This window comes from Pseudorhodoferax aquiterrae, assembly GCF_014652235.1.
Lineage (GTDB): Bacteria > Pseudomonadota > Gammaproteobacteria > Burkholderiales > Burkholderiaceae_C > Pseudorhodoferax > Pseudorhodoferax aquiterrae.
This window is the reverse complement of record NZ_BMYK01000013.1, coordinates 1-56,613: the sequence shown is the minus strand read 5'-3', so window position 1 is coordinate 56,613 and position 56,613 is coordinate 1. Positions and strand designations below refer to the sequence as shown.

The window sequence follows — 56,613 nt, the reverse complement described above, 5'->3', positions numbered from 1 at the left end:
TGCTGCGCGAAACGATCTTCCAGCAGGAAAGCCCGCTGGTGGATACCGACGCGAACAACAAGGCGGCTGACGCCGACGCCGCCTTGCAGGAGTTGGGCAGCGACCAAGTTGCCTTCGGCTACCTGACGGCGACCGTCACCGTCATGGACACGGACGCTGCCGTGGCGGACGAGAAGCTGCGCATGGTGGAGCGTGTCATCCAGGGCCGGGGCTTCGTGACCATCCCGGAAACGCTCAACGCCGTGGATGCGTGGCTGTCGTCCATTCCGGGGAACGCCTACGCCAACGTGCGTCAGCCCATTGTCTCGACACTGAACCTGGCGCACATGATGCCGGTTTCGGCGGTATGGGCCGGGCCGGATAAGAACGAGCATCTGGACGGCCCGCCGCTGATCGTCACACGCACCGATGGCGCCACGCCGTTCCGGCTGGTGACGCACATCGGCGACGTGGGCCACACGCTGGTCGCGGGGCCGACCGGCATGGGCAAGTCGGTCTTGCTCGCCACGCTGGCGATGCAGTTCCGCCGCTATCGCGGCTCGCGCATCTTCGCGTTCGACATGGGCCGCTCGATGCGCGCCACGGTTCTCGGGCTGGGCGGCGAGCACTACGACCTCGGGACGGATGGCGACATTGCCTTCCAGCCCTTGGCACGCATAGACCGGGAGGGCTACCGCACCTGGGCGGCCGAATGGATCGAAGGCCGCTTGCTGCATGAGGGCGTGGCGGTCGGCCCCGACGAGAAAGCGGCTATCTGGTCGGCGCTGGGAAGCCTCGCCGGTGCGCCATTGGAGCAGCGCACGATGACGGGGCTTTCCGTGCTGCTGCAATCGAACACGCTGCGGCAGGCGCTGTCGCCCTATGTGCTCGGCGGTGCCCACGGCAAGCTGCTGGACGCCGACCATGACCGGCTCGGCATGGCCGACGTGCAGTGCTTCGAGATGGAGGAGCTGATGCACAGCAAGGCCGCCGTCATGGCCGTGCTGCATTACCTCTTTGCGCGCTTCGATGAACGATTTGACGGTGCGCCCACGCTGCTGATCCTCGATGAAGCGTGGCTGTTCCTCGATGACCCGGTGTTTGCCGCGCGTATCCGGCAATGGCTCAAGACGCTCAGGAAAAAGAACGTCAGCGTCATCTTCTCCACGCAGAGCCTCGCCGACGTCAAGGAATCGAGCATCGCGCCCGCGATCATCGAGAGCTGCGCGAGCCGCATTTTCCTCGCCAACCCGCAGGCGACCGAGCCGCAGATTCGCACGATCTACGAGGGCTTCGGCCTCAACAGGCGACAGATCGAGATCGTCGCGACCGCGCAGCCCAAGCGCGATTACTACTACCAATCCCGCCTCGGCAACCGTCTGTTCGACCTCGACCTGGGACCGGCGACGCTGGCCTTCGCCGGCGCTTCCACACCGCAAGACCAGCGCGACATGGATCGCGTGCTGCTGGATGCCGGCGTACCCGGCTTCGCGGGCGCCTGGCTGCGCCATCGCGGCCTCGATTGGGCGGCCGCCCTGCTGCTCTCGTTCCCCGGCCTTGCGCCGGATTCCCTCCGTACCACCCACCCCTCACAGGAGAGCCTGTCATGAAGAAGCGCCTTATCGCCGCCGCCGTCGCGGCCATGCTTTGCACCGCCACCGCCCATGCGCAATGGGTCGTGGTCGATCCCACGAACCTCGTGCAGAACACGCTGACCGCGATCCGCACGCTGGACCAGATCAACAACCAGATCCAGCAGCTCCAGAACGAAGCGCAGATGCTGATGAACCAGGCGCGCAACCTCGCCAGCCTGCCGTCCAGCGTGGTGAACCAGTTGCGCGCCAATCTGGCGACGACCGAGCGGTTGATCGCCCAGGCCCGAGGCTTGGCCTACGGCGTGACGAACCTCGATCAGGAGTTCGCGCGGCTGTATCCCGAGCAGTACGCCGCCACGATCAGCGGCGACCAGATGTACCGCGACGCGCAGGAGCGTTGGCGGAACACGCTCAACGGCTTGCAGACCACGATGCAGATGCAGGCCCAGGTGTCGCAGAACCTGGGCGAAGACGAAAGCGTGCTGGCCGACCTCGTGGGCAAGAGCCAGTCGGCCGAAGGCGCGCTGCAAGCCATGCAGGCCATGAACCAGTTGCTGGCCTTGCAGGCCAAGCAGTCGATCCAGTCGCAGCGGCTCCAGATCACGCAAGACCGGGCGACTGCGCTGGAACTGGCACGGCAGGCGGCGGCCACGGAGCGCGCCCGCGAGGTGCGGCGGCGCTTCCTCGGGGAAGGCACGCCGTACACGCCGCAGTCCGTCAACTTCTACCGCGACTGACGGGGGCCGACATGCGATGCGTCCTCGCCCTGTCTGTTCCGGTGCTGGTGCTGCTGGCCGCCTGCGGCGAGCAGCCGGCCGACCACCTTGCCGATGCCCTGGCCGCCGATCCCGTGCGGCTCAAGGCATTGCGCGCGCAATGCGCGGCCCATCCACAACAGGTCATGCAGGCCACGGGCGAGGACACCTGCCGCGCCGCCGCTGAAGCCTTCCGGCGGCGCTCCTTTTCCGGCGAGGCGGGGCTGGATGAATACCAGACGCTGGCCGACCTGCCGCCGATCCCGCCGAGCTTCGATGAGTCGGCCGATGGCGTAGCGCCGGCACCGCCGACCGAACCGGAGGGCACGCCATGAATGACGTGACCATCATCGACCAGTTCCTCAACACCTTCTCCGCTTACATCGACTCGGGTTTCGGGCTGCTGCGGGGCGAAGTGGCCTTCCTCACCGCCACGCTGATCGTCATCGACATGACGATCGCCGGGCTGTATTGGGCCATGAGCCACGCCACCGGCCAGGGCGAGGACGTGATCGCCAAGCTGCTGCGTAAGGTGCTCTACGTCGGTGCCTTCGCCTACATCCTCAACAACTTCAACTGGCTGGCCAGCATCGTGTTCCGTTCGTTCGCGGGGCTGGGCATCACCGCCACCGGCTCGGCCATCACGATGGAGAACTTCTTGCAGCCGGGCCGGCTCGCCAAGACCGGCATCGACGCCGGGGCGCCGATTCTGGAGCAGATCGGCGAGATGGCCGGCTTCCCCGAAGTGTTCGTGAACCTCGACCCCATCGTGGTGATGTTCCTCGCGTGGCTGGTTGTGGTGCTGTGCTTCTTCGTGCTGGCGATCCAGCTTTTTATCACGCTGATCGAGTTCAAGCTGACCACGCTCGCGGGGTTCGTACTGGTGCCGTTCGCGCTGTGGAACAAGACCAGCTTTCTCGCCGAGAAGGTGCTGGGCAATGTCGTGGCCGCCGGCATCAAGGTGCTGGTGCTGGCCGTGATCGTCGGCATCGGCTCGGGCCTGTCTCGCAGTTCCAAGTCCATCCTGCCGAGCCGAATATCGACCACGCGCTGGTCATCATGCTGGCCTCGCTAACCTTGCTGGCGCTCGGAATCTTCGGCCCTGGCATCGCCACGGGCCTCGTGTCCGGTGCGCCCCAGCTCGGCGCGGGCGCGATGGCTGGTGCCGCTGTCGGCGCAGCCGGAACGGCGGTGGCTGTGGGTGCGGCGGCTACTGGCGTGGGTGGTGCGGTGGCCGCTGGTGCCCGAATGGCCCCGGCCGCCGCCAAGCTGGCCGGCAGCGGCGCGCGTGCCGCCACGTCGGCGGCTGGCAGCACGAAGTCGGCGTTCCAAGCGGGTTCCGCCGCAGCAGGCGGCGGTGCCAAGGGTGCGATGGCCGGCTTGGGCAACGTCGCCAAGACCGGCGCGCAGTCCGCCGTACGCGCTGCTGCATCCCGCGCTTCTGCTGCCGGGCAGCGCATGGCCGCGCCGTTCCGCGCCGGCTGGCATGGCGACGCTGGCGCGTCAGCCGGCCAGGCCGCCACCAGCGAAACGCCGGCGCGCGCTGCCGCTACACAGACGCCCGAGCAGCCTGCTTGGGCCAAGCGGCTGCAACGCCGCCAGCAACTCACCCATGCCGCGACCACCACCGCCCACACGCTGCGCGGTGGCGATGGAGGCAGCTCCGGCCAAGGGCCGAGCCTGCGCGATTCGGACTCTTAAGGAGAACTGACCATGCGATTCAAGAAGCCGCAGGTGCGCTACGCCGACACGCCGCAGCCTGCCACGCCGTACCAAGCTGCCGGTCAGGTATGGGACGACCGTATCGGCTCGCCGCGCGTGCAGGCGAAGAACTGGCGGCTGATGGCGTTCGGGTGCCTGACGCTCGCGCTGCTGATGGCAGGCGGCCTGATGTGGCGCTCGGCGCAGTCCATCGTGACGCCCTACGTCGTGGAGGTGGACAACGCGGGCCAGGTGCGCGCCGTCGGCGAAGCGGCCACGCCGTACCGACCCAGCGATGCACAGACGGCGCACCACATCGCGCGCTTCGTGACGCTGGTGCGCTCGCTGTCCATCGACCCCATCGTCGTCCGCCAAAACTGGCTGGACGCCTACGACTACACGACCGACAAGGGCGCGGCCGTGCTCAACGACTACGCGCGGGTCAACGACCCGTTCGCGCGCATCGGCAAGGAGTCGGTAACGGTGCAGATCACCAGCGTCGTGCGCGCCAGCGACACGTCTTTCAACGTGCGCTGGACGGAACGCCGCTACGTCAACGGCGCCGCGGCCGGACTGGAGCGGTGGACGGCTGTCGTGTCCATCGTGCTCCAGCCGCCGCGCACCGAAGAACGCCTGCGCAAGAACCCCCTGGGCATCTACGTCAACGGCTTGTCTTGGAGCCGCGAGTTGGATTCTTCCGAAGGAGCCAGACCATGAATGCACTTTTCCGTAAATCCGCCTTGCCGGTGATCCTGCTTGCATCGACTGTTCTGTTCACGGGCTGCGCCACGCAAGGCAAGCCACCGCCAACCATCTTGCTCGATGAGCCGGTGCAGGCCCAGCCGCTGCCAGAGCCGCCCGCGCCGGTGGAGGTGGTGGTCGTGCCCGAGGTGCTGCCGATGCCGGCGCAGTTGAAGCCGTTGCCCGAAGCCGAGGACGCCAAGCCTGTCCCGGAGCCGGCAGACGAGAGGGTGCGCGTTTCGCGCGCCAATGCCGAGGCCCGCGTCGCGCCCACGCGCGAGGGCTACGTCAACGCGATTCAGGTGTGGCCCTTCACTGATGGCGCGCTGTATCAGGTCTATGCGGCCGTGGGCCGCGTGACCGTGGTTTCGCTCCAGCCGGGCGAGGAACTGGTGACGGTGGCCGCCGGCGATACCGTGCGCTGGATCGTGGGCGACACGTCCAGCGGCAACGGCGCCGACTTGCGCGTGAACGTGCTGGTCAAGCCGATTCGCTCGGGCCTCAAGACCAATCTCGTCATCACCACAAGCCGCAGGACGTACCTGCTGGAGCTGGCTTCGACGGAAAAGACGTGGATGGCATCGGTGTCCTGGGAGTACCCGCGCGACCGGATGCTGGCGCTACAGCGCCAGGCGCAGGCGGCCAGCGCCGCCGCGCCGGTCGATACCGGGCTGGCGCTGGAGAACCTGCGCTTCCGCTACGCGATCAGCGGCAGTAATTCGTCGTGGAAGCCGTTGCGCGCCTTCGACGACGGGCAGAAGGTCTATATCCAGTTCCCCGCCGGCATCGCGCAAGGCGAGCTGCCGCCGCTGTTCGTGATCGGGCCGGAAGGCGACGGGCAACTGGTCAATTGCCGTTTCCGCTCGCCGTACTACATCGTGGATCGGCTGTTCGGTGCCGCCGAACTGCGCCTGGGCGGTGACAAGGGCGACGTGGTGCGGATCGAGCGCACAGATGGCGTGGCACGGAGGAACTGACAATGAGCCAGGATGACACCCCCGACCTCGCCACGCCGCAGGCGGGCAAGGTCGCGCCCGAGGCGGTGGTGCTTCGCGCCCAGCCGCGAGCTGTGACCCGGTTGAACCGGCGCACGCTGGCCGTCCTCGTCGGCGGCCTGTCGGTCGCCGTGCTCGGGGCCACGATCTGGTCGCTGCAACCGCAGCGGCGTGGTGCGGGCGAGCAGACCGAGCTTTACAACGTCGATCGCGTCTCGAAGTCCGAAAGGCTGGACGGCCTGCCGGCCGACTACTCCAAGCTGCCGCCGAAGATGCCCGAGCTGGGACCGCCGCTGCCGGGCGACCTTGGCCCGGCCATCGTGAATTCGCAGCAGCCGGCCGTGGCCGCTTACGCGGCCCCCGGCCACGATCCGAACGATGCCTTGCGCAAGGAAGCGGAAGCCGCAGCGGCTTCGTCGGTGTTCTTCCGCTCGGGCGGCCAGGGCCAGGCCGCCGCCACGGCCACGACGGCGCAGACGGCGCCGGGTGTGCCTGGCGCTGCCAACACGCTCGCGGCCTTCGATCCACTCGCGGCTGGGCCGGCCTCGGTGGCGGCCCAGCTTGCCGCCCCAGCCACTGCGCAGATCCGGCAAGACCAGAACGAGGCGTTCCTGCAAAGCGGTTCTACGGAAACCCGCAATTCCGGCCATCTGGCGTTGCCGGCGTCCCCGTATCAGGTGATGGCCGGAACGGTGATCGCGGGCGGGCTGGTGACGGGCATCAAGTCCGACCTGCCGGGCGACGTGATCGCCACGGTGACGGAGCCGGTCTTTGACACTGCCACGGGCAAGTTCCTGCTGATCCCGCAGGGATCGCGCATCCTCGGGCGCTACAACAGCCAGGTCAGCTACGGGCAGAGCCGCGTGCAGGTGGTGTGGAACCGAATCATCCTGCCCGACACGTCCTCGCTGACGCTCGACAACCTCGTGGGCACCGACCCGGCCGGCTACGCCGGCTTGGAAGACGACGTGGACTGGCACTGGAAGCGTATCGTCGCCGGTGCGGTGCTGACGACGCTGCTGGGCGTGGGTGCCGAGCTGGCCGCGCCGGAAAACCGCCAGGACGGCAACCGCATCGTCATCGCCGGGCGCGATAGCGCACAGGACAGCATCAATCAGGTCGGCCAGGAGATCACCCGGCGCAACATGAACATCCAGCCGACGTTGACCACGCGGCCGGGCCTGCCGGTTCGCATCATCGTCAACCGGGATCTGGTGCTGCGGCCCTACCAGCCGCTGTTCTTCAATCGGGGAGCTTCGCAATGAGCGTGACCAAGAAGCTGCGGCTCGGGCCGCTGCCCAAGACCGAGAACGTCAAGCTGACCTTTGCCTGCCCGGGCAGCCTGAAAGCCGACCTCGACCGCTACGCCGCGCTGCACGCGCAGGCGTATGGCGAGGCGGTCGATGCAGAGAAGTTGATCCCGCACATGCTGGAGGCTTTCATGGCGGGGGATCGAGGTTTCAAGAGGGGAGGGCAGGCAACGCCGAAGCCACCGGCGAAGTGAGGCTTGGAGGAAGACCGCTGTGCTTGTCTGCGCTATCCTAGGCGGTGATTGACGATGGAGTTGCCAGAGTCGTCGCCCCTCGAATCCTTCCATCTTCCGCACCAGACAAAGCTCTTGTCGGATGACGGTAAAAGCGACGGTAATGGCCCATGTCGATCATCGCAAATCCCTTTAACCACGCGGGCTTGCGTGGCCTGTTGATGATCGAGTGGGGGCGCAGGGTGGCTCAGCGCTTGTGGGCGAAGCGCAGCGTAGTGCCATTGAAGGACGTTTAGCTTGCCTATAGCCCTTTCCAAATCTCACTGCCAAAGGCTGTCCAGGCATTCTGCAGTCCATAAGGGCAGCGCTTCCGGAGGGCAATATGCCCCGCACCATCCCGCTGCCGTCCAATAGTACATGGCCACAACGGCTAACCGACGTCAAGTGCCAGCCTGTGGCCGAGTCAAGGCCAAAGGTGCGTCAGGTGTTTTGCCCTTTGCCGCTGGGCAACGCGTCCGAAGGCGCGGCGAACCCGCAGCGCGTGTTCGACTATATGGGTCGGGCCGGCCCCGCAGGGACTGCTGTGCGTAGGTGATTGCTGATTAATTGCGCCGAGATCGGCGAAATACGGGTGTCCTTTGGCTTCGGCTTCCAAGCTGAATTGCGCAGGGCGAACGACAACTAACGCCTTTCCTCTACAATTGAGCGATGGTCAGCTTTCGCGCAATCCTGCTGTGGCTCATGATGCTCGCGGTGCCCTTTCAGGCGTACGCTGCGGCAGCCATGACGCTTTGCGGCCCGGACGCGAATCCGCATGCCGCGGTTAGTACGCTGACTACCGATGACCACCACGTCAGCCATGTAGCCGCCGAGAGCCATCATCATGATGGCCAGTCTGGCGCGCACCATGATGATGGTGGCCCGGACCAGAGCCACAGATGTGGTAACTGTGCCCCGTGCCATGGTGTGGGTCTTACGCCGACCCTTGCTGCAGTCAACAGTCACAGCCCACCACAGGCTGAGCTCGTAGAGCCTCTCTATCCGCCGGCGTCCGTTACGCCGAGCGTTCCCCACAAACCACCTCGCGCGTGATCGTGTCCAGCCCCGGCAGCTTTGCTGCTGGCGTGTGGACGCGCTTGTTTCGTTTTTGATGTTGCTCGCCTTGCGGGGCGATGCCACGCCATTTCGTTCATGAACATCGCGAGGATCACATGTTCACTTTATCGCCGGCCCCTTGGCTGGCTTGCCTGACCACGTTTGTGGCCTTGACCGCAGGAGCGCAGAACTCCCACGGTACAACCCCCGTGCCGAGCCAGACGCCGGCACTACCTTACAACTCCGCCATGGAAGGCTACAAAGCCCTCTCTGACGAAAAGCCGATCCCATGGCGCGCTGCCAATACCACCGTCGAACAACGGGGCGGCTGGCGAGCCTATGCGAAGGAAGCCGCTGGCGAGGATGCCGCTGGGACGCCCAGCGCCGGCCACGGACAGGGTCATGCAATGCCTGCTCCGACGGCCAAGGAGAAGCCATGATCCGGCCGCTTCGTTTGTCGCTCGCTGCCGCAGCCGCAGCCGTCCTGACAGGTTGTGCATCTCTCGGAATTGATGACGCGGTCAAGGAAACCAACGCGTCTGCTGCCGAGTTCACCGGCGGCAAACTGGAACTCAGCACGAGCCGGGATCAGCGCGTCGCCCGCGCATCGTTGTCCGAGGAACTGCTTGGCAAGCCGCTGTCTCAGGACGGTGCGGTTCAATTGGCCCTGGCCAACAGTCCCGCACTCCAGGCGCTCATCGCACAAAGCTGGGCTGACATCGCTGCAGCAAACCAGGCTGGCCGCATCCCGAACCCGGTCTTCAGCTTCGAGCGCGTGCGGCTGGGCGATGAGCTGGAAATCGGTCGACTTCTGTCCTTTGGCTTGGTCGACATCCTGCTGCTGCCCAAGCGCATATCGATTGCACGGAGCCAGGCGGCACAGGCGCAGGTCCAACTCACCAGCACCGTCGTCGACCAGATCACGCAAGTGCGCCAGACCTGGGTGAGGGCCGTTGCGGCTCAGCAGACGCTGCAGTACGCCGAGCAGGTCAAGCAGTCGGCCGAGGCGAGTGCCGAGCTTGCCCGGCGCATGCAGCTCGTGGGCAATTTCAGCAAGCTGCAGCGGGCGCGGCAGCAAGTGTTTTACGCCGACGCGACCACCGAACTGGCTTCTGCGCGGCACACGGCCGTCGCTGCCCGTGAGGAGTTGGTGCGGGCCCTTGGACTGGACAATGCGCAATCGGCCAAGCTCAAGCTGCCCGAACGCTTGCCTGATCTGCCGAAGGCTCCCCGCGAGGCCAAGGCGGTGGCCTCTGCAGCAACCGCGCAGCGCCTGGACGTGCAGCAAGCGCGTGCCCAGCTCGACTTGGCTGGAAAGTCGCAGGGTATCAACCTGCTGTTCACGTACATCGATATCGAGGCCGGGATTCGGCGCGATACCGTGTTCGACAACGCCGAAGGCACGCGGGGCACAGCCCGCGGTTTCGAACTGGACATCCGCTTGCCCTTGTTCGATTGGGGCTCCGCCCAGCGCGAGGCGCTCAACGCCCAGTCTCTCGCCGCGGCCAATCGCTACGACGCCGCTGTACGCGGTGCCACGTCCCAGCTTCGAGAAGGGTACTCCGCCTACCGCACCGCCTACGACATTGCGCGGCACTACCGCGACGAGATCGTCCCGCTGCGCCAGGCCATGGCCGATGAAAACGTGCTGCGCTACAACGGGATGTTGATTGGGGTCTTCGAGTTGCTGGCCGAGGCGCGCGACCAGGTCACCAGCGTAACCCGTGCCATCGAAGCGCAACAGCAATTCTGGCTTGCGGACGCGGCTCTGTCGGCATCCCTTCGAGGGCGCCCCATTGCGGCCGCCGCACCAGCCGCCAGTGGCGGCTCTCAGCCCGCCGCCGCAGCGGCCCATTGAGCCTCATTTCCAAGACACACATGAACAATAGACGCAATTTTCTGAGCGGCGCGGGAGCCATCACTGGCGCCATCGCAGCCGCTTCCGTGAGCAAGGTTGCCATGGCCGCGTTGCCGGAACCGGTCCTGCAAACCCGGCCTGACACCATGCCGCCCCTGACACCATCCACAGGCCGGCCCTACAACCCGGTGGTCACCTTGAACGGCTGGACGCTGCCATGGCGGATGAACAACGGCGTGAAGGAATTCCACCTGGTGGCCGAATCCGTCGTGCGGGAGATGGCCCCGGGCTTCAAGGCCCACCTGTGGGGCTACAACGGCCAGTCGCCAGGTCCGACCATCGAGGTGGTCGAAGGGGACCGGGTGCGAATTTTCGTCACCAACAAGCTGCCCGAACACACCTCCATCCACTGGCACGGGCAACGTCTGCCCAATGGCATGGACGGCGTGTCGGGCCTGACCCAGCCGCCGATCCAGCCGGGCAAGACCTTCGTCTACGAGTTTGTCGCGCGCCGCCCGGGGACCTTCATGTACCACCCGCACGCCGATGAAATGACGCAGATGGCGATGGGAATGATGGGCTTCTGGGTCACCCATCCCAAGGGGAAGCACCCGCTCATCGACGAGGTCGACCGCGATTTCGTGTTCCTGCTCAACGCCTACGACATCGAGCCGGGCAGCGCGACGCCGAAGATCATGACCATGCTGGACTTCAACCTCTGGTCGTGGAACAGCCGCGTTTTCCCGGGCATCGATTCGCTCAACGTGCGGCTCAACGACAAGGTGCGCATTCGCTTCGGCAACCTGACCATGACCAACCACCCGATGCACCTGCACGGGCACGAGTTCCTGGTGACGGGTACCGACGGTGGGCCCACGCCCAAGAGTACGCGCTGGCATGAAGTGACGACCGACGTGGCCGTGGGCCAGATGCGCCAGGTGGAGTTCCTGGCCGACGAAGAAGGCGATTGGGCCTTCCACTGCCACAAGAGCCATCACACGATGAACGCTATGGGGCACGACGTGCCCACGATGATCGGTGTCGATCACAAGGACGTGGTCAAGCAGATCACCAAGCTCGTGCCCGACTACATGGTCATGGGCGAGCGTGGCATGGCCGACATGGGCGAGATGGAGATGCCGCTGCCCGACAACACCGCTCGGATGATGAGCGGCGAAGGGCCGTTCGGCTCCGTCGAGATGGGCGGCATGTTCAGCATGGTGAAGGTGCGCAAGGACCAAAAGCCAGGGGATTACTCCAACCCCGGTTGGTTCAAACACCCCAAGGGCACGGTCGCGTACGAATACGGCGCACCCATGGCAGAGCCTGCCAGATCCAGCGGAGCCGGCCCATCGGCCATGCCGGCGCAAAACATGCCCGCGAAGAACATCGAAGTGCAAGTCCGCAAGCCAGCCAATGGTGGCCACGCAGGCCACTGATCTTTTTTAACCGAGGAACCCCCCATGAAGACACAAACCATCCGTAACGTACTCGCCGCAACCTTGTTCGCTGTTGCCACAAGCGCCGCATTTGCATCTGGCACCCACGCGGGTGGCCATGGCGAGCCAGGCGCGGCCGTTGGCAAACCCGGCGTGGCCGCCAAGGTCACGCGCACGATCAAGGTCGATATGACCGATGCCATGCGCTTCAACCCCGCCACCATCGATGTCCAGCAGAACGAAACCGTCCGCTTCCTCATCACGAACTCGGGCAAGGTTAAGCACGAGCTGGTCCTTGGCACCGAGCAAGAACTCAAGGAGCACTACGAGGTGATGAAGAAGAACCCGGAGATGGAACACGACGATCCCAACATGGTCACCTTGGCCCCGGGCAAGAGCGGCGAAGTCATCTGGCAGTTCACCAAGGCTGGCAAGGTGGACTTCGCGTGCCTGCAGCCCGGCCATTACGACGCGGGCATGAAGGGCGCAGTCACCGTCGCCAAGGCCAAGGGCAAGGCGTCCGCCAAGTAATGGCACCGGACGCGGTGTGTGTCGCACCGTGCCACTCACTCAACATTAGGAAACAAGCCATGACATCCTCTCGAAACACCTGGTTTGCAGCGGCCGTCGCAGCAGCCCTGATATCCATTTCCGGCCTGGCCGGTGCACAACCGACCACCGACCCGGCGAGCGCATCCGCGTCTGCAGGCACGCCGTTTGCCGAGGGAGAGATCAGGAAAGTCGACAAGGAAAACCAGAAGCTCACCATCAAGCACGGTCCGCTCAAGAACCTGGACATGCCCGGCATGACGATGGTGTTTCAGGTTCAGGACCCGGCGGTGCTGGAGAAGGTCCAAGTTGGCGACAAGGTGCAGTTCGTCGCTGACAAGATAGACGGGAAGTTCACCGTCACCAAGCTTGAGGCGGCGCGCTGAAGATTGTCTCTCTGTCCCGGGGCGGCTCTCGGGTCGCCCGTTCCGCCGGTCCTCCGGCTTTTTCGCGTAGGAGAAAACGATGTCACATGAAACTTATGCCGCATGTATCGAAACTTGCAACGCTTGCGCGGCGGCATGCAACCACTGCGCTGCTTCCTGCCTGGCTGAGCAGGACGTGAAGATGATGGCCAAGTGCATCGCGTTGGACATCGACTGTGCGGCGGTCTGCCAGCTTGCCTCGGCGGCGATGGCCCGAGGCAGCGACCATGCGGTTGCCATCTGCCGCCTTTGCGCCGAAATCTGCAAGGCCTGTGGCGATGAGTGTGCCCGGCACGAGGCGCAGCACTGCAAGGACTGCGCCGAGGCCTGCCACCGCTGCGCCGAAGCTTGCCTGGCAATGGTGCATTGATCCGCCCGGCCGCTAACGCGCCTGCGCATCTAACTCGGTACGAAGACAGCAGTCCTCGTGCGTACATGCTGTGTTTGCAAGATCCCTGGTAACCCCGCATGGCCGCCGTTTGCCCTTTGATGTTCTTACGAGGCGATGCTCACGATCACCTTTACCCAGGAGAGCGAAATGGAGGACGGTAGCGATATGAGAATGGGATATGGCCGCTTCGCCGCGATGGTGGCGACATCGACGGTCGTTATGTACGGGCTGATGTATTTGAACACCTACGTCCTAAGCCACGTAGAGTTCAGCCAGACGCGCGCGTGGATGGCCATCGTGATGGGCGCGGCCATGGCGTTCATCATGCTCGGCTTCATGACGAGCATGTACAAAAGCAAGAGAGCCAACATGGCGATCTTTCTCGGCAGCGTAGTAGTTTTCGCCATAGCTCTCTGGCTCGTTCGCAGTCAGGAAACCGTCGATGACGTGAGCTACATGAAGGCGATGGTCCCGCACCATTCAATCGCGATCATGACCAGCGAGAGAGCGCACATCAAAGATCCTGAAGTGCGCAAGCTGGCTGATGGGATCATCGATGCGCAAATTCGTGAGATCACGCAAATGAAGCGACACATCGCCCGGCTGGAGGCTCAGCGCGTGCCCAATGGCGCACCTGATCTTCCGTCCTACAGGGATCGGCACGTGCCGCCGCCGCCTCCAGAAACAGATGAAAGCACCGGCATCGACACGCTTCAGCCGATCCGCTGAGGAGCTCAAGGCCGATTGGCCGAACAAAAGTGCCTAAGAGGTAGCCTCATGGGAGGTTCCTAGGGCGGGCCGCCAACTATGCGGAAGCCGCCCATGCATTGAACTGATGGCCTTATCGGGGGCCGGCTGAGCATCAGTGTCGCCAGCCGGTGGGCCCGATTGCATGGTCCACGGCTTGACCTTCCAACCGTTGGAGGGCTTACCTTGTGAAGCAAGGAGATTTTCCAATGACGCGGACCACAAGCTCGCACGAGCACAACCATTGCTCCATGGAGAAGCCTGACGTGGAGCATCAACACCCGGCCCAAGGCGCGGCTGCGGGTGGGACCATGCACGGTGCGCACCACCACGACGGTCATCACAGCCACAAGCGCACCGCGCCCGTTGCACAAGGTGGTATGGACGCTGAATACACCTGCCCGATGCACCCTCAGATTCGGCAGGTAGGGCCGGGCACTTGCCCCATCTGCGGGATGGCATTGGAGCCCGTCCTGGCTACGGCTGGAGCACAGGAAAGCCCAGAGCTTCGGGACATGACCCGCCGCTTCTGGATCGCATTGGCTCTCACGGCGCCCGTCTTCGTCCTGGAAATGGGCTCGCACCTCGTCAACCTGCATCACTTGGTCGGCCAGCAGACCTCGAACTGGACTCAACTGCTGTTGGCCACGCCGGTCGTGTTGTGGGCGGGCTGGCCGTTCTTCACCCGTGGCTGGGCTTCATTGCGAAGCCGCCATCTCAACATGTTCACCCTGATTGCGCTCGGCACAGGTGCGGCGTGGACCTACAGCCTTGTCGGGACCGTGGCCCCCGGGGTGTTCCCGCCTTCGTTTAGGTCGGGCGACGGCGCAGTACCGATCTACTTCGAGGCGGCCGCCGTCATCACCGTACTTGTCCTGCTCGGCCAGGTTCTTGAGCTACGCGCCCGGGAGAAGACCTCGGGGGCCATCCGCGCCTTGCTCGACCTGGCACCCAAGACGGCGTTGCGGGTCAATGCCGGTGGGCACGACGAAACAGTTCCCTTGGACGCCATCGAAACCGGTGAACTCCTTCGCGTTCGGCCCGGCGACAAGGTGCCAGTCGATGGTGAGTTGGTAGAAGGCAAAGGCACGGTAGACGAGTCGATGGTGACCGGCGAGCCGATGCCAGTTGCGAAGGCGCCAGGTTCCAAGGTCACCGCAGGCACCATGAACCAGACGGGCGGCTTCGTGATGCGCGCGGAGAAGGTAGGCGCAGACACGCTGCTCTCGCAGATCGTCCACATGGTGGCGACCGCGCAGAGAAGCCGCGCGCCGATTCAGCGCATGGCCGACCAGGTCGCAGGCTGGTTCGTTCCCGCCGTGCTTGTAGCCGCTGTCCTCACCTTCGTTGCCTGGATGGCCTGGGGGCCGGCGCCCGCCTTCTCGCATGCACTGATCGCGGCTGTTGCGGTGCTCATCATCGCCTGCCCGTGCGCTTTGGGCCTTGCAACGCCCATGTCGATCATGGTGGGGGTCGGGCGTGGCGCGCAAAGCGGTGTTCTCGTCCGGGATGCCGAGGCACTGGAGCGCATGCAGAAGGTGGACACCTTGGTCGTGGACAAGACCGGGACCCTCACCGAGGGCCGCCCCAAAGTGACCCGGATCGTCACGCTCCCAGGCTTCGACGAATCGGATGTTCTCCAAAAGTTGGCCAGCGTCGAACGAGCGAGCGAACACCCATTGGCGGCCGCCATCGTCGCGAAGGCTCAAGAACGCAGCCTCTCCCTGCTGCCTGTGGTGGACTTTGACTCACCGGTTGGCAAGGGCGTTCTCGGCACCATCGAAGGGACGGCCGTCATCTGCGGCAGCGCGAAATTTCTCGCGGAGCATGGGATTGATACGACCGAACTGAACACCCGGGCAGAACAGGCACGCGCCGAGGCTGCAACAGTCATCTTTGTGGCCGTTGGGGGCCGCCTGGCGGGCTTCGTGGGGATCGCCGACCCCATCAAACTGACCGCAAAGCAGGCCATCCAGGAACTGCGCAGCGCTGGCATGCGGATCGTGATGCTCACCGGTGATGGGCGCACAACCGCCGAAGCTGTGGCACGGGATCTCGGCATCGACGAGGTCATCCCCGAAGTGTTCCCAGAGGACAAGGCGGCGGTCGTGCAACGATTGAAGGGCGAAGGCAGGGTTGTCGCCATGGCCGGCGATGGTGTGAACGACGCCCCAGCCCTGGCCGCCGCCGATGTTGGTATCGCGATGGGCACGGGTACCGATGTGGCCATGGAGAGTTCAGGAATCACCTTGCTCACAGGGGACCTGATGGGCATCGTGCGTGCGCGCGCCCTGTCTAAGGCGACCATGCGCAACATCCGCCAGAACCTCTTCCTCTCGTTTGCTTACAACGTAGCGGGGATTCCGCTCGCTGCCGGCGTTCTTTATCCCGCTTTCGGGCTCCTGCTGTCGCCGGTGGTCGCGGCAGCAGCGATGGCTCTTTCGTCAGTGAGCGTCATCGCGAACTCGCTTCGACTGCGTTCCCAGCAGTTCGGCGGCGAAAGCCAGAAATAGCTTGTTGCGATCAAAATTGCCCGAAGAGCCGCTGCACTACTTGACCGTCTTCAACTCGGTCACGGTCGCCTTGCCCTTGATCATCTCGGCCTGAAACCGCACCTTGTCCCCCACCTTCAGGCCATTCAGCATCTTCTTGTCCGCGACGTCGAAGCCCATCGTCGTACCGGGCATGGCCAGGTTCGGGATGTCGCCGTGCTGCAGCACGACGAGGCCTGCCGCAGGATCGAGCTTGCGGACCTCGCCGTCGACCAGTGGCATCGCCGGAGCAGAGGCGGCCGCTGGTTTCGCAGGCATTGACATGCCTTGCGCCGAAGCCTGGGCAGCGGCCGCCTCCAGGATGGCAGCGATCAGGATGTGGTGTACTTTCATCATGGGTCCTTCGTCAGTTGGTTGATGGGTTTTCAGGGCGTTGAGGCCGTGGTGGCCGGGTTCCCCGCAGAGGAGCGGTGATACCTCGCGTCGCGCTTGCGGTGCACCAAATACCACACGGCCGGTATTACCAGCATGCTCAGCAGCGGTGCCGTGACCATGCCTCCGACCATCGGCGCGGCGATGCGGGTCATGATCTCCGAGCCGGTGCCGGTCCCCAGCAGGATGGGCACCAGGCCCGCCATCACGACGGCGACTGTCATCGCCTTGGGCCGTACCCGATGCACTGCGCCCTCGCGGATGGCCGCCAGCAGCGTCTCGTCCGAGTCCGGTTGCCCTTCGGCAAGGCGACGTGCATGGGCGTTCTTCAGGTAGACGAGCATCACCACGCCGAACTCCGCCGCGAGACCTGCGAGCGCGATGAAACCGACCGCCGTCGCGACCGAGATCGAATGCCCCAGCGCCCAGACCAGCCAGAAGCCTCCGACCAGCGAGAACGGCACCGCGGCCATCACGATCGCCGCATCGCTGAACGAGCGGAACAGCAGGTACAGCAGAACGAAGATGACCGCCACCGTCACGGGCACGACCACCTTCAGTCGCTCGGTGGCGCGCTCCAGGTATTCGAACTGGCCGGACCAGGAAACGGCGTAGCCGGCTGGCAATGCCACTTGCTTAGTCACCGCTGCCTGCATATCGGTCACGACCGAACGCAGGTCCCGGCCGCGAACATCGACGTAAACCCAGCCCGACAGGCGAGCGTTCTCGCTGCGCAGCATCGGCGGCCCTTCCTCGATGGAGATGCGCGCCACGTCCTGCAGCAGCACCGTCGCCCCCCTCTCTGTGACGAACGGCAGCTCCCGCAGGCGCTGCAGCGAGTCGCGAATCTCACGCGGGTAGCGCACATTGATGGGGTAGCGCTCGCGGCCCTGGATCACTTCCCCGACGTTGTCGCCGCCGATGGCCGTCGAGACGATGCTCTGTACATCGGCCACGGACAAACCATGGCGCGCTGCGGCAGGCCGGTCCACGTCCACGTCGATATAGCGGCCACCGGTCAGCCGTTCGGCGAGGGCCGAAGACACGCCGGGCACGCTCCTCACCGCCGCCTCGACCTGTGCGGTCAGGCGGTCAATCGTCGCAAGGTCCGCCCCGGCGACTTTGATGCCCACCGGACTCTTGATGCCCGTGGCCAGCATGTCGATGCGGTTGCGGATGGGCGGCACCCATACGTTGGACAGGCCGGGCACCTTGACGACGCGGTCCAGTTCCTCGACCAGCTTGTCCGGCGTCATGCCCGCTCGCCACTGGTCGCGCGGCTTGAACTGGATGGTCGTCTCGAACATCTCCAGCGGTGCGGGGTCCGTCGCCGTGTCCGCGCGTCCGGCCTTGCCGAACACGCGCTCGACCTCTGGCACCGTCTTGATGAGCCTGTCGGTCTGCTGCAGCAATTCCGACGCCTTGGAGATCGACAGGCCCGGCAGCGCCGAGGGCATGTACAGCAGGTCGCCCTCGTCGAGCGCCGGCATGAACTCACCGCCCAGGCGCATGACCGGCACCGCGGTGATCGCCAGCACCAGGGCCGCGATCGCCAGGGTGAGCTTCGGGAACCGGAGCACCAGCTCCAGCGCGGGACGGTAGACAGCGATGAGGAAACGATTGAGCGGGTTCGCCGTCTCCCTCGGAATGCGGCCTCGGACCAGGTAGCCCATCAGGACCGGTACCAGCGTCACCGACAGCCCGGCTGCTGCCGCCATGGCATAGGTCTTCGTGAAGGCCAGTGGCGCAAACAGCCGGCCTTCCTGCGCTTCGAGCGTGAACACCGGCAGGAACGACAGCGTGATGACCAGCAGCGAGAAGAACAGCGCCGGTCCGACCTCGACCGAGGCCTGCGCGATCAGCGCCCAGCGCTCGGACACCGTCGGTTGCCGCTGGTGCTGGTCTTCGAAGTGCTCCAGGTGCTTGTGCGCCGCCTCGACCAGCACCACTGACGCGTCCACCATCGCCCCCAGCGCGATGGCCACGCCCGACAAGCTCAGGATGTTCGCGCTGACACCTTGCCAGTGCATCACGATGAACGCCGTCAGCACACCCACCGGCAGCGTGACGACGGCGACCAGTGCCGAGCGCAGGTGGAACAGGAACACCGCGCAGACGAGCGCTACCACGATGAACTCTTCGGCGAGCTTGTCGCGCAGGTTCAGGACGGCGCGGTCGATGAGCTTGGAGCGGTCGTAGGTCTCGACCACCTCGACGCCCTGCGGCAGGCTCGGCTTCAAGGCAGCCAGCTTGGCCTTGACCGCCTCGATGGTGGTCCTGGCGTTCTTTCCCGAGCGCATGACCACGACACCGCCCACGACTTCGCCTTCACCGTCCAGTTCGGCGATGCCGCGGCGCATCTCCGGGCCGATCTGCACGGTCGCCACATCGCGCAGGAGCACCGGCGTCGTGCCCGAGACGGGCAGCGCAATGGTGCGGAAGTCGTCGAGCGACTTCAGGAAGCCGCGCGAACGGACCATGTACTCCGCCTCAGCCAGCTCGACGACAGAGCCTCCAGCGGCCTGGTTGGCCTTGCCCAGGGCGTCGATCACCGCGCCCTGCGTGACGCCCAGCGCCCGCATGCGGTCGGGGTCCAGAACCACCTGGTACTGCCGCACCATCCCGCCGATGCTGGCGACTTCGGCCACGTCCGGCACCGTCTTCAGCTCGAACTTCAAGAACCAGTCATTGAGCGCACGCAGCTGTCCAAGGTCGTTCTTACCCGTGCGATCGACAAGCGCGTACTCATAGACCCAGCCCACGCCGGTGGCGTCCGGGCCGAGCGCGGCCGTTGCCCCGGTGGGCAACCTGCTTTGCACCTGGCTCAGGTATTCCACGACACGCGACCTGGCCCAGTACGGGTCGGTCTTGTCGTCGAACAGAACGTAGACGAAGGAGTCACCGAAGAACGAGTAGCCACGAACCGTCTTCGCCCCGGGCACGCTGAGCATGGTGGTGGTGAGCGGATAGGTGACCAGGTCCTCGACCACCTGGGGCGGCTTGCCGGGATACGTCGTGCGCACGATGACCTGGGTGTCCGACAGGTCCGGCAACGCGTCGACAGGCGTGTGCCTGACCGACCAGATCCCCGCAGCCACGAGGAACGCCGTGGCGATGAGCACGAGGAACCGGTTGCCGATCGACCAGCGGATGAGGGCAGCGATCACTTGGCAGCTCCAAGGCGCTGCACGGACACCAGCTCATAGTCCATCGAGCCGCCTTGCCTGAACTCGAAGCGAACCATGTCACCCGGCTTGATGTCGGCAAAGGCCTTGCCGGTGGGCTTGCTGAAGCCCATGGTCATTGCGGGCCACTTCAACGAAGCAATAGGGCCGTGGGAGATGGTGATGCCGTCCGCGTCGATGCTTTCGACCTTGCCGTCGCCGGTGTGCACGTTCGCCGGCATCGGTGCCGGCGCGGAGGGGGGGCCTGCAGGTACCGCGGTGACTGCGGTCATCGCGCCCAGCACGGAGCGCAGCCGCGCCTCGGAATCGATGAGGAACTGGCCACTGGCAACGACCCGGTCGCCATCGGCGAGCCCGGTAACCACCTCGACGGTGTCGCCGAGGTCAGCGCCCAACTGGATGTCGCGAGGCTCGAACGCGCCGTTGTCCTTGCGAACGATGGCGACGGTGCGTGTGCCGGTGCGGATCACCGCTTCGGCGGGTACGACCAGGCGAGAAGCCGAAGGCCCGGTGACCTGCAGGCGCAGCAGCATCCCGGGCATCAGCCTGCCCCCCGCGTTGTCGACTTCAAAGCGCGCCTGCAGTGTCCGGGTGCTCGCGCTGACCTGCGGCAGGATCTCTTTGAGCTCGCCGCCAAAGGCTTGGCTGGCATCGGCTTGGAGGACGGCCCGGACCTTCTGGCCGCGCGTCAGGCGTACCGCTTGCGCCTCGGGCACCTCCGCCACCGCCCATACCTTCTTCAGGCCCGCGATGCGAAACAACGTCATGCCCGGAGAGACCGCCACGCCCTCGCGCACACCGAGTTCCGCGATCACGCCGCTGACCGGCGCACTGAGCGTGAAACGCGCCTGCGCCGTGCCGGCTGCTTCGCTCTGGTGGATGAGGGCCTCAGGGATGGACAAGGCGCGCATGCGCTCACGTGCGGCCGCCACCAGGTCTTCCGATGCGCCCGCACGCTGGAGCGCAAGCAGTTCATTCTGCGCTCCCAGCCAGTCCGGCGCGAACAGGGTTGCGAGCGGCTGGCCTTTGCGGACCCGCTCCATGGGCGCGCGCACGGCCAGGCGCTCGACGTAGCCGGCCACACGGGTCTGGACCGCGACACTGAGGCGCTCATCGAATTGCACGGTGCCGACCGCGTCGAAGGACGACGACACGTCCACCCGGCTGACCACCGTGGTACGGATGCCCAGGTTCTGCTGCACCGTCGGGCTGATCTTCACGCCCGAGTCGCTCGCTTCGTCGGCATAGACGGGAACGAGCTGCATGTCCATGAACGGCGATTTGCCGGGCTTGTCGAAGCGCTGGCCCGGCACCATCGGGTCGTGCCAGTACAGCACCTTGCGCTCTGCGGTACCTGATGCCGCCACCCCCGGCGTGGCCGCCATCGGTGCCTCGGTGGCGGTGCCGGTCTGGCGTCCGGCGTAGAAGCTGCCAACGGCCAGCACGGCGGCACCGAGGAGCGAGAGGGCAATTGGCAGAGCGCGCTTCATGGGGCACCTCCCGCCAGGAGAGGCTTGAAGGCCAGTTGGGCCTGCACCTTCGCCAGGTCTCGCTTCAGCGAAAGCAGCTTCCTTTGCGTTTCGACCTCCGCACGACGCGCCTCGAACAGCGTCACCAGGCTGACCTGGTTCGAGCGGTAGCCGGCCAAGGTGACAACAGTGCGCTGCCGGGCGGGAGCCACAACGGCTGCCTGATACCGCTCGACGCGATCGGTTAGCCGTTGGGCGTCGCTGGCCAGCGTGCGAAACTCCGCCGTCGCCGCGCGCGAGGCCTCCGCCAGATTGGCTTCGGCCTTGTCGACCAGCGCCAACTTGGCCGCCGTGTCGCGGTCCTGTCGTTGGGCCGGCGCAACCGGCAAGGGAATGCTCACGCCAACCGACACCATGTCCGAGTAGCCGGTGCGCTGGCCATAGGATACTTCCCACGACCAGTTCGGCTTGCGGTTGGCGGCGGCAACGGCGGCCTCCTGCCTTGCGACCTCGATGTCGCGCTGCGCGGCCAGGACTGCGGGATGGTTGGCGACGTAGGACTCCTCACCCACGTTCGGCAGGCCAACCGGCGCCGCGAGATCATCTGCGGGGACGCCGACCCAACGCTCCAGCGCCACGCGCGCGCCGCGCTCCTGCTGCAACACATCGGCTGAATCGTCCTCTGCGACGCCGCGGGCACTGGTCAGCGCCAGCACTTCCTGGCTGTTGGTGGCGGCCGACCACAGCCGGCCCTTGGCCGCTTCCAGCTCTTCGTGCACATGGTGCTCGGTCTGGGTTGCCAGCTTGAGTGCCTCGCCTGCGAAATACACGTCCAGGTAAGCCAGCGCCGTTTGCGTGCGCACCTGCGCAGCCGTTGCCTGGACCGAGACGCTCTCCCGGTTGACCATCGCGTCTGCGGTGGCCTGGCGCGCTGCGCGCTTGTCGGCCGATACCCATTCCTGGGCGATGCCGATGCGTTTCATCGTCATCGATTCGCGGGTCGTGCTGAAACGGTCCCCGCCGGTGATGGGCAGGTTTTCGACGCCCACACGCAGCATTGGATCGGGCAACTGGCCCGCTGCGCGTGCGGTTTCGGTCGCGCTGGCGACGCCGGCACGTGCGGCATGCGCAGCTTCGGAGCGCTGCACGGCGAGGTCGAGTGCCTGGTCGAGCGTGAGCGGTGCAGCAGCCGCCAGGGCCGGCAGCATGGCGACGGCCAAAAGGGCCGCACGCGGATAGTGGGTGAACATGGGAACTCCGAGAACAAACGGGGTGTTTGCCGGCGAGCGGACGTGCCGCGCCGGCGCCTGTCAGTCGATCGGAGGCGTCAGACTCGAAGTCGGAGCGTGGAGAGAAAGAGGGGGTCTGGAGGCGGGCGGGCCTGCGTATCGGCCGCCAGAGGGGCGGCGAGGGCTTCAGTTGCTTGCAGCACTGGTGGCACCACCAGTACCTGCACGATCGCTGGTAGCGACGGCGCAGGGACTTTGACGGCCTCGAAAGACTGGGCTGCGCCAGCCGAATGCTGATGGCAAAGGACCGGCTGCACCTGGTCCATGCCGTTGCACGGCTCGCCAGCGGCCATCATGGCGGCCATCGCAGCAGTGTCGGCGTCTGCCGGGCAAACGTAGCTCGCCAGTGCCAGCTGCGAGAACAGCAGGGACAGCACCACGAAGAACGTGGTCAGCAAGCGATTGCGGCGGCGCGACATGGGGTAGTACAAGTGTAATCGGGGGGCTCATCTCAAGGAGGTCTCGTGGCCCAAGACAGTAAGGTGCCCCTTTACTCCGCGTAGAAGTGTCCCTTCGAAGCCGGAAACTGGGAGTGACAAGCTTCACCAAGCTCATCAAGCACGGTCGGCAATCGTCCTTTGTCTCGACGAGCGCCAGGCATCGAGCACGAGCACCGCCACTCCCGCACTGATGCCCACGTCGGCGGCATTGAAAGCCGGCCAGTGGTACCCGCCCCAGTGCATATCGATCCAATCCACCACTGCACCGCGCAGCACGCGGTCGATCGCGTTGCCCAGGGCTCCGCCGAGGATCAGGCCGAAAGCCGCGCGCTCCAGCGGCCGCGTCTGCGGCCGCAAGATCATCACGAGAAGGAACAACGAGGCGATGAGTGCGATGGCGAGGAAGAACCAGCGCTGCCACCCGCCGGCCTGGCTCAGGAAGCTGAATGCGGCACCTGGATTCAGCAGATGGACAATGTTGAGGATGGGCAGCCATGGGTGCTGCGCACCGTACGCGACCCACGCGACGATAGCCTGCTTGGTCAGAACGTCCGCAAGCATCACGAACGCGGCCAAGCCGAGCGCGCCCCACGAACTGCGATCAACGCGCATCCTGCGCCTCCGCCGGCTTGTCCCTCAACAGCCGCAACCCGTTGAACACCACCGCCAAGCTCGCACCCATGTCGGCGAGGATCGCCAGCCACAGGCTGGCATGGCCCGTGAAGGCCAGCACCATGAAGACTGCCTTCGTTCCGATCGCGAAAGCGATGTTCGCCTTCAACACGCCAGCGACCCGGCGCGACAGCGCAATGAACTCAGGGAGTTTGCGCAGGTCGTCCTGCATCAACGCCACGTCGGCGGTCTCGATGGCTGTGTCGGTACCGGCCGCCCCCATGGCAAAGCCGATGTCCGACTTCGCAAGCGCCGGCGCGTCATTGACGCCGTCACCGACCATGCCCACCGGCCCTTGCTCTGCGAGCTTTGTGATCGCCTCTAGCTTGTCTTGAGGCAGCAGCTCGCCGCGAGCGTCGGTGATGCCAACCTGTGCAGCAACAGCTTGCGCCGTCTTGCGGTTGTCGCCGGTAAGCATCACTGGCTCGACGCCGAGTCGCTTCAATTCGGCGATCGCCTGCTTGCTGCTCTCTCGCACGGTGTCAGCCACGGCGAGAACGGCCAGCGCCTGGTCGGCCGTGGCCAGCACGACCGCCGTCTTCGCCTGGGCTTCGAGCTGGTCGAGCAGCGCACTTGCACGGTCCGTCATCACACCCAGTTCGGTGGCCAAGCGCTGGTTGCCGATGTAGTAGGTGTGGCCATCGATGTCGCCCTTGACGCCGCGTCCAGCCAAGGCCTCAAAGCCTTGCACGGTTGCGAGCGGGTTGTCGCCGTAGCCATTGACGATGGCCGTGGCCACAGGGTGTTCAGACAAGGCATCGAGGCTCGCAGCGAGCCGCAATACATCCGATTGCGACAGTGAGGTGAGAGGAACCGTGTCGGTCAATGCGGGACGGCCATGGGTCAGTGTGCCGGTCTTGTCGAGTGCCACTGCACGCAGCAACCGGCCCTGTTCGAGGTACAGCCCACCTTTGACCAGGATGCCGCGGCGGGCGGCGGTCGCCAAGCCGCTGACGACGGTGACAGGGGTCGAGATCACCAGGGCACAGGGACAGGCGATGACCAGCATGACGAGCGCCTTGTAGGCCCAGTCGAACCATGCACCGCCAAAGAAGAGCGGCGGGATCACAGCAATGGCGAGGGCCAGCGCGAACACGGCCGGGGTGTAGACGCTGGCAAAGCGGTCGACAAAGCGCTGTGTGGGCGCACGCTGGCCTTGCGCTTCCTGCACCGAACGGGCAATTCGGTCGAGGGTGGTTTCGCCCTTGCGCGAGCGGACCTCGAACTCCAAGGTGCCACGGTCGTTGATCGTTCCGGCAAACACCGTATCGCCCGGGTTTTTTTCCACCGGCATGCTCTCGCCGGTGATAGGCGCCTGGTTAACTGCCGATGCACCCGAGACCACGACGCCATCCAGCGCGATCCGCTCGCCGGGTCGGACGCGAATCTGAGCGCCGAGCACGACTGTTTCGGCCTTGACTTCCTCCCAGCGCCCATCGGGCTGTTTGACCAACGCCGTCTCCGGCGCCAGGTCCATCAGTTTGCGGATGGCGTTGCGCGCCCGATCCAAACTCAGCGCCTCGATCATTTCCGCGATGCCGAACAGCCAAATCACGACCGCCGCCTCGGGCCACTGGCCGATGAGTGCGGCGCCGATGACGGCGATGGTCATCAGCAAGTTCATGTTCAACGACATCGTGCGCAGCGCGATCCAGCCCTTCTTGAGGGTCTCGATGCCGCCCAGCGCGATGGCGACCAACGAAGCGGCCACAACGGGTACCGATGATTCGCCCCAGCCTGAGAAAGCCATCACTTCCGCACCAATCGCAAGCGCTCCAGCAGCCGCCATGCGCAACCATTGGCTCTTAGAGATCCCGCTACCGAACTCTCGGGTCACTGCCGGGGCTGGCTGGCTGCTGTCCTGCAGAACCGGTGACATCCCCACCCGCTCGATGGCCGCAGTGACCGATGCCAAGTCCTGCAGCGAATGGCTCACGGTCAGTTTTCTGCTCATCAGGTCGAACTGCAGCCCGTCCACGCCTGGCATGCCCTCCAGCGCCTTGCGCAGCAGTGCCTCCTCGGTCGGACAGTCCATCTTCTCGATGAGGTAAGTGGCCAGTCCGTTCGGGCTCGGGCCTGCTTCACGCTCCACTGTGGCGTTCATGCCGATATCGCGCAGCGCGGCAAGCACCGGCGCAGGGCCTGCCAGGCGGTGCAGAACTGCCAGGCGCCGGTTCATCAGATCGAAGTCAAGCCTGTCGATCCCGGCCACGTTGCCCAGGCGCTTGCGAATCAGCGCTTCCTCGGTAGGGCAGTCCATGTTGGTGATCAAGAACTGCGTGGCATTGCCAGTGGCGGGCGGCGCAGGCGAAGCTGCGGGCTTGCCGCATGGGCTGCAACCGGCCGTCTCGCGTCTCGGCGATGCCTCTCGTGGCAGATCGCCGAGGTGGGCCTGCATCCCGATCGCCTGAAGCTGCTCCAGCAGCGCATCCGCGGAGGGCAGACTGTGGACGACAGCCAACCGGCGTGCTTTCAGGTCGAACTCGAGCGACATGACGTCGGGGAGCGGTTGCAGGCGGGTTCGAATCGCCGCTTCTTCGTTGCGGCAATCCATGTTCGGGATCGTGAACACGTCGGTCTTTGGTGCACTCTTGCTGCTGCAACCCGACAAACAGGTCGATGCGCAGCGATCTTCAGGTGCTCCAGCGGGTTCGGGTGCTACCGAGGCTTTCATGCCGATCTCGCCCAATGCCTGCAGCAGGTGTTGTGGCGTCTCCGATGTGTGCACCACGGTCAGACGGCGCTGTGGGAGATCGAATGACAGGGACCGGACCACTGAAAGCGCCGCCAACCGCGCGCGGATGGCAGCCTCTTCGTTGCGGCAGTCCATATTGGGGATGTCGAATACTGTGGTGTTGCCGTTGGAACTGCGCACGGCTTCGTCGGCGGCTTCGGAATTGAGGTCGATCTTCATTCATATGCCTTTGGATGTACCGCCATTGAACACCCTGTAGCAGGTGCAGAGTCAAGTGGCATCGGACGGAGACTTTTCGGCGGCCTCGGCCGCTTCGGAGAGGATCTCCCTGCCACCGTTGGCTGCGATCGCCGACACCACGAGGCCAAGAATCAAGTCCGGCAGGTTCGAGCCCCACCACATCACCAAGGCCCCGGACAGCACGATGCCGAGGTTCACGATCGAGTCGTTGCTGGTGAAGATGGCCGACGCCTTGAAGTTGACGTCCTCCCCACGGTGACGCTTCAGCAGGCGCAGGCAGACGATGTTCAACGCTGCATTGACGAAAGCCATAGCCATCATGGCTGGCCCTACGGGCGGTTCGCCGCCAAAAAACCGGCGCAGCACTTCAATCAGCAGCATCACGGCCAAGCCGATCAACAGCCAGCCTGACAGCCTCGCGGCGCGGACTTTGATCGCCGACGCGCGACCAACTGCATAAAGGCTCACGCCATACACCGACGCGTCGGCCAGGTTGTCCAGGGCGGCGCCGATCAGTGCGGTAGAAGAAGCCCACACGCCAACGCCAACCCCGGCCACGCATTGCCCCAGATTAATCAGCAGGACCAGCAACAAGATGCTGCGGTCCTGGGCTTGGCTAGCGTCGAGATGTTGTGCTTCGTCGTCGGCGCAGTTCTCTCCCATCGGCACTCCTTGTTTGATCGACCCGCTCAGCAGCGAGCCTTAACAGCCGAATTACAAACCCTGTACTGGGTAGAGAGTCAAGCGGTGGCCTCTTTGCTCGCTCATTGCATGGGGGAATTGAGCGCGTTGCGTGCGCGAAGGCTTCCAGCGCGCCTGTCTGAGCCCAAATAGACGTTGGCTCTGCTCCATATCACGACTCTGAAGCCGGTTTAGAGTCAAGGCTTTCCCTTTCTTGGAGGCCCCATGAAGATCGGCGAGTTGGCCAAGTCCACAGGGACAAGCATTGAGAGCATCCGTTTCTACGAGCGGGAAGCGCTGTTGCCAGCGCCGCAGCGGTCTGAAAACAACTACCGGGTCTATGCAGAAGAGCACGTTGAACGGCTCACCTTCATCCGGCATTGCCGATCGCTCGATATGGCCCTGGGCGAGATTCGTTCCCTACTGCGCTTCAAAGAAACGCCACAGGAAAACTGTGAGGGGGTCAACGAACTCTTAGATGAGCACATTGGGCACGTCGCCGAACGCATCCGGGAACTGAGACAGCTTGAGAAGCAACTCAAGGTGCTCCGCGCACAGTGCGCCGAATCGAGCGCTGCAGGTTGCTGCGGAATCTTGAACGAACTTTCGACCGAGATGCCTGTGTTCCCCAAGCATGCCGTGCGCAAACATGTCCACGGTACGCATTGACTGCCCGTCAAGGCACCAGGCGGTCGTCTGAGTTGCCCTGAGCATGCACAGGTGGACCGGCCGTCTCTGTCGTCGGCCGGGAGTTGTTCAGCGTCGCAGATCTATCGCCAGCCGCGTCAGCGCAAGGCACGCGACCAAGCCCAGGACCGCCGAGATCCACAGCGCGCCCACGCCCAGCCGCTCCACCGCCAAGCCGAACAGGAACGGTGCGCCGGCCTGCACGATGCGGGCCGGCACCATTAGGAAGCCTTGCCGCTGGCCGTAGCCCTTCGCGCCGAAGAACAGCAGCGGCAGCGTCCCGATGGCGATGGTCAGGATGCCATTGCCCAGGCCGTGCAGCAAGGCGAAGGCCATCGCGGCCGAGCTGCCGAACAGGCCGATGCACAGGGCGCCTAGGGGATGGCCCAGCGTGGCCAGGCGCGCCGACAGCAGCGGGTGCGCACGGCTCAGAAACGCGAACTCGATTAGCCGGCCCGCGACCTGGGCCGGCCCTACCAGCGCCGCGATGCCCACGGCCGCCGCCAGGCTGGCCCCCACGCCCAGCAACAACTTGGGCAGGTGCGCGGCCATGGCCGTGCTGGTGAACCAGGCCACGGCGAAGACGAAGGCCAGCAGGACGGCGGCGCCGCGCTGCTTGTCCGGCGACAGGGCCGCCTGCTGCTCGGGCTTGCCGATGGCATCGCTCGGTGCGTGCGCGGCGCGCTCGGCCGCCGGCAACATGGCATTGAGCGGCAGGCCAATGACCAGGTGCAGACCGGCCCACACGAGGCAGGCCCCACGCCACCCCATGGTGCTCTCCAGCCAGGCCGTCAGCGGCCAGCCAACCGTGCTGGCAAAGCCGGCGAACAGCGTGATGCCGGTGATGGTGCGCCGCGCCTGCTGGCCGTGCAGCCGCACTGCCGTGGCAAACGCGGCTTCGTAGAGGCCGCTGCCCATCGCGAGACCCATGACGGCCCAGGCCGCGAGGACGTGCAGCGGCTGCTGTGCCTGGCTGAGTGCGGCCAGGCCGGCCGCGAACACCACATTGCTGGCGATCAGCACCGGCCGGCCGCCTCGCCGGTCGATCAGGCGGCCGGCGAACGGCCCGATGGCCGCAGACATCAGCAAGGCCACCGAGAAGGCCCCGAACACGGCCGAGCTGGAGGTACCCACGTCCCGGGCGATGGCGTCGGCCAGGATGGCCGGCAGGTAGTACGACGAGGCCCACGCCAGCGTCTGTGCCACGCCCAGCAGCACGGTGGTCGTGGTTCGGCCTTGCACCTGATGCTGGCGGTCAGATGCTGCGCAGGTTGACGCGTTTGGACAGCGCCTCGGCGCTCTCGCGCCGCTCGCTGTAGCGGTCCACCAGGTAGCCGGAGCAATCGCGCGTCAGCAGCGTGAACTTCACCAGTTCCTCCATCACGTCCACCACGCGCTCGTAGTAAGGCGAGGGCTTCATGCGGCCGTCTTCCTCAAACTCGGCGAAGGCCTTGGCCACCGACGACTGGTTGGGGATGGTCAGCATGCGCATCCAGCGGCCCAGCACGCGCAGTTGGTTCACTGCGTTGAAGGATTGCGAGCCGCCCGACACCTCCATGACGGCCAGCGTCTTGCCCTGTGTGGGCCGCACCGATCCGACCGCCAGCGGAATCCAGTCGATCTGCGACTTCATGATGCCGGTCATGGCCCCGTGCCGCTCGGGCGAGCACCAGACCATGCCCTCCGACCACTGCGCCAGCTCGCGCAGCTCCTGCACCTTGGGGTGGTCTTCGGGCGCGCCATCGGGCTGGGGCAGGCCGCGCGGATCGAAGATGCGCGGCTCGGCGCCCATGGCCTGCAGCAGCCGAGCCGCTTCCTCGGTCACGAGCCGGCTGTAAGAGCGCTCACGCACTGAACCGTAGAGCAGCAGGATGCGCGGCGGATGGGTCGCGCGCTCGGCCGGCAGCAGCCGCGCCACGTCGGGCCGGCGGAAGCTGGAGCCATCGATGTTCGGCAGCTCAGGGCTTGGCAATGCGCGCTCCCTTCTCGTCGATGACGGCCTCGCCGTCTTCCTTCGTGAAGGCGCCTTGCTGCGGTTGCGGCAGCAGATCCAGCACGGCTTCGGAAGGCCGGCACAGCCGCGTGCCCAGCAGCGTGACGACGATGGGCCGGTTGATCAGGATAGGTTCCTGCAGCATGAACTCGATCAACTGCGCATCGGTCCATGAAGCGCTGTCCAGGCCCAGCGCGTCGTAGGGCGTGCCCTTCCTGCGCAGCAGCTCGCGCGGCGTGATGCCCATGGCGGCGATGAGCCGTTCCAGCGTGGCCCGGTCGGGCGGCGTCTTCAGGTACTCGATGACCTGTGGTTCCTCGCCGCTGTTGCAGATCATCGCCAGCGTGTTGCGCGACGTGCCGCAGGCGGGGTTGTGGTAGATCGTGATGTTGGGCATGGTCGGTTCCTTGTTGGGCGGTGGACGCGCTCAGGCCAGGCACAAGCGCAGCGCCAAAGCCGCCAGCGTCACCAGCAGCACGGGCAGCGTGAGCACGATGCCCACGCGGAAGTAGTAGCCCCAGGCGATGGTGGTCCCCTTCTTCTGGAGCACGTGCAGCCAGAGTAGCGTGGCCAGACTGCCAATGGGTGTGATCTTGGGACCGAGGTCGCAGCCGATGACGTTGGCGTAAATCATGGCTTCCTTCACCACACCACTTGCCTGCGATGCGTCGATGGACAGTGCGCCGATGAGCACCGTGGGCATGTTGTTCATGACCGAGGACAGCAAGGCCGTGAGCACGCCTGTGCCGATGGCTGCACCCCAGATGCCGCCCTGCGCGAACACATCGAGCAGCCCGGCAATGCGGTCGGTCAGCCCGGCATTGCGCAGGCCGTAGACCACCAGGTACATACCCAGCGAGAACACCACGATCTGCCAGGGCGCCCCGTGCAGCACCTTGCGCGTGCTGATGACGTGGCCGCGGGCCGCGACGGCCAGCAGCACCACGGCGGCCACGGCCGCGACCGCGCTGACCGGCACGCCCAGCGGCTCCAGGCCGAAGAAGCCGACCACCAGCAGGACCAGCACTACCCAGCCGGCCCGGAAGGTGGCCGGATCGCGGATGGCCTGGGCCGGCGCCTTGAGCTGCGCCAGATCGTAGCGCGCCGGCACGCTCCTGCCGAAGTACAGCAGCAGGACCAGCAGGCTGGCCAGCACGGCGGCGATGTTGACCGGCATCATCACGGCCGCGTACTGGTTGAAGCCGATGCCGAAGAAGTCGGCCGAGACGATGTTGACCAGGTTGGACACGACCAGCGGCAGGCTGGCCGTGTCGGCGATGAAGCCGGCTGCCATCACGAAGGCCAGCGTCGCGGCCGGCGAAAAGCCCAGCGCGACCAGCATGGCCATGACGATGGGTGTCAGGATCAGTGCGGCGCCGTCGTTGGCGAACAGCGCGGCCACCGCCGCGCCCAGCAGCACGATGAAGGCGAACAACCGGCGGCCGTTCCCGCCGCCCCAGCGCGCCACGTGCAGCGCGGCCCACTCGAAGAAGCCGGCTTCGTCCAGCAGCAGGCTGATGATGATGACGGCCACGAATGTGGCGGTCGCGTTCCAGACGATGCCCCACACCACGGCGATGTCGGCCAGGTGCACCACGCCGAACACCAGCGCCAGCACAGCGCCGAACGATGCGCTCCAGCCAATGCCCAGACCCCGGGGTTGCCAGATGACCAGCACGAGCGTGAACAGAAAAATCAGGATGGCCGCGAGCATGGCGGAGGCCTTCTATGAGGGAGAACGGGGATGCGGCCCGGCTGGGCCGCGAGAGAGGTCAGACGCGCGAGGGATCAGCGCTTGGCCAGATCGCGTGCGGACTGCTGGATCGTCAGCTTGTCGATGGCTGCGGCGGGCAGGTTGATGAACAGCTCGACGCGCTGCCGGATGGCGTGCAGCGTCTTGCGGAACGCGGCCTGCTTCTCTTCAAGACTGCTATCCACTTCCGACGGGTCCGGGTAGCCCCAATGCGCCGTGGCGGGGTGGCCTGGCCAGACGGGGCACATCTCGCCGGCCGCGTTGTCGCACACGGTGATGATGAGGTCCATGTTCGGTGCGTCGGGCTTGGCGAACTCGTCCCAGTTCTTGCTGCGCAGCCCTTCGGTGGAAATGCCCACGCGCTGCAGCGCTTCCAGCGCGAGCGGGTTGGGCTGCTGGTTCTCGCGCGGGCTGCTGCCAGCGGAGAAGCCGCGGAATCGGTCGCCCGCCATGCCGTTCAGCAAGGCTTCGGCCAGGATGCTGCGGGCCGAGTTATGGGTGCAGAGGAACAGGACGTTCAGCGGCTTGGATGTCGAGGTCATGGGGTAGTCGTGATGAAAGAGAAAAGGGATCAGCAGCAGGCCTTGGCAGGCCCGCAGCACGATGCGGATGCCGGTACGGCCACAGGGGCGCAGCACGCCGCCGCAGCGGCCTTTGCCGGGCCTGGCTTGCCGAACACGGGCACGTTGCCCAGCGTCTGGAAGTGCTCCCAGGCCACGCCCTGCGGGTCCGTGATCCAGTGCTTGTCACTGCGGGCGTAGCAGCAGGTCGTCTGGCCTTCATCGAGCAGCGCCAGGTTGGCCGCCTCGGCCCGGTCTTTGAGGTTCACCAGCTCGGTGGCCTCGTCCGCCTGAAAGCCTAGGTGGTCCACGCCCGGCGTAGCGCCGCGCGTGGAGATGGCGAAGTTCAGGCGCGGGTCTTCCAGCATCCACTTCGCATAGTCGCCCTCGATGCGCGCGGGCTCGGCGGCGAACAGCTTGGAATAGAAGGCGATGCTCTGGCCCAGATCGGTGACGTGCAGGTGAACGTGGAAGCGCTTCATCGTGGTCCTTTCAGCAACGGCAATCCGCCGCCGCGTCGGTGGTCGAGCACGCTGCGCCCTCGCAGCAGTTCTCGGTGAGGTAGCCCAGCAGCTCGTTCATCGTGGTGAACGAAGCCCGATAGATGAGGTTGCGGCCCTGCCGCTCCTGCGTCACCAGGCCGGCATGCGTCAGTTCCTTGAGGTGGAACGACAGCGTGTTGCCGGCCACGTCCAGTTGCTCGGCCAGCGCTCCGGGGGTCAGGCCCTCGGGGCCGGCGACGACCAGGGCGCGGAACAGGCGCAGGCGCAATGCTTGCGCTAGCGCAGCGAGGGATCGGACGGCGTTGGCTTCTTCCATAGATCAATAATACAACAACTGTAGAAATAAAGTCTAAGTTGCAGCTATCAGCCGTCAAGTAGGTAGCGGTGAGGATGCTCGCGGGGCTTGGTCCAAAACCGTGATGTGTTGATCGTGTGACCGCACGAGTCCGTGTGTCACCGAGTTCTGGGCAGAAGCTCCAGGGCCCTGAAAGACATGAATATGGCCAAAGGCTGTATGCTGGAGAGGGCTCAGAAGTACCCGTAGCGTGCCGTTGCTCAGCGCTTCATTGCGAAGGACTGACTGACGGTAAAAGCGACGGTATAGAGCTCATCCGACTCCGCCAGATCCCTTTAACCATGCGGGTTAGCGAGGCCTATTGATGATGGAGTGGGAGTGAACTCCCGCCTGCCGGCCGAGTCTGCCCCCGAACCAACCTCTGTTTTTCTGTCCCTGCGCACCGTGCAAGCCAACCGTTCCCTGATCCTTTCCGCCGTCCTCGCCATCGCCGCAGGCGGCTTCGTGCCATCCACCGCATCCTTCGCCGCGCCGCAGCATGCTTCCAAGGCGGCCCAGAAGAAGGCGGCCACGCCGCCTTCCGTCACCCCTTCTGCCGAGCCCGGCGGGCCGCCGGTGCTGGCCGCCAAGGCCTGGCTGGTGATGGACTACGACTCCGGCCAGGTGCTGGCTTCCGAGAACGCGGACGAGCCGCTGCCGCCCGCTTCCCTGACCAAGATGATGACCAGCTTCCTGGTCGAGCAGTCCATCCGCACCGGCAAGCTCAAGCAGGACGACCTCGTCTCGGTCAGCGAGAACGCCTGGTGTCGGGGCTCGGGCACCGAGTCCTGCATGTACCTGCCGCTCAACAGCCAGGCCAAGGTGATCGATATCCTGCGCGGCATCATCGTGCAGTCGGGCAACGATGCGTCCAAGGCGATCGCCGAGCACATCGCCGGCACTGAGGACAACTTCGCCACGCTCATGAACGCCGAGGCCAAGCGCCTGGGCATGACGCAGACCCACTTCGTCAACGCCACGGGCCTGCCGGACCCGGCGCACAAGGCCTCCGCGCGCGACCTCGCGGTCCTGGCGCGCGCCATCATCCGCGACAGCGCCGACTTCTACCCGATCTACGCCGAGCGCGAGTTCACCTTCAACAAGATCAAGCAGGGCAACCGCAACGCCTTGCTCTACACCGACCCCACGGTCGATGGTCTGAAGACCGGCCACACGCAGGAGGCGGGCTATTGCCTCGTCACCTCGTCCAAGCGCAACGGCATGCGCCTGATCACCGTGATCCTGAACGCCAACAGCATGCAGGCGCGCGCCGACCAGACGCGCGCACTGCTGAGCTGGGGTTTCAGCCGCTTCGAGAAGGCCACGCCGATCCAGCCGGACGCGCAGGTGGCGCTGGCCAAGGTCAGCTTCGGCAAGGCCGACACGGTGCCCGCCGTGCTGGGCGCGCCCTGGACGATCACGGTGCCCAAGGGCCAGAAGCTGGAGACGGCGGCCCAGCTCAACGCCGACCTGGAGGCCCCCGTGGCCAAGGGCGCGGTGATCGGCAAGGTGGTAGCGACGTCCGGCGGCAAGCCGGTGGCCGAGGCGCCGCTGGTTGCGCAGGCCGACGTGGAGCGCGCAGGCTTCCTGCTGCGGGCCTGGCAGCATCTGCTGCGCCTGTTCGGCAAGTGAGCCACCCGCTTGGCCTGACGGGTCTCTTGCAGCACGGCGCACCATGCCGGCCCTTGCCGACACCCATCTGCGCCAGGTTCTCGCCGCCATGGCGGGCCCGGCGGCCCGCCCGCGGGAAGACCAGCTGGCCGCCGTCGCCGCGCTGGTCGAGCAGCGTGCCCGTGTGCTCGTCGTGCAGGCCACGGGCTGGGGCAAATCCGCCGTGTACTGGGCCGCGACCTCGGCCCTGCGTGCCAGCGGCGGCGGCCCCACGCTGATTGTCTCGCCGCTGCTTGCGCTGATGCGCGACCAGGTCGAGGCCGCGGCCCGTGCGGGCTTGCGCGCAGCCACCATCAATTCGACCAACCTGGACGACTGGGACACCGTTTTCGAAGACATCGCCGGCGACCGCCTGGACGTGTTGCTGGTCTCGCCCGAGCGGCTGGGCAACCCCGGCTTTGCGCGGCGCCTGCCGCAGCTGCTGGCCAGCGCCGGCCTGGTCGTCATCGACGAGGCGCATTGCATCTCCGACTGGGGCTTCGACTTCCGGCCCGACTACCAGCGGCTGTCCAGGACGCTGCTGGGCATCGCGGCCGGCACGCCCGTGCTGGCCACGACCGCCACGGCCAACCAGCGCGTGACCGCGGACATCGCGCGCCAGCTGGGGCCGGACACACTGACCTTCCGCGGCTCGCTCGCGCGCTCCTCGCTGCGGCTGGCCGTCGTGCCCGGCCTGGCCGCGCTGGAGCGCCTGGCCTGGGTGGCCGACGCGCTGGACCGCTTCACCGGCTCCGGCATCGTCTACGCCCTCACGGTGGCCGAGACCGAGCGCATTGCCGGCTTCCTGCACTCCTGCGGCTTCGAGGTCGCGGCCTACCACGGCGGTCTGGACACGGCCGCGCGCCAGCAGATCGAGGATGCGCTGCGCCGCAACGCGCTCAAGGCCGTGGTCGCCACCTCCGCGCTGGGCATGGGCTACGACAAGCCCGACCTGGCCTTCTGCATCCATGTCGGCTCGCCGGCCTCGCCGGTGGCCTACTACCAGCAGGTCGGCCGCGCCGGCCGGGCGCTGGACGACGCCGTGGCCGTGCTGCTGCCGGCCGAGACCGACGAGCGCATCTGGGCCTATTTCGCGACGGCCGGCGTGCCCGACGAGAAACGCGTGGGCCAGATCCTGGCTGCGCTCGCCGACGGCGCACAGGGCCTGGTGGCGCTGGAGAACGCCACCGGCATCCGGCGCGGCCGGCTCGAAGGCCTGCTCAAGATCCTGGCGGTCGAGGAGGTGGTCCAGCGCGAAGGATCGGCCTGGGCCCTGACCGGCCAGCCCTGGACCTTCGACGCCGAACGCTGGCAGGCCCTGGGTGCGGTGCGCGCACGCGAGGCCGGTCTGATGCGTGCCTTCGCGGCCGGCCAGGGCTGCCTTATGCGCTTTCTGCAGGAGGCGCTGGACGATCCGGCCCCGCGCGACTGCGGCCGTTGCAGCGTCTGCACCGGCCGCCTGCCCGAACCCGGCGTGCAGCCGGACGCAGCGCGTGTGGAGGCGGCACGCATCTACGCGCGCGGGCAGGACGTGGTCGTCGAGCCGCGCAAGCTCTGGCCCCCGGGCGGCGCGCGCAAGGGCCGCATCACCGCGTGCAGCGAAGGCCGCGCGCTGGCCTTCGCCGACGATCCTGGTTGGGCCGATGCCTTGCTGCCGTTGCTGGCCGGAGCCGACGCGCCGGCCACGCAGCCGGTGCTCGATGGCGTGGTGGCCGTGCTCGGCCGCTGGCGGGCCCGCTGGGGCGCGCGGCCGGTGGCCGTGGTGCCCATGCCCTCGACCACGCACCCGCTGCTGCTGGATTCGGTGGCGGCCCACGTGGCCCGGGTGGGGCGGCTGCCGCTGGTCGATGCGCTGCGGTGGAACGGCCCCGCACCGGATCCAGAACTCGCTTCCGCCGCCAAGGTCGCGGCGCTGCACCGGGCGCTGGCGCTGCGTCCCGGCGTGGCGGTGCCGGCTGGCCCGTTGTTGTTGCTCGACGTGCGCTACCGCAGCGGCTGGGCCATGACGGTGGCCGCCGCGCTGTTGCGCGATGCCGGCGCGACCAGCGTCTTGCCGCTGGTGCTGCACCAGGCGCCCTGAGTGTTGACGGAGGACCGGCGCTGTTGATTGCGCGGTCCTTCCGTGGCTAGGATGTCTACTTGTACTACCAGCTGCCGGCCGGTAAGATTCAGTCATGAACACCTTGACCGTCAAGATTCCTGCGGGCCTGGAGGCTGCCGTGGCCCAGGCCAGTGCGCAGGCGCATGTCAGCAAGTCCGAGCTGGTCCGGCGGGCATTGGAGGCCTACCTGCGGCAGCGCGATGCACAGGCCCCTTTCGTCTCGGCCCTGGAGCAGGCGGGCGATCTGGTGGGTTGCTTCGCCGGAGGGCCGGTCGACCTGTCGTCCAATCCGGAGCACCTTGCCGATTTCGGTCGGGTCTGAGCTGCGCATCCCCGACCCGTGAAACTGCTGCTCGACACCGGCCCCTGGGTCGCGCTGCATTGCCGCGATGACCGCCATCACGTCTGGGCCAGGGAGCAGTTCGCCAGCCATCCCGGGCCGTTCCTGACTTGCGAAGCCGTGGTTGCCGAGACCTGCTTCCTGCTTGCCCGAGGCGGCTTCGACCCGGCCAAGGCGCTCGCGCTCGTCGAACGCGGCGTGGTGCAGATCGCCATGTCCCTGCACGACGAGATGGCTTCTGTGCGCGCGCTGTTCGAGCGCTACGACAACGTGCCGGCCTCCTTGGCCGATGCCTGCCTGATCCGCCTGGCCGAACTGTATGAACCGTCCCGGGTGCTGACGCTGGACAGCGATTTCCACGTCTACCGGCGCCACGGGCGCAAGGTCATCGGGCTCATCACGCCGGGTACCTGACGGGCAGCCCGGTGTTTTTTCAGGTGCGGCGCAGGTCCTCCAGCAGGCTGGATGCAAGGGCTTCCTCTGCCACGGACAGGCCGTGGCGCTGCATGGCGACGGCCAGTCGCGCGTCCCAGGAGGCCGTCGTGTCGGACGCGCCGGTCCGGCGCGCTGGTGATCGCAGACCAGGCTGCGGCGTGCGCCGCCTGCAGTGCTGCGCGGCTGGTGCCTCGCGTCGGGCGGCCTGCCACAGCAGCGGGTCGACGCGCGGCGCCAGCGCCAGGATGCGTGCCGCGATGCCGCCCGAGCGGCCCACCAGGTCGCCGATGAAGCGCTCCAGGTAATCGATGAGCCGGCGCTTGTAGGCCAGCACGGCAACGGCCTCGGCCTGCTGCAGCTCGATGCTGCGCGCGATGCCGGCCATGAAGGCCTGGGCGTTGTCGGCCAGGCCCTCGAACACGCGCACCAGGTCGCGCAGCGTCTCGTGCACCTTGGCAGCGTCGGGCGCGGGTTCGTCGGCCAGCACCTGCAGCGCGCGCAGCCGGCTGGCAATGTCTTGCAGCGCCACGGTCTGGAGCTCGGCGCGACGGGCCAGCGTGCGTGCGAAGGTGGCCAGCGCAGCCTCCACCGCTTCACCGCCTTGCGACAGCCGGTACAGGAAGCGCGCGCGGTAGAAGTCGCCCAGGCTCGCCACGCGCGCGGTGTCGGGCTGCGACTCGAGGTTGCCCCATTCGGCGAGCTGGGTCAGTGCGGCCAGCACTTCCTCGATGCGCGGGGTGTGCGGCGTGGTCCAGCTGCCCTCGGCCAGCACCTCGTCGGGCCGCAGGTGGAGCCGGAACTGCCGCTTGGCAGCGGCGAAGGTGTCCATCACGGCGCGGTACGGCGCGGCCTTGTCGGCGCTGACGTGGCGAAAGAGATGGGATTGCAGCTCGTGTGCAGGGACGTGCATGGACCGCGTTATTGTGGCGGGTGCGCCGGGCCCCTCCGCGCGCGGGCACGCCGCTCCAGCCACTCGAAGATCCCCATGCCGGCCAGCATGGCCAGCACGAACACGGCGGCCTTGGCTTCGCCCATGCCCAGCGCGACGAGCGCCGGCCCCGGACAGAAGCCGGCCAGCCCCCAGCCGATGCCGAACACCAGGCCGCCCAGGACCAGGCGCCGGTCGATCCCGCCGCCGGATGGCAGCTGCATCGCCAGGCCGAGCAGGCTGCGCGTGCGATGCCTGGCCAGCGCGAAGGCCACGAGGCCGACCGCGATGGCGCCGGCCATCACGAAGGCCAGCGACGGATCCCAGGCGCCGGCGAGATCCAGGAAGCCCAGCACCTTGGCCGGATCAGCCATGCCGGACAGGAGCAAGCCCAGGCCGAAGACCAGGCCCGCGAGCAAGGCAGTGACGAAAGGCATGGCGCGATCCTCAGGCGTTCAGCAGATGGCGCACCACGTAGACGGTGGCGAAGCCCGCGCCCATGAAGGCCAGCGTGGCCACCAGCGAACGCGGCGACAGGCGCGACAGCCCGCAGACCCCGTGGCCGCTGGTGCAGCCCGCGCCATAGCGCGTGCCCAGCCCGACCAGCAGGCCGGCCACCACCAGCGTGCCCCAGCCGGCATCGATCTGCGGCCGGGGCAGGGCGGCCACGAGGGCGTACACCAACGGCGCGCCGACCAGACCGGCCAGGAAGGCCAGCCGCCAGCTGAGGCCACCCGCGGCTGGCCGCAGCAGGCCGCCCACGATGCCGCTGATGCCCGCGATGCGGCCGTTGCACAGCACGAGGATGGCGGCGGCCAGGCCGATGAGCAGGCCGCCGACGAGCGCGGCGCCAGGGGTGAAGGCATTCCAGGCGATGGTCATGCGTGGCACTGTAGCGCCACGCAGGGCAGCGCCCCAACAGCAAGAAGAACGGCCACCGCATGGTGGCCGTCGCGGCACGGCGCAAGGACGCGGTCAGTGCGCCGATGCCGCCGACGCCCCCAGCCCGGTTTCAGAACGCACCTGCTGCGCTGCGAACAGCGCGCGCTCCTTTTCGGCCTGGCGGCTCTTGTCGAGCACCGAGAACAGCCAGATGCCGATGAAACCGATGGTCATCGAGAACAGCGCGGGCGAGGCGTAGGGGAAGGGCGCCGAGCCGGCCGGGTGGCCCAGCGTGGTTTCCCAGACCGAGGGGGACAGCACCGTCAGCGCCACGGAGGAGACGAGCCCCAGGAAGCCGCCGACCACCGCGCCGCGCGTCGTGCAGTCCTTCCACAGGATGGACAGGAACAGCACCGGGAAGTTGGCCGAGGCCGCCACTGCGAAGGCCAGCGAGACCATGAAGGCGATGTTCTGCTTCTCGAACGCGATGCCCAGCACCACGGCCACGACGCCCAGCGCCACGGTGGTGATGCGCGAGACGCGCAGCTCCGAGGCGCTGTCGGCCTTGCCATGCTTGATCAGCGTGGCGTAGATGTCGTGCGAGACCGCCGAGGCGCCGGACAGCGTGAGCCCGGCCACCACCGCGAGGATGGTGGCGAAGGCCACGGCCGAGATGAAGCCGTAGAACACGTTGCCGCCCACCGACTTGGCCACCAGCACGGCCGCCATGTTGGAGGCACCGGCACCGCCATGGATGACGCCCGTCACGGTGTTGGCGAACTCGGGGTTGGTCAGCACCAGCGTGATGGCGCCGAAGCCGATGATGAAGATCAGCAGGTAGAAGTAGCCGATCCAGACCGTGGCCCAGCCGACCGACTTGCGCGCTTCCTTGGCATCGGGCACGGTGAAGAAGCGCATCAGGATGTGCGGCAGGCCGGCCGTGCCGAACATCAGCGCCATGCCGAAGGAGATCGCCGAGATGGGGTCCTTCACGAAGCCCCCCGGCCCCATGATGGACAGGCCGATGGAGGCCGCCTCCTGCGGTGTCTTGCCGGTGTTGGCGGCGATCTGCGTGCGCACCTCGACGGATTTGGCGAACAGCGCCTCGGGCGAGAAGCCGAACTGCGCCAGCACCATGACGGCCATGAAGCTCACGCCGGACAGCAGCAGCACGGCCTTGATGATCTGCACCCAGGTCGTGGCCGTCATGCCGCCGAACAGCACGTAGACCATCATGAGCACACCCACGATGACCACCGCCACCCAGTAGTCCAGGCCGAACAGCAGCTTGATGAGCTGGCCCGCGCCGACCATCTGCGCGATCAGGTAGAAGGCCACGACCACCAGCGTGCCCGAGGCCGCGAAGGCGCGGATCGGCCCGGCCTGGAAGCGGTAGCCGGCCACATCGGCAAAGGTGAACTTGCCCAGGTTGCGCAGCCGCTCGGCCATCAGGAAGGTCAGGATGGGCCAGCCGACGAGGAAGCCGATCGCGTAGATCAGGCCGTCGTAGCCGGTGGCCATCACGGCCGCCGAGATGCCCAGGAACGAGGCGGCCGACATGTAGTCGCCCGCGATCGCCAGGCCGTTCTGGAAGCCCGTGATGCCGCCGCCGGCGGTGTAGAAGTCGGCGGCCGACTTGGTGCGGCCGGCGGCCCACTTGGTGATGTAGAGCGTGGCCAGCACGAACACCGAGAACATGCCGATCGCGATCCAGTTGGTCGGCTGCTTGGCGGCCTGGCCGACGTCGCCGCCGGCGGCCTGGGCCAGGCCGCAGGCCGCGGCCAGCGCCAGCGCGACGAGGGTGTTGTGGCGCGGGTTCATTGCGTGGCCTCCTTCAGGATCTTGGCGGTCGCGCGGTCGTAGGCACCGTTGGCGCGCCGGATGTAGAGCAGCGTGATGCCGATGGTGAACACGATGACGCCCAGGCCGATCGGGATGCCGATGCTGGTGACGCCGCTGCCCATGGGCTGGGCCAGAAAGGGCTTGTCGAAAGCGATGAGTCCTATGTAGCCGTAATAGACGACCAGCATCAGGACCGTCAATGTCCAGCCGAAGCGGTTGCGTTGGCGCCGCAGCGCCTGATAGTCGGGGTGCGTCTGGATGCGTTGCACCACATCCGCGGGGTCCTTGGCCATGCTTGTCTCCTGGAAGTGAACCTGGAGCGCATCTTCAGCGGGGTGCGCGCGCTTGCGGTGGCGGCGCAACCATTCGTCATACCGGCGTGCGAGATCGCGCTGACGCCCGGCTGACTTACTCCCAGCTGACGTCGGCCGCGAACAGGTAGCCCGCGCCGTAGACCGTCTTGATGATGGCGGGCTCGTGCGGGTCGGGCTCGATCTTCTTGCGCAGGCGCGAGATGCGGACGTCGATGCTGCGGTCGGTGGGCGAGAGGTCGCGCTCGCCCATGAGCTGCTCGCGCGTGAGGATCTGGTGCGGCCGCTCGACGAAGCAGCGCAGCACCTGGGTCTCGGCCGTGCCCAGCAGGTGCTCGCTGCCGTCGGGCGCGCGCAGCACGTTGGCCGCGCAGTCGATGCGCCAGCCCAGGAAGCTGGCGTAGCGGCGCTGGCCCGGCGCGCTGCCGGCGGCCGCGCTGCGCCGGCGCAGGATGCTGCGCACGCGGGCCACGAGTTCGCGCGACTCGAAGGGCTTCGTCACGTAGTCGTCGCCGCCCAGCTCCAGGCCCATCACGCGGTCGGCCGTGTGGCCGCGGCCGGTCAGGATCAGCACGCCGGCGCTGGAGGCCGCGGCGATGCGGCGCATGAGGTCCAGCCCGTCCATGTCGGGCAGGCCCAGGTCGACGATGCACAGGTCGGGCTTCTCGAACTGCAGGCGGCGCAGCACGGCGCCGCCCGTGGCGAACACCTCGCAGGCGAAGCCGAAGTCGCGCAGCGCGGTCAGCACGAGCCTGGCCACGTCGGCGTCGTCCTCGATCACGTAGACCAGGGCGGGCGGGGCGCTGGCATCGTTGCTGGCGCGGTGTGTCTCTGCACTCATGTCGTCCCTTGCGCAATGGCGGCTGCGAGTTGTTCTGTCGTGAAGGGCTTGCGCAGCAGCGGGCTGCCCGCGTCGCGTGGCCAGTCGTCGGGCACGTTGCCGGTCATGATGACCACGGATTTTGCGTAGTGGCCGTCGCGTGCGGCGCGGGCCAGCTCCACGCCGTCCAGCGGGCCGGCCATCACGAGGTCGGTCAGCACCAGCGCGATGTCGGGCGTGGCCGTCAGCAGCTTGCGCGCTTCGGCCAGTTGCTCGGCCTCCAGCACCACGTAGCCCAGCTCCAGCAGGTTGCGCCGGACCACGCGGCGCACCTGGGCGTCGTCGTCCACCAGCAGGGCCAGGCCGCGCTGGCGCGGTGCGGCACGCGTCGCCGGTTGCGCCTGGCGCGGCGCTTCGGCCGGCGCCTGGGCGGCCGGCAGCCAGACCGACACCGTCGTGCCTTCGCCCGGCGCGCTGCGCACGTCCACCGCGCCGCCGGACTGCTTGATGAAGCCGTAGACCACGGCCATGCCCAGGCCGGTGCCGCGGCCGCCGCGCTTGGTCGTGAAGAAGGGCTCGAACAGGTGGGCCAACGTGTGGGCGTCCATGCCCACGCCGTTGTCCTGCACGTCGATGCGGATCGCGTCGCCGGGCGAGAGCTGCAGCGGCACCGCCGCGGCCGCGTCGATGCGCGTGGCGCAGGCACGCAGCACGATGCGGCCCTGCGCCCCCTTGGCCGCGCAGGCGTCGCGCGCGTTGAGCACCATGTTGATCAGGGCCTGCTCGAGCAGCGTGGGGTCGATCCAGGTCCACAGCGGTTCGCTGCCGGCGTCGATCTCCAGCTGCAGGGCCTCGGGCAGCACGCGGCGCACGAGCCCGGCCACGGTGGCGAGCAGGGCGCCGACGCTGACCGAATGGGCCTCCAGCGGCTGGCGCCGCGCGAAGCTCATGAGGCCTTTGACCAGGTCGGCGCCGCGCCGCGCCGCGCCCAGCGCGGGCAGCACGTACTCCTGCGTGGCGGCGTCCTCGGGCTGGCTGCGCGCGAGCGCGTCCAGGTTGCCGATGACCACGGTCAGGATGTTGTTGAAATCGTGCGCGAGCCCGCCCGTCAGGTGCGTCAGCGACTCGAGCTTGTGCGCCCGCGCGAGCAGCACCTGCGCACGCCGCTCCTCGGTGATGTCGAAGGTGAGCTCGAAGCAGCCGCTCACGCTGCCGTCGCCGGCGCGCTCGGGAACCAGGGAAGTGCGCACGATGCGGCGCTCGCCGTGGGCGGTCTGCAGTTCGTACTCGAAGCTCTGGGCCTGGCCGCGCAGCGCGCGCAGCACGCGGGGCCGAACGCCGGCGTAGACGGCATCGCCGAGGAAGGCGCGGGCGCTGGCCCGGTGCGGCGCGCTGGTGTCGACGTGGAACCAGTCGTGGTATGCGCGGTTCAGGTAACGGTAGGTGCGGCCGGCATCGAAGAACCCCACGGCGGCGGGGATGGAGTCCATGACCAGGCGCACCCGCTGTTCGCTGCGCTGCAGCTCGGCCGTGCGCGCGGCCACGCGGGCTTCGAGCTCCTCGGTGTGGGCACGGATCGTGGCCTCGGCCCGGCGCTCGGCCGTGACATCGGAGTACAGGGTCACGAAGCCATGGCCGGGCACGGGTTCGCCGCGGATGCGCAGCACCTGGCCGCCCGGCCGCGTGCGTTCGATCTCGTGCGCCCGAAACGCGCGTGCGGCGGCCACGCGCTCGGCCACGAGCTGGGCGGCGTTGCCGGGGCCGTAGTCGCCGCGCTGGGCGTTGTAGTCGATGAAGCTTTCGAACGGGGCGCCCACGTAGCCCATGGACTCGGGGAAATCCAGCAGCTTGAGGTACGCGCGGTTCCAGGCCACGAGCTTCAGGTCGCGGTCGAAGATGGACAGGCCGCGGTCCAGCAGGTCCAGACCGGCTTGCAGCGTCAGGTAGCGCGCGAGCGGGGCGTGCGCGTCGGGAGACGGATCGTGGGTGGGCATGGTCGTCGGCGCGAGCGTAACGCCTGCAACGGTCCCGGGCCAGGGTGCAAACATTTGTTAAGTTTGGGGCACGGTCCTGCAACGTTCCTAGTGGATGCTGGCGGCCAGTGCGGCGGGCGATGTGATGCAATCGCCCCGTCCCAACCATCCGCATCGTGCACCAGGAGACGAGATGACCGAAGCCACTGTCCAGTACGCGCCGCCGCCGGAGCTGGCCCGCCATGCCCATGTGTCGGGCCGCGCGGCCTACGACCAGCTGGTGGCCCGGGCCGAGACCGACCCCGAGGGTTACTGGGGCGGTCTGGCGCGCGAGCTCATCAGCTGGCAGACCCCGTTCACGCAGGTGCTGGACAGCAGCCAGGCGCCGTTCTTCAAGTGGTTCGCCGACGGCACGCTCAACGTCTCCTACAACTGCCTGGACCGCAATGTGGAGCGCGGGCTGGGGGCCAAGACCGCGCTGGTCTTCGAGGCCGACGACGGCCAGGTCACCAGGGTCAGCTACCAGGAACTGCTCGAGCGCACCTGCCGCATCGCCAACGGACTGCGTTCCCTGGGCGTGAAGAAGGGCGACCGGGTCGTCATCTACATCTCCATGTCGATCGACGGCGTGGCGGCCATGCAGGCCTGCGCACGCATCGGCGCCATCCACTCCGTGGTGTTCGGCGGCTTCTCGGCCCAGGCCCTGCGCGACCGCATCGCCGACACCGGCGCGTCCATCGTGATCACGGCCGACCAGCAGGTGCGCGGCGGCAAGCAGCTGCCGCTCAAGGCCATCGTCGACGAGGCCATCGGCCTGGGCGGCTGCGAGAGCGTGCGCAACGTGCTGGTGGCACGCCGCACCGGTGGTGCCGTGCCGTTCCAGGCACCGCGCGACCTCTGGCTGGCCGAGCTGACCGAGGGCCAACCGTCCAAGTGTGAACCGGAATGGGTCGAGGCCGAACATCCGCTGTTCCTGCTCTACACCTCGGGTTCCACGGGCAAGCCCAAGGGCGTGCAGCATTCCACGGGCGGCTACCTGCTGCAGGCGGCTGTGACGACCAAGTGGACCTTCGATCTGAAGGACGACGATGTGTTCTGGTGCACGGCCGACATCGGCTGGGTCACAGGGCATAGCTACATCGCCTACGGGCCGCTCGCCCTCGGCGCCACCGAGATCGTGTTCGAGGGCGTGCCGACCTACCCCGATGCGGGCCGCTTCTGGAAGATGGTCCAGGACCACAAGGTCAGCATCTTCTACACAGCACCGACCGCGATTCGCTCGCTGATCAAGGCGGCGGAGGCCAACGAGGCCGTGCACCCCGCCCGCTACGACCTCTCCAGCCTGCGCATCCTGGGTTCGGTCGGCGAGCCGATCAACCCCGCGGCCTGGGAGTGGTACCACCAGCATGTGGGCGGCGGCCGCTGCCCCATCGTCGACACCTTCTGGCAGACCGAGACCGGCGGCCACATGATCACGCCATTGCCGGGCGCCACCACGCTGGTGCCGGGTTCGTGCACGCTGCCCTTTCCGGGCATTGCCGCGGCCATCGTCGACGAGACCGGCAACGACGTGCCGCATGGCCACGGCGGCATCCTGGTCGTCAAGCGTCCCTGGCCCGGCATGATCCGCACGATCTGGGGCGATCCTGAACGCTTCGTCAAGAGCTACTACCCGCCCGAGCTCAAAGGCTTCTACCTGGCCGGCGACGGCGCGATCCGCGACGCGCAGACCGGCTACTTCACGATCACGGGCCGCATCGACGATGTGCTCAATGTCTCGGGCCACCGCATGGGCACCATGGAGATCGAGTCGGCCCTGGTGGCCAAGACCGACCTCGTGGCCGAGGCCGCCGTGGTCGGCCGGCCCGACGACACCACGGGCGAGGCGGTCTGCGCCTTCGTCGTGCTCAAGCGCCCGCGGCCGCACGGCGAGGAGGCCAAGCAGATCGCCAAGGAGCTGCGCGACTGGGTGGCCAAGGAGATCGGCCCGATCGCCAAGCCCAAGGACATCCGCTTCGGCGACAACCTGCCCAAGACGCGCTCGGGCAAGATCATGCGGCGGCTGCTGCGCTCCATCGCCAAGGGCGAGGCGATCACGCAGGACACCTCGACGCTGGAGAATCCGGCGATCCTGGAGCAATTGGCCCAGTCCAACTGAGCGGCAGCAGGGCCTGACCAACGGCCTTGCGCGGGCCGGCCTGAATCCGGTAAAACCCGCAGCTTTGCTGCACTGCGTTTGGCCGCATCGGCGCGAACGCAAGCATGGCGTGGGGAGGAGGGTCGATGTCTGAACTGGTCGTGGTCCTGGTCGGCGTGTGCGCGGTGCTGGTGCTGTGGCGGCTGGCGCGCACGCGGGGGGCTGCGCCGGAGGATGGCTACGCGCTGGCCGTGTCCGACTTCGGCAGCAACGCCGGCAGCCGGGCCCAGCCGGCCGCCGAGCTGTACCACTGGCAGGCGCTGGGCCGCTTCGACTTCCCCGTCATCGACACCGAGCGCCACCGGGCCGTGCTGCAGGCGGCGCTGGCGCAACTCGGCCCCATGTGCATGGCCACCCTGCACGCGCCCAAGGAGGTGGGTGGCCGCGTCGAGGTGCGCGTGGGCGACCACCGCGTGGGCTTCCTGTCCGACGGCGACGCTTCGCGTTTCCAGCGTCGGCTGGCCTACGAGAGCCGGCCGGGCCAGACCAGCCAGTGCGGCGCCCGCATCGTGACGCACACCGAAGGCGGTCGCCAGAGCATCACCATCCTGCTGGACCTCAAGCCTTTCCGGCACTGAGAACATGTGAACGAACCGCTCACTCCCACGCGAGGCCCCCGATGAGCACCTGTTTCCATCATGACCGTCGCGCCAGGGGCCTCGCCCTTCGGGCCGCGGGGCGCGCCAGGCCGCATGCGGGCGTTGCAGTCCTTGCCCTGGCTCCAGCCCGGGCTGCGGCCTGCGGCCCGCCGCACCCCGTCGTGGGCGCGATAGGTGCATTCACACGTTCTGAGGCATACGCCGTTCAGGCGCGGCCGGGCAGCAGCAGCCGCTTGCGCGGCGGCGGCTCGGGCAGCGCGAGTTGGGCTTCGCGTGCCACGCGCACGCAGTCCTTGAGGTGTTCCTCGCCGAGCAAGCGGATCGCGCTGTAGCCGACCAGGGCCGATACGGCCTGGCCGGCGAAGGGCACGTATTTGGCGGCCTGCTTGGCCGTGAGCCGCATGCCCACGGCGGCGGCGGCGCGGAGCACGAGGTCGCGCGTGATGAACTTGCCGATCAGCACCGAGCCCACCATGTTGACGGCCTTTTGCACCTGGTCACGCTGGCGCGGCTCCAGCCGTGCGATCTGCTCGGGCGTGAGACCGAACTCCGCGCTCACGGCCGGGATGAGCCGCGACAGCACAGCCGCGTCCACGGCCCAATCCAGGCCCGGCACGGGCACGGCACTGGCTGCAGCCGCCACCATGGCCTTGCTGTGCAGCAGGCGCCGCCCGCGCCGGACTGCTTCGACGAGCCGCGCGTCGCCCTGGGCCAGTTCGAGCGCGCTGCCCATGGGCCTACTTGCCCTTGACCAGGCCGTAGATCACCAGCAGCACGATGGCGCCGACGATGGAAGCGATCCAGCCCGCCGGCGCCCCGGGCGCATACCAGCCCATCTGCTGACCGGCCCAGCCCGCCAGGAGGGAGCCGGCGATGCCCAGGATGGACGTCATGACGATGCCCAGCTTGTCGTCACCGGGCTTGAGCGCGCGGGCCAGCAGACCCACGATGAAGCCGACGATGATGGTGCCGATCAGAGAGAACATGGTGTATGCAAGGCGAGTTGAGGTCGGGTCAATGTACCCCAAGCGCCTGGCACGGGTTTGTCAGGAAGTTTCCAGCTGCTCCGACAGGCTCAGCCACTCTTCCTCCTGCGCGGCCAGCTGGTCGCCGACCTGCTTGAGCCTGCGGCCGGCCTCGGCCATCTCGGCCGGCGCCAGCGCCTGCATGAGGCGTTGCTCGAGCGCGGCCTTCTCCTCGGCCAGCGTGGCCATGCTGCGGTCGAGCTTCTCGATCTGCTTCTTGAGCGGGCGCAGCCGTTCGGCCTGCTCCTGGCGGCGCTGGGCGTCCTGCTTGCGCTGGGCGGCAGAAGCCGGGGCGGGCGCTGCGGCCGGCGCAGCGGCGGCCGGTGCCGGTGCGGCCTTGAGCGCCTCGCGCTGGCGCTTGGCCTCGTCGAGCAGGTAGCGCTGGTAGTCGTCCAGGTCGCCGTCGAAGGGGCTGACGCCGCCGCGGGCGACCAGCCAGAACTCGTCGCAGACCGCGCGCAGCAAGGCCCGGTCGTGGCTGACCAGCATGACCGTGCCTTCGAATTCGTTGAGCGCGATCGACAAGGCCTCGCGCGTGGCCAGGTCCAGGTGGTTGGTCGGCTCGTCCATCAGCAGCAGGTTGGGACGCTGCCAGACCAGCATGCACAACACCAGGCGCGCCTTCTCGCCGCCGCTCATGCTGCCCACGGCCTGCTTGACCATGTCGCCGCTGAAGTTGAAGCCGCCCAAGAAGCCGCGCAGGTCCTGCTCGCGCGTGGACTGGCCGGCGAGCTTGCCGGCCGCCGTGCATTCGCGCGCGAGCTGGACCATGTGCTCGAGCGGGTTGTCGGCCGGGCGCAGCACGTCCAGCTCCTGCTGCGCGAAGTAGCCGATGTTCAAGCCCTTGCCCTCGGTGATCTCGCCCGCGACGGGCGCGAGCGCCCGCGCGATGGTCTTGACCACGGTGGACTTGCCCTGGCCGTTCGCGCCCAGGATGCCGATGCGCTGGCCGGCCAGCACCGACTTGCTCACGTCGCGCACGATGACGGTGGGCGCGGCCCCGTCGGCACCCGGGTAGCCGAAGCTCGCGTCCTGCAGGGCCAGCATGGGGTTGGGCAGGTTGGCCGGCTCCTTGAACTCGAAGCTGAACTCCGCCTCGGCCAGCAGCGGTGCGACGCGCTCCATGCGCGCCAGCGCCTTGACCCGGCTCTGCGCCTGCTTGGCCTTGCTGGCCTTGGCCTTGAAGCGGTCGATGAACTTCTGCAGGTGGGCGATCTTTTCCTGCTGCTTGGCGTAGGAGGCCTGCTGCAGCTCCATCTGCTCGGCGCGCATGTCCTCGAACTTGCTGTAGTTGGCGCCGTAGCGGTTGAGCTTGGCGTTCTCGATGTGGATGGTCACGCCCGTCACCGCATCCAGGAACTCGCGGTCGTGGCTGATCACGAGCAGCGTGCCCGTGTAGCGCTGCAGCCAGGCTTCCAGCCAGACCAGGGCGTCCAGGTCCAGGTGGTTGGTGGGCTCGTCCAGCAGCATCAGCTCGCTCGGGCACATCAGCGCCCGCGCCAGCTGCAGGCGCATGCGCCAGCCGCCCGAGAAGCTGTCCACCGGGTTGTCGAGCTCGGTGGTCTTGAAGCCCAGGCCCAGGATCAGCGCCTGGGCGCGGGCACGCGCGTCGTGGGCGCCGGCGTCGTGCAGCGCCATGTAGGCGTTGGCCATGCGTTCGCCGTCGTCGCTTGCCTCGGCGGCCGCCACCTCGGCCTGGGCGGCCAGCAGCACGGTGTCGCCGTCGACCACGAAATCGGTCGCGCCCTGGTCGGTCTCGGGCATGTCCTGGGCCACCTGGGCCAGGCGCCACTGGGCCGGCACCGTGAATTCGCCGCCATCCTCGTGCAGGCTGCCGTTGAGCAGCGCGAACAGGCTGGACTTGCCGGCGCCGTTGCGGCCGACCAAGCCGACCTTCTCGCCGGGGTTGATGACGGTGGAGGCGCTGTCCAGCAGCACCTTGGTCCCGCGGCGCAGGACGACGTTCTTGAGGGTGATCATGTGAGAACCGTGGCCGGGCCACGGAGCGCGGTTAACAGGCGGCGAGGGCTTCGGCCGTGACCAGCAGCACCTGGTCGGCGCCGGCGCTGGTGTCGAGCCAGACCACCTCGAGCTGCGGAAACGCCGCCTCGAAGTGGGCCCGCTCGTTGCCGATCTCCAGCACCAGCACGCCGTGGGCCGGCATTTTCGCAGACAGCCCGGCCAGCAGGCCGCGCACGAAGTCCATGCCGTCGGCACCGCCATCCAGCGCCAGCGCCGGTTCGGCCCGGTACTCGGCCGGCAGAGCCTGCATGCTCTGGCGGTTGACGTAGGGCGGGTTGCACAGCACGAGGTCGTAGGGGCCGTCCACGCCGGCCAGGCCGTCGGAGGTCAACAGCCGGATGCGGTCCGCCAGTCCATGGCGCTCGACGTTGATGCGGGCCACGGCCAGCGCATCGGTGGAGATGTCGGCCGCGTCGACCTGCACCTCGGGCCAGGCCATGGCAGCCAGCACCGCCAGGCTGCCGTTGCCCGTGCACAGGTCCAGCACGCGGCGCGTGTGCGCGCCCAGCCAGGGGTCGACGCTGCCGTCGGCCAGCAGCTCGGCGATGAAGGAGCGCGGCACGATGGCGCGCTCGTCCACGTAGAAGGGCACGCCCTGCAGCCAGGCCTCGCGCGTGAGGTAGGCCGCAGGTTTGCGGGAGGCGATGCGCTCGTCCAGCAGGGCGGCGACCTGGGCCTGGGCGGCGGTATCGACAAGCTGCTCGGCCACGTCGTCCAGCGCGTCCAGCGGCAGGCCCAGGCGCCACAGCACCAGCCAGGCGGCCTCGTCGAACGCGTTGAGCGTGCCGTGGCCGTACGCCACGCCGGCCTGCTCCAGCCGCGCGGCCGCGGCCTCGATGGTTTGCAGGACGTTGCTCACCGCAGCGACCGGTCCAGCCGTTCCAGCACGCCGCGGTAGATGTTCTTGAGCGGTTCGATGTCGGCCACGCGCACGTTCTCGTCGATCTTGTGGATCGTGGCGTTGGGGGGGCCCAGCTCGATGACCTCGGGACAGATCTGGGCGATGAAGCGGCCGTCGCTGGTGCCGCCCGTGGTCGACAGCTCGGTGGTCAGCCCGGTTTCGGCCGCGATCGCGTCGCGCACGGCGTCCACCAGCGGGCCCGGCGTGGTCAGGAAGGGCAGGCCGCCCACGGTCCAGTCCAGGCGGTACTCCAGGCCGTGGCGGTCCAGCACGTCGCGCACACGCTGTTGCAGGCCGTCGGCCGTGGACTCGGTGCAGAAGCGGAAGTTGAAGTCGATGACCACCTCGCCCGGGATCACGTTGCTCGCGCCCGTGCCGCCATGGATGTTGCTGACCTGAAAGCTCGTGGGCGGGAAGAAGGCGTTGCCGCGATCCCATTCGGTGGCCGCCAGCTCGGCCAGTGCCGGCAGGGCCTGGTGGATGGGGTTGCGCGCCAGCTGCGGATAGGCGATGTGGCCCTGGATGCCCAGCACCGTGAGCTTGCCGCCCATGGTGCCGCGGCGGCCGTTCTTGACCATGTCGCCGGTCTGCTCGACCGAGGTCGGCTCGCCCACGATGCACCAGTCGATGCGCTCGCCGCGCGCGCGCAGCTGCTCGCAGACTACCACCGTGCCGTCGCGCGCCGGGCCTTCCTCGTCGCTGGTCAACAGCAGTGCGATCGACAGCGCTGGCGCGGGCGTGGCGGCCAGGAACTCCTCGGTCGCGACGACAAAGGCCGCCAGCGAGGTCTTCATGTCGGCGGCGCCGCGGCCATACAGCCGGCCGTCGCGGTGCGTGGGCGTGAAGGGGTCGCTGGTCCACTGCGCAAGCGGGCCGGTGGGCACCACGTCGGTGTGGCCGGCGAAGACCAGCGTGCGCGCCTGGGCCGCGCCGCCGGCGCGGCGCGCCCAGAGGTTGCGCACGCGGAAATCGGCCGGGCCGCTGACGATGGCCTCGCTCGTGAATCCCAGCGGCGCGAGGCGCTCGGCGATCAGGGCCTGGCATTGCCCGTCTTCGGGGGTGATGGAAGGCTGGGCGATCAGCTGCTCGGCCAGGCGCAGGGTGGCGGTCATGGGGTCTTCACGTCCAGCGTGATCTCGGTGAAGGACGGTTCATCGTCCGGCTGCGCGGGCGCCTGGGCGGCAGCGCCGCGCGTGAAGTCGTTCTGCAGCCGCCACATCAGGTTGGTGGCCGAATCGGCATGGGACAGGCCTTCCTGGCGCTCGATGATGCCTTCGGTGATGAGCCGCGCGATGTCGGCCTCGAAGGTCTGCGAGCCCTCGGCGATGGACTTCTCCATGGCCTCCTTGACGCCGGAGAAGTCGCCGTGCTCGATCATTTCGGACACCAGCGCGGTGTTCATGAGCACCTCGACGGCCGGCACGCGGTCGCCGCGCACCGTGCGTAGCAGGCGCTGGGACACGACGGCCTGCAGCACGGCGGCCAGGTCGCCCAGCATGGTGGGGCGCACCTCGACCGGGTAGAAGTTCAGGATGCGGTTCAGTGCCTGGTAGCTGTTGTTGGCATGCAGGGTGGCCAGGCACAGGTGGCCGGTCTGGGCATAGGCGATGGCGGCCGACATGGTCTCGCGGTCGCGGATCTCGCCGATCAGGATCACGTCGGGCGCTTGGCGCAGTGCGTTCTTGAGCGCGACCTGCAGCGACTGCGTGTCGGTGCCGATCTCGCGCTGGTTGACGATGGACTTCTTGTTCTTGAACAGGAACTCGATCGGCTCCTCGATCGTCAGGATGTGGCCGCTCTGGCGCTCGTTGCGGTGGTCCATCATGGCCGCCAGCGTGGTCGTCTTGCCGGCGCCCGTGGCGCCCACCACGAGCAGCAGGCCGCGCCGACGCTGCACCAGGTCGGCCAGCACGGCGGGCAGCTTGAGCGATTCCAGCGTGGGGATCTCGGTGTTGATGTAGCGCACCACCACCGCATAGCTGCCGCGCTGACGCATGGCACTCACGCGAAAGCGCCCGACGCCGCTCAGCGACACCGCGGCATTGAGCTCGCCGGTGCGGTCCAGTTCCTGGATCTGCTGGGCCGAGACCACCTCGGCCAGCAGCTTGACGGGCGCGTCGAACGGCAGCACCTGGCTGTTGATCGGCACGGTCAGCCCGTTGATCTTGATCTGGGCCGGCGCGTTCGCCGACAGGAACAGGTCGGAGGCCTTCTTCTCCTGCATCAGGCGCAGGATGCGTTCCATGGTGCTCATGCTGGCTCTCCGAGTAGTCGACTCATGGCGCGCAATGCCACCCGCAGTCCCGGCCGCCCCGGGCAGGCCGCAGCTCCGAAGGCTGCGGAGCAAGCCATGCCAGCGGACGCGGCGGCACGGGCTCCGCCCGGCCGCTCGCGGCGCCCCCTTGAGGGGGTTGGCGGAGCGCGCAGGGCGGAGACTGGGGGTGGTCCATTCAATCGCGCAGCAGGTCGTTCAGGCTGGTCTTGGCGCGGGTCTGCGCGTCCACGGTCTTGACGATGATCGCGGCATAGGTGCTGTAGGCGGTGCCGTTGGCCGTGGTCTTGGGCAGACTGCCGCTGATCACGACGCTGCCTGCGGGCACGCGGCCGTAGCTGATCTCGCCCGTGGCGCGATTGAAGATCGGCGTGCTCTGGCCCAGGTAGACGCCCATGCCCAGCACCGAGTTCTCTTCGACGATGACGCCTTCGACCACTTCGGAGCGCGCGCCGATGAAGCAGTTGTCCTCGATGATGGTCGGGTTGGCCTGCAGCGGCTCCAGCACGCCACCCAGGCCCACGCCGCCCGAGAGGTGCACGTTCTTGCCGACCTGCGCGCAGCTGCCCACGGTGGCCCAGGTATCGACCATGCTGCCTTCGTCCACGTAGGCGCCGATGTTCACGTAGCTGGGCATCAGGATCGCGCCCTTGGCGATGAAGCTGCCACGGCGGGCCACGGCCGGCGGCACCACGCGCACGCCGGTGGCTTTCATCTCGTCGGCCGACAGGTGGGCGAACTTGGTCTGCACCTTGTCGTAAAAGCCCAGCTGGCCGGCCTGCACGACCTCGTTGTCCTTCAAACGGAAGGACAGCAGCACGGCCTTCTTGATCCACTGGTGCACGGTCCACTGGCCCACGCCTTCGCGCGTGGCCACGCGCAGCTTGCCGTTGTTGAGCTCGGCGATCACGTGCTCGACGGCGTCCTGCACCTCCTTGGGCGCGGCTTGCGGCGACAGGCTGGCGCGGTTCTCCCAGGCGTTGTCGATGAGGGTTTGAAGCTGTTGGCTCATGCTGTTTGCGGTCTCGATTGGATGAATTGAACGATGCGCTGCGCGGCTTCCACGCATTCGGCGGTCTCGGCCACCAGGGCCATGCGCACGCGACCCTGGCCGGGATTGAAGCCAGCGGCCTCGCGGGCGAGATAGCTGCCGGGCAGGACCGTCACATTGTATTGAGCGAGCAGTTCGCGGGCGAAGCGCGCATCGCTGCCCTCGGCCGGCTCGCCGAGGCGCAGCGGCACGCCGGCCCAGAGGTAGAAGCTCGCGTCGGGCAGGCGCACGTCCATCACGCGGGCCAGCAGCGGCGTGACGGCGGCGAACTTCTCGCGGTACAGGGCGCGGTTGGCCTCCACATGCGCCTCGTCGTTCCAGGCCGCGATGGAAGCCGTCTGCACCACGGGGCTCATGGCGCTGCCGTGGTAGGTGCGGTAGAGCAGGTATTGCTGGATCAGCGCCGCGTCGCCCGCGACGAAGCCCGAGCGCATGCCCGGCACGTTGCTGCGCTTGGACAGGCTCGTGAAGGCCACGATGTTGCGCAGATCGCTGCGGCCCAGTTGCGCCGCGGCCTCCAGGCCGCCCAGCGGCGGCGTGTCGCCGAAGTAGATCTCGCTGTAGCACTCGTCCGAGGCGATCACGAAGCCATGGCGGTCGGACAGTGCGAACAGCTTGCGCCACTCGTCCAGCGGCATGACCGCGCCCGTGGGGTTGCCGGGCGAGCAGACGTAGAGCAGCTGGGTGCGCGCCCACACCGCCTCGGGCACGCTGTCCCAGTCCACCGCGAAGTTGCGCTGCGGGTCGCTCGGCGCGTAGTAGGGCTCGGCGCCGGCCAGCAGGGCCGCGCCCTCGTAGATCTGGTAGAAGGGGTTGGGGCAGACCACGGTGGCGCCGGGCCGGGTCGGATCGACGATGGTCTGCGCGAAGGCGAACAAGGCCTCGCGCGAGCCGTTGACGGGCAGCACCTGGGACGCGTCCAGCGCCAGGCCATAGCGGCGCTGCAGCCAGCCCGTGAAGGCGGCGCGCAGTTCGGGCGTGCCGGCGGTGGGCGGGTAGCCGGCCAGGCCTTCGCGCAGGTCGCCGGCCAGGGCGGCCTGGATGAAGGGCGGCGTGGGGTGCTTGGGTTCGCCGATGCCCAGGCTGATGGGCCGCAGGCCGGGCGGTGGCGTGACGCCGGCAAACAACTGGCGCAGCCGTTCGAACGGGTAGGGCTGCAGGCGGGCGAGCAGGGGATTCATGGGGCGCGATTATCGGGGTGCGCCTGGGTGCCGCTGCAGCCGTGACCCCGGTCACCGGCCCAGGCACGCGCCGCTGGTCAGCCGCGGGGCTTGTTGGTATGTTCCGCGCCATGTCTCCATGTCTGCTCCCGTGACGGAACCCCTGGACCAGGGCGGCGTGCGGCGCCTGCTCGTGATCGACGACCACGCGCTGGTCCGCATGGGCGTGCGCACGCTGGTCATGCAGCAGTTCGCAGACGTTTACGCCGTGGACGAGGCCGGCACGCTGGAGCAGGGCCTGGCGTTGCTGGCCCAGGCGCAGGGGCGCATCGTCCTGGTGCTGCTCGACCTGCAACTGCCCGATGCCAAGGGCTTTGCGGGCCTGCGCATCCTGCGGCGCGACCATCCCGGCGTGCCGGTGGTGGTGCTCAGCGGCGCGCAGGACCTGCGCATCCGCGAGGAGGCGCTGCGCCTGGGCGCGGGCGCCTACATCAGCAAGTCCGCCGATGCGGGCGCGATGGACGCCTGGGTCGAGGTGCTGCGCCAGCATGCGGATGGGCCATCGCCACCGCCGCCCCCGAGCGCAGCGCCGGGTGCGGCCGCTTTGCGCACGGCCCAGGGCCTGGGGCTGAGCCCGCGCCAGGTGCAGGTGCTGGAGCTGTTGCTGGCCGGCATGGACAACCAGGCCATCGCCGCGGAGACCGGGCTGACCTTGGGCACGGTCAAGAACTGCGTGTCCTCGGTCTTCCTGGGCTTCAACGTGCGCTCGCGCGCCGAACTGCTGGGCATGTTCCCTACGTGAAATGAAGCCACCCCCGTTTGGATTTCTCACTTCGTGTAGAAATCCCATCCCCCCTCAAGGGGACGCACCCGGCGGCCTGGCAGAGGTTCTATGGTCCGCGTCAAGCCGGCGAGGCCGTGCGATG

53 protein-coding genes and 1 pseudogene (1 of these 54 only partly in view) are annotated in these 56,613 nt (G+C 67.4%); 24 read left to right on the top strand and 30 right to left on the bottom strand.

All coding sequences use genetic code 11. The features are described from left to right. The 16 genes and pseudogenes from trbE to IE209_RS19210 all read left to right on the top strand — a co-directional run. Positions 1–1,589, top strand: partial view of a conjugal transfer protein TrbE gene (gene trbE / locus IE209_RS19285; protein WP_189688543.1) — the 3' portion only. The gene continues 871 nt to the left of window position 1, outside the view; the window shows 1,589 of its 2,460 coding nt (coding positions 872–2,460); the start codon falls outside the window, past its left edge; it ends in the stop codon at positions 1,587–1,589. Next, on the top strand, positions 1,586–2,311 hold the full coding sequence (gene trbJ, locus IE209_RS19280; RefSeq protein ID WP_189688542.1) for a P-type conjugative transfer protein TrbJ: 726 nt from the start codon (positions 1,586–1,588) through the stop codon (positions 2,309–2,311). Before trbE ends, trbJ begins: the two co-directional genes overlap by 4 nt. An 11-nt stretch (positions 2,312–2,322) precedes the next feature. Continuing rightward, entirely contained in the window at positions 2,323–2,664 is a 342-nt protein-coding gene (locus IE209_RS19275) for a hypothetical protein (RefSeq protein WP_189688541.1), read from the top strand. Beyond that, positions 2,661–4,030, top strand: a pseudogene (gene trbL / locus IE209_RS19270) (P-type conjugative transfer protein TrbL). The gene IE209_RS19275 and the pseudogene trbL overlap by 4 nt, the downstream one beginning before the upstream one ends. A 12-nt stretch (positions 4,031–4,042) precedes the next feature. Continuing rightward, positions 4,043–4,747, top strand: coding sequence for a conjugal transfer protein TrbF (trbF, locus tag IE209_RS19265; RefSeq protein ID WP_189688540.1), 705 nt, complete (start codon positions 4,043–4,045; stop codon positions 4,745–4,747). Next, positions 4,744–5,748 (top strand): P-type conjugative transfer protein TrbG, encoded by a 1,005-nt coding sequence (trbG, locus tag IE209_RS19260; protein WP_189688539.1) that lies wholly within the window; start codon positions 4,744–4,746, stop codon positions 5,746–5,748. The genes trbF and trbG overlap by 4 nt, the downstream gene beginning before the upstream one ends. A gap of 2 nt (positions 5,749–5,750) precedes the next feature. Then, positions 5,751–7,031 carry a TraB/TrbI/VirB10 family type IV secretion system protein gene (locus IE209_RS19255; RefSeq protein ID WP_189688538.1) on the top strand — a complete coding sequence of 427 codons (1,281 nt, stop codon included), beginning with the start codon at positions 5,751–5,753 and terminating at the stop codon, positions 7,029–7,031. Beyond that, positions 7,028–7,270 (top strand): DUF2274 domain-containing protein, encoded by a 243-nt coding sequence (locus IE209_RS19250; protein WP_189688537.1) that lies wholly within the window; start codon positions 7,028–7,030, stop codon positions 7,268–7,270. Before IE209_RS19255 ends, IE209_RS19250 begins: the two co-directional genes overlap by 4 nt. 687 nt (positions 7,271–7,957) lie before the next feature. Then, positions 7,958–8,341, top strand: a complete 384-nt coding sequence (locus IE209_RS34440; protein WP_373305385.1) for a DUF2946 family protein — start codon at positions 7,958–7,960, stop codon at positions 8,339–8,341. 439 nt (positions 8,342–8,780) lie between these two features. Further along, positions 8,781–10,202, top strand: a complete 1,422-nt coding sequence (locus IE209_RS19240) for a TolC family protein (protein ID WP_106846733.1) — start codon at positions 8,781–8,783, stop codon at positions 10,200–10,202. Positions 10,203–10,222: 20 nt separating this feature from the next. Next, positions 10,223–11,641 (top strand): multicopper oxidase family protein, encoded by a 1,419-nt coding sequence (locus tag IE209_RS19235; protein WP_106846732.1) that lies wholly within the window; start codon positions 10,223–10,225, stop codon positions 11,639–11,641. A 24-nt stretch (positions 11,642–11,665) separates the two neighbouring features. Next, on the top strand, positions 11,666–12,172 hold the full coding sequence (locus tag IE209_RS19230; protein WP_106846731.1) for a cupredoxin domain-containing protein: 507 nt from the start codon (positions 11,666–11,668) through the stop codon (positions 12,170–12,172). A gap of 59 nt (positions 12,173–12,231) precedes the next feature. Further along, positions 12,232–12,576, top strand: a complete 345-nt coding sequence (locus IE209_RS19225; protein ID WP_106846730.1) for a copper-binding protein — start codon at positions 12,232–12,234, stop codon at positions 12,574–12,576. A 79-nt stretch (positions 12,577–12,655) separates the two neighbouring features. Further along, positions 12,656–12,985, top strand: coding sequence for a four-helix bundle copper-binding protein (locus IE209_RS19220; RefSeq protein WP_106846729.1), 330 nt, complete (start codon positions 12,656–12,658; stop codon positions 12,983–12,985). A 135-nt stretch (positions 12,986–13,120) separates the two neighbouring features. Then, on the top strand, positions 13,121–13,735 hold the full coding sequence (locus IE209_RS19215; RefSeq protein ID WP_227001331.1) for a DUF305 domain-containing protein: 615 nt from the start codon (positions 13,121–13,123) through the stop codon (positions 13,733–13,735). 269 nt (positions 13,736–14,004) lie between these two features. Further along, complete coding sequence (locus tag IE209_RS19210) at positions 14,005–16,266, top strand: copper-transporting P-type ATPase (RefSeq protein WP_189688536.1); 2,262 nt, start codon at positions 14,005–14,007, stop codon at positions 16,264–16,266. Positions 16,267–16,302: 36 nt separating this feature from the next. On the opposite strand, the gene IE209_RS19205 is transcribed toward IE209_RS19210, so the two are convergent. The 8 genes from IE209_RS19205 to IE209_RS19170 all read right to left on the bottom strand — a co-directional run bounded on the left by IE209_RS19205 (position 16,303) and on the right by IE209_RS19170 (position 27,330). Then, entirely contained in the window at positions 16,303–16,638 is a 336-nt protein-coding gene (locus IE209_RS19205; RefSeq protein ID WP_189688535.1) for a copper-binding protein, read from the bottom strand. Positions 16,639–16,670: 32 nt separating this feature from the next. Further along, a complete protein-coding gene (locus IE209_RS19200; protein ID WP_106846728.1) occupies positions 16,671–19,844 on the bottom strand; it encodes an efflux RND transporter permease subunit in 3,174 nt (1,057 codons plus the stop codon). Continuing rightward, complete coding sequence (locus tag IE209_RS19195; protein ID WP_189688534.1) at positions 19,841–21,352, bottom strand: efflux RND transporter periplasmic adaptor subunit; 1,512 nt, start codon at positions 21,350–21,352, stop codon at positions 19,841–19,843. The genes IE209_RS19200 and IE209_RS19195 overlap by 4 nt, the downstream gene beginning before the upstream one ends. Next, on the bottom strand, positions 21,349–22,581 hold the full coding sequence (locus IE209_RS19190) for a TolC family protein (RefSeq protein ID WP_106846726.1): 1,233 nt from the start codon (positions 22,579–22,581) through the stop codon (positions 21,349–21,351). The genes IE209_RS19195 and IE209_RS19190 overlap by 4 nt, the downstream gene beginning before the upstream one ends. 77 nt (positions 22,582–22,658) lie before the next feature. Continuing rightward, positions 22,659–23,051, bottom strand: a complete 393-nt coding sequence (locus tag IE209_RS19185; RefSeq protein WP_308433194.1) for a hypothetical protein — start codon at positions 23,049–23,051, stop codon at positions 22,659–22,661. Between the two features lie 123 nt (positions 23,052–23,174). Continuing rightward, positions 23,175–23,672, bottom strand: a complete 498-nt coding sequence (gene lspA / locus IE209_RS19180) for a signal peptidase II (protein WP_106846724.1) — start codon at positions 23,670–23,672, stop codon at positions 23,175–23,177. Then, positions 23,662–26,646 (bottom strand): heavy metal translocating P-type ATPase, encoded by a 2,985-nt coding sequence (locus IE209_RS19175; RefSeq protein WP_106846723.1) that lies wholly within the window; start codon positions 26,644–26,646, stop codon positions 23,662–23,664. The genes lspA and IE209_RS19175 overlap by 11 nt, the downstream gene beginning before the upstream one ends. Positions 26,647–26,697: 51 nt before the next feature. Beyond that, the gene (locus IE209_RS19170) at positions 26,698–27,330 is read right to left on the bottom strand and encodes a cation efflux transmembrane domain-containing protein (protein ID WP_106846722.1); all 633 of its coding nucleotides are present in this window, start codon (positions 27,328–27,330) and stop codon (positions 26,698–26,700) included. Positions 27,331–27,573: 243 nt separating this feature from the next. On the opposite strand from IE209_RS19170, the gene cadR reads away from it, so the two are divergent. After that, the gene (gene cadR / locus IE209_RS19165; RefSeq protein WP_106846721.1) at positions 27,574–28,017 is read left to right on the top strand and encodes a Cd(II)/Pb(II)-responsive transcriptional regulator; all 444 of its coding nucleotides are present in this window, start codon (positions 27,574–27,576) and stop codon (positions 28,015–28,017) included. A gap of 87 nt (positions 28,018–28,104) precedes the next feature. Here cadR and IE209_RS19160 read toward each other — a convergent pair whose 3' ends face one another. The 7 genes from IE209_RS19160 to IE209_RS19130 form a co-directional block, all read right to left on the bottom strand. After that, entirely contained in the window at positions 28,105–29,277 is a 1,173-nt protein-coding gene (locus IE209_RS19160) for an MFS transporter (protein WP_106846720.1), read from the bottom strand. 13 nt (positions 29,278–29,290) lie between these two features. Further along, the gene (gene arsH / locus IE209_RS19155) at positions 29,291–30,007 is read right to left on the bottom strand and encodes an arsenical resistance protein ArsH (RefSeq protein WP_106846719.1); all 717 of its coding nucleotides are present in this window, start codon (positions 30,005–30,007) and stop codon (positions 29,291–29,293) included. Next, positions 29,994–30,425, bottom strand: coding sequence for an arsenate reductase (glutaredoxin) (gene arsC / locus IE209_RS19150; RefSeq protein WP_106846718.1), 432 nt, complete (start codon positions 30,423–30,425; stop codon positions 29,994–29,996). Before arsC ends, arsH begins: the two co-directional genes overlap by 14 nt. Before the next feature lie 30 nt (positions 30,426–30,455). After that, the gene (locus tag IE209_RS19145) at positions 30,456–31,742 is read right to left on the bottom strand and encodes an arsenic transporter (protein ID WP_106846717.1); all 1,287 of its coding nucleotides are present in this window, start codon (positions 31,740–31,742) and stop codon (positions 30,456–30,458) included. A 74-nt stretch (positions 31,743–31,816) separates the two neighbouring features. After that, the gene (locus tag IE209_RS19140; RefSeq protein ID WP_106847642.1) at positions 31,817–32,323 is read right to left on the bottom strand and encodes an arsenate reductase ArsC; all 507 of its coding nucleotides are present in this window, start codon (positions 32,321–32,323) and stop codon (positions 31,817–31,819) included. Between the two features lie 29 nt (positions 32,324–32,352). Beyond that, on the bottom strand, positions 32,353–32,823 hold the full coding sequence (locus IE209_RS19135; protein ID WP_106846716.1) for an ArsI/CadI family heavy metal resistance metalloenzyme: 471 nt from the start codon (positions 32,821–32,823) through the stop codon (positions 32,353–32,355). A gap of 10 nt (positions 32,824–32,833) precedes the next feature. Continuing rightward, the gene (locus IE209_RS19130; protein ID WP_106846715.1) at positions 32,834–33,160 is read right to left on the bottom strand and encodes an ArsR/SmtB family transcription factor; all 327 of its coding nucleotides are present in this window, start codon (positions 33,158–33,160) and stop codon (positions 32,834–32,836) included. A gap of 423 nt (positions 33,161–33,583) precedes the next feature. Here IE209_RS19130 and IE209_RS19125 point away from each other — a divergent pair, with 423 nt between their 5' ends. The 4 genes from IE209_RS19125 to IE209_RS19110 all read left to right on the top strand — a co-directional run bounded on the left by IE209_RS19125 (position 33,584) and on the right by IE209_RS19110 (position 37,683). Next, positions 33,584–34,810, top strand: coding sequence for a D-alanyl-D-alanine carboxypeptidase family protein (locus tag IE209_RS19125; RefSeq protein WP_189688533.1), 1,227 nt, complete (start codon positions 33,584–33,586; stop codon positions 34,808–34,810). 43 nt (positions 34,811–34,853) lie between these two features. After that, positions 34,854–36,908: a RecQ family ATP-dependent DNA helicase gene (locus IE209_RS19120; RefSeq protein ID WP_189688532.1), complete on the top strand. Its 2,055-nt coding sequence runs from the start codon at positions 34,854–34,856 to the stop codon at positions 36,906–36,908. 94 nt (positions 36,909–37,002) lie between these two features. Beyond that, complete coding sequence (locus IE209_RS19115) at positions 37,003–37,251, top strand: ribbon-helix-helix protein, CopG family (protein WP_189688531.1); 249 nt, start codon at positions 37,003–37,005, stop codon at positions 37,249–37,251. A gap of 18 nt (positions 37,252–37,269) precedes the next feature. Then, positions 37,270–37,683, top strand: coding sequence for a type II toxin-antitoxin system VapC family toxin (locus tag IE209_RS19110; protein WP_189688530.1), 414 nt, complete (start codon positions 37,270–37,272; stop codon positions 37,681–37,683). 19 nt (positions 37,684–37,702) lie between these two features. On the opposite strand, the gene IE209_RS19105 is transcribed toward IE209_RS19110, so the two are convergent. The 7 genes from IE209_RS19105 to IE209_RS19075 form a co-directional block, all read right to left on the bottom strand. Then, on the bottom strand, positions 37,703–38,614 hold the full coding sequence (locus IE209_RS19105; protein WP_189688529.1) for a TIGR02677 family protein: 912 nt from the start codon (positions 38,612–38,614) through the stop codon (positions 37,703–37,705). Between the two features lie 8 nt (positions 38,615–38,622). Next, the gene (locus tag IE209_RS19100; RefSeq protein ID WP_189688528.1) at positions 38,623–39,069 is read right to left on the bottom strand and encodes a DUF6691 family protein; all 447 of its coding nucleotides are present in this window, start codon (positions 39,067–39,069) and stop codon (positions 38,623–38,625) included. A 10-nt stretch (positions 39,070–39,079) separates the two neighbouring features. Further along, positions 39,080–39,514 (bottom strand): YeeE/YedE family protein, encoded by a 435-nt coding sequence (locus IE209_RS19095; protein WP_189688527.1) that lies wholly within the window; start codon positions 39,512–39,514, stop codon positions 39,080–39,082. Positions 39,515–39,607: 93 nt separating this feature from the next. Then, positions 39,608–41,335, bottom strand: a complete 1,728-nt coding sequence (locus tag IE209_RS19090; protein ID WP_189688526.1) for a cation acetate symporter — start codon at positions 41,333–41,335, stop codon at positions 39,608–39,610. Further along, positions 41,332–41,649 (bottom strand): DUF485 domain-containing protein, encoded by a 318-nt coding sequence (locus IE209_RS19085; RefSeq protein WP_189688525.1) that lies wholly within the window; start codon positions 41,647–41,649, stop codon positions 41,332–41,334. The genes IE209_RS19090 and IE209_RS19085 overlap by 4 nt, the downstream gene beginning before the upstream one ends. A 115-nt stretch (positions 41,650–41,764) precedes the next feature. Then, positions 41,765–42,508 (bottom strand): response regulator transcription factor, encoded by a 744-nt coding sequence (locus IE209_RS19080; protein WP_189688524.1) that lies wholly within the window; start codon positions 42,506–42,508, stop codon positions 41,765–41,767. Continuing rightward, entirely contained in the window at positions 42,505–44,481 is a 1,977-nt protein-coding gene (locus tag IE209_RS19075) for a hybrid sensor histidine kinase/response regulator (RefSeq protein ID WP_189688523.1), read from the bottom strand. Before IE209_RS19075 ends, IE209_RS19080 begins: the two co-directional genes overlap by 4 nt. Before the next feature lie 172 nt (positions 44,482–44,653). Between IE209_RS19075 and acs the strand changes: the two genes are divergently transcribed. Next, entirely contained in the window at positions 44,654–46,618 is a 1,965-nt protein-coding gene (gene acs, locus IE209_RS19070; protein ID WP_189688522.1) for an acetate--CoA ligase, read from the top strand. Positions 46,619–46,743: 125 nt separating this feature from the next. After that, on the top strand, positions 46,744–47,235 hold the full coding sequence (locus IE209_RS19065) for a hypothetical protein (protein ID WP_189688521.1): 492 nt from the start codon (positions 46,744–46,746) through the stop codon (positions 47,233–47,235). 226 nt (positions 47,236–47,461) lie between these two features. Here IE209_RS19065 and IE209_RS19060 read toward each other — a convergent pair whose 3' ends face one another. The 8 genes from IE209_RS19060 to dapC form a co-directional block, all read right to left on the bottom strand. After that, positions 47,462–47,989, bottom strand: coding sequence for a hypothetical protein (locus tag IE209_RS19060; protein ID WP_189688520.1), 528 nt, complete (start codon positions 47,987–47,989; stop codon positions 47,462–47,464). Between the two features lie 4 nt (positions 47,990–47,993). Further along, on the bottom strand, positions 47,994–48,242 hold the full coding sequence (locus IE209_RS19055; protein WP_189688519.1) for a GlsB/YeaQ/YmgE family stress response membrane protein: 249 nt from the start codon (positions 48,240–48,242) through the stop codon (positions 47,994–47,996). A gap of 60 nt (positions 48,243–48,302) precedes the next feature. After that, positions 48,303–50,261 carry an ABC-F family ATP-binding cassette domain-containing protein gene (locus IE209_RS19050; RefSeq protein ID WP_189688518.1) on the bottom strand — a complete coding sequence of 653 codons (1,959 nt, stop codon included), beginning with the start codon at positions 50,259–50,261 and terminating at the stop codon, positions 48,303–48,305. A gap of 31 nt (positions 50,262–50,292) precedes the next feature. Further along, on the bottom strand, positions 50,293–51,162 hold the full coding sequence (gene prmB / locus IE209_RS19045; protein ID WP_189688517.1) for a 50S ribosomal protein L3 N(5)-glutamine methyltransferase: 870 nt from the start codon (positions 51,160–51,162) through the stop codon (positions 50,293–50,295). After that, on the bottom strand, positions 51,159–52,316 hold the full coding sequence (gene dapE, locus IE209_RS19040; RefSeq protein ID WP_189688516.1) for a succinyl-diaminopimelate desuccinylase: 1,158 nt from the start codon (positions 52,314–52,316) through the stop codon (positions 51,159–51,161). Before dapE ends, prmB begins: the two co-directional genes overlap by 4 nt. Beyond that, positions 52,313–53,458, bottom strand: a complete 1,146-nt coding sequence (locus tag IE209_RS19035) for a PilT/PilU family type 4a pilus ATPase (protein WP_189688515.1) — start codon at positions 53,456–53,458, stop codon at positions 52,313–52,315. Before IE209_RS19035 ends, dapE begins: the two co-directional genes overlap by 4 nt. Positions 53,459–53,654: 196 nt before the next feature. Continuing rightward, positions 53,655–54,488 (bottom strand): 2,3,4,5-tetrahydropyridine-2,6-dicarboxylate N-succinyltransferase, encoded by an 834-nt coding sequence (gene dapD / locus IE209_RS19030; protein ID WP_189688514.1) that lies wholly within the window; start codon positions 54,486–54,488, stop codon positions 53,655–53,657. Continuing rightward, entirely contained in the window at positions 54,485–55,708 is a 1,224-nt protein-coding gene (dapC, locus tag IE209_RS19025) for a succinyldiaminopimelate transaminase (RefSeq protein ID WP_189688513.1), read from the bottom strand. The genes dapD and dapC overlap by 4 nt, the downstream gene beginning before the upstream one ends. Before the next feature lie 130 nt (positions 55,709–55,838). Here dapC and IE209_RS19020 point away from each other — a divergent pair, with 130 nt between their 5' ends. After that, positions 55,839–56,489 carry a response regulator transcription factor gene (locus IE209_RS19020; RefSeq protein WP_189688512.1) on the top strand — a complete coding sequence of 217 codons (651 nt, stop codon included), beginning with the start codon at positions 55,839–55,841 and terminating at the stop codon, positions 56,487–56,489. Positions 56,490–56,613: the final 124 nt, after the last annotated feature.

What these genes read in the sequence shown, in the direction of transcription:
- trbJ (WP_189688542.1), top strand. Translation starts at nt 1,586, where the DNA reads ATGAAGAAGCGCCTTATCGCCGCCGCCGTCGCGGCCATGCTTTGCACC.
- IE209_RS19275 (WP_189688541.1), top strand. Translation starts at nt 2,323, where the DNA reads ATGCGATGCGTCCTCGCCCTGTCTGTTCCGGTGCTGGTGCTGCTGGCC.
- trbF (WP_189688540.1), top strand. Translation starts at nt 4,043, where the DNA reads ATGCGATTCAAGAAGCCGCAGGTGCGCTACGCCGACACGCCGCAGCCT.
- trbG (WP_189688539.1), top strand. Translation starts at nt 4,744, where the DNA reads ATGAATGCACTTTTCCGTAAATCCGCCTTGCCGGTGATCCTGCTTGCA.
- IE209_RS19255 (WP_189688538.1), top strand. Translation starts at nt 5,751, where the DNA reads ATGAGCCAGGATGACACCCCCGACCTCGCCACGCCGCAGGCGGGCAAG.
- IE209_RS19250 (WP_189688537.1), top strand. Translation starts at nt 7,028, where the DNA reads ATGAGCGTGACCAAGAAGCTGCGGCTCGGGCCGCTGCCCAAGACCGAG.
- IE209_RS34440 (WP_373305385.1), top strand. Translation starts at nt 7,958, where the DNA reads ATGGTCAGCTTTCGCGCAATCCTGCTGTGGCTCATGATGCTCGCGGTG.
- IE209_RS19240 (WP_106846733.1), top strand. Translation starts at nt 8,781, where the DNA reads ATGATCCGGCCGCTTCGTTTGTCGCTCGCTGCCGCAGCCGCAGCCGTC.
- IE209_RS19235 (WP_106846732.1), top strand. Translation starts at nt 10,223, where the DNA reads ATGAACAATAGACGCAATTTTCTGAGCGGCGCGGGAGCCATCACTGGC.
- IE209_RS19230 (WP_106846731.1), top strand. Translation starts at nt 11,666, where the DNA reads ATGAAGACACAAACCATCCGTAACGTACTCGCCGCAACCTTGTTCGCT.
- IE209_RS19225 (WP_106846730.1), top strand. Translation starts at nt 12,232, where the DNA reads ATGACATCCTCTCGAAACACCTGGTTTGCAGCGGCCGTCGCAGCAGCC.
- IE209_RS19220 (WP_106846729.1), top strand. Translation starts at nt 12,656, where the DNA reads ATGTCACATGAAACTTATGCCGCATGTATCGAAACTTGCAACGCTTGC.
- IE209_RS19215 (WP_227001331.1), top strand. Translation starts at nt 13,121, where the DNA reads ATGCTCACGATCACCTTTACCCAGGAGAGCGAAATGGAGGACGGTAGC.
- IE209_RS19210 (WP_189688536.1), top strand. Translation starts at nt 14,005, where the DNA reads ATGGAGAAGCCTGACGTGGAGCATCAACACCCGGCCCAAGGCGCGGCT.
- IE209_RS19205 (WP_189688535.1), bottom strand. Translation starts at nt 16,638, where the DNA reads ATGAAAGTACACCACATCCTGATCGCTGCCATCCTGGAGGCGGCCGCT.
- IE209_RS19195 (WP_189688534.1), bottom strand. Translation starts at nt 21,352, where the DNA reads ATGAAGCGCGCTCTGCCAATTGCCCTCTCGCTCCTCGGTGCCGCCGTG.
- IE209_RS19190 (WP_106846726.1), bottom strand. Translation starts at nt 22,581, where the DNA reads ATGTTCACCCACTATCCGCGTGCGGCCCTTTTGGCCGTCGCCATGCTG.
- lspA (WP_106846724.1), bottom strand. Translation starts at nt 23,672, where the DNA reads ATGCGCGTTGATCGCAGTTCGTGGGGCGCGCTCGGCTTGGCCGCGTTC.
- IE209_RS19175 (WP_106846723.1), bottom strand. Translation starts at nt 26,646, where the DNA reads ATGAAGATCGACCTCAATTCCGAAGCCGCCGACGAAGCCGTGCGCAGT.
- IE209_RS19170 (WP_106846722.1), bottom strand. Translation starts at nt 27,330, where the DNA reads ATGGGAGAGAACTGCGCCGACGACGAAGCACAACATCTCGACGCTAGC.
- cadR (WP_106846721.1), top strand. Translation starts at nt 27,574, where the DNA reads ATGAAGATCGGCGAGTTGGCCAAGTCCACAGGGACAAGCATTGAGAGC.
- arsC (WP_106846718.1), bottom strand. Translation starts at nt 30,425, where the DNA reads ATGCCCAACATCACGATCTACCACAACCCCGCCTGCGGCACGTCGCGC.
- IE209_RS19145 (WP_106846717.1), bottom strand. Translation starts at nt 31,742, where the DNA reads ATGCTCGCGGCCATCCTGATTTTTCTGTTCACGCTCGTGCTGGTCATC.
- IE209_RS19140 (WP_106847642.1), bottom strand. Translation starts at nt 32,323, where the DNA reads ATGACCTCGACATCCAAGCCGCTGAACGTCCTGTTCCTCTGCACCCAT.
- IE209_RS19135 (WP_106846716.1), bottom strand. Translation starts at nt 32,823, where the DNA reads ATGAAGCGCTTCCACGTTCACCTGCACGTCACCGATCTGGGCCAGAGC.
- IE209_RS19130 (WP_106846715.1), bottom strand. Translation starts at nt 33,160, where the DNA reads ATGGAAGAAGCCAACGCCGTCCGATCCCTCGCTGCGCTAGCGCAAGCA.
- IE209_RS19120 (WP_189688532.1), top strand. Translation starts at nt 34,854, where the DNA reads ATGCCGGCCCTTGCCGACACCCATCTGCGCCAGGTTCTCGCCGCCATG.
- IE209_RS19115 (WP_189688531.1), top strand. Translation starts at nt 37,003, where the DNA reads ATGAACACCTTGACCGTCAAGATTCCTGCGGGCCTGGAGGCTGCCGTG.
- IE209_RS19105 (WP_189688529.1), bottom strand. Translation starts at nt 38,614, where the DNA reads ATGCACGTCCCTGCACACGAGCTGCAATCCCATCTCTTTCGCCACGTC.
- IE209_RS19100 (WP_189688528.1), bottom strand. Translation starts at nt 39,069, where the DNA reads ATGCCTTTCGTCACTGCCTTGCTCGCGGGCCTGGTCTTCGGCCTGGGC.
- IE209_RS19095 (WP_189688527.1), bottom strand. Translation starts at nt 39,514, where the DNA reads ATGACCATCGCCTGGAATGCCTTCACCCCTGGCGCCGCGCTCGTCGGC.
- IE209_RS19090 (WP_189688526.1), bottom strand. Translation starts at nt 41,335, where the DNA reads ATGAACCCGCGCCACAACACCCTCGTCGCGCTGGCGCTGGCCGCGGCC.
- IE209_RS19085 (WP_189688525.1), bottom strand. Translation starts at nt 41,649, where the DNA reads ATGGCCAAGGACCCCGCGGATGTGGTGCAACGCATCCAGACGCACCCC.
- IE209_RS19080 (WP_189688524.1), bottom strand. Translation starts at nt 42,508, where the DNA reads ATGAGTGCAGAGACACACCGCGCCAGCAACGATGCCAGCGCCCCGCCC.
- IE209_RS19075 (WP_189688523.1), bottom strand. Translation starts at nt 44,481, where the DNA reads ATGCCCACCCACGATCCGTCTCCCGACGCGCACGCCCCGCTCGCGCGC.
- acs (WP_189688522.1), top strand. Translation starts at nt 44,654, where the DNA reads ATGACCGAAGCCACTGTCCAGTACGCGCCGCCGCCGGAGCTGGCCCGC.
- IE209_RS19065 (WP_189688521.1), top strand. Translation starts at nt 46,744, where the DNA reads ATGTCTGAACTGGTCGTGGTCCTGGTCGGCGTGTGCGCGGTGCTGGTG.
- IE209_RS19060 (WP_189688520.1), bottom strand. Translation starts at nt 47,989, where the DNA reads ATGGGCAGCGCGCTCGAACTGGCCCAGGGCGACGCGCGGCTCGTCGAA.
- IE209_RS19055 (WP_189688519.1), bottom strand. Translation starts at nt 48,242, where the DNA reads ATGTTCTCTCTGATCGGCACCATCATCGTCGGCTTCATCGTGGGTCTG.
- IE209_RS19050 (WP_189688518.1), bottom strand. Translation starts at nt 50,261, where the DNA reads ATGATCACCCTCAAGAACGTCGTCCTGCGCCGCGGGACCAAGGTGCTG.
- dapE (WP_189688516.1), bottom strand. Translation starts at nt 52,316, where the DNA reads ATGACCGCCACCCTGCGCCTGGCCGAGCAGCTGATCGCCCAGCCTTCC.
- IE209_RS19035 (WP_189688515.1), bottom strand. Translation starts at nt 53,458, where the DNA reads ATGAGCACCATGGAACGCATCCTGCGCCTGATGCAGGAGAAGAAGGCC.
- dapD (WP_189688514.1), bottom strand. Translation starts at nt 54,488, where the DNA reads ATGAGCCAACAGCTTCAAACCCTCATCGACAACGCCTGGGAGAACCGC.
- dapC (WP_189688513.1), bottom strand. Translation starts at nt 55,708, where the DNA reads ATGAATCCCCTGCTCGCCCGCCTGCAGCCCTACCCGTTCGAACGGCTG.